We start from the raw sequence: 57226 nt of genomic DNA on the forward strand, positions 1-57226 counted from the left end.
AGGCATTGCCCTGCGCATCCAGCACCGCGCACTTGCCGTCGTTCAGGTTGACGTCGAACGCCTTCCACTTGACCAGGCAGCCGGCGGCCGGGTTGGCGGCATTGTCGCGATTGCCGGCGTAGAAGGGCGAGACGCGGTCGAACGTGAACTGGTCCACGCTGCGCTCGCTGTAGCGGCCGCCGAAGTTCAGGCGGACCTGATCGTTCGCCTGCCACTCGGCATCGCCGCGCAGCGCCCAGATATCGCCGTTCTGATACTGGTTGCCCTCCGACGAGATCGTCTTCAGGCCATAGCGCGACACGTCGGCCGCCTGCGTCAGGAACCCCGGCGAGAAACCGAACGCCGGCGCGCCGCTCGAATAGTCGATCGTCGCGGTCTGGCTGTAGATCTGGTAGCCGGTCGGGTTGAACGTGCGATCGCCACCCACCGACGCCGGGTAATTGCCGACGCCGTTATACGCCCACTGGCGCCCGTTGGTCAGGCTGAACTGGGTATAGGCCTGGTCCCTGTTGCGCTTCGCCTTGCCGTAGATGCCGCGGACGGTCGCCTTGAACGTGTCGCTGGGCTTCCAGTCGAGCTGCAGATTGTAGTTCTGCGATTCGCTCTTGGTGCGGAACGTCTCCGAATAGCTGTCGAAGCTCGGCAGGCTGTAGGTATACTGCTGGACGGTGTTGATGTGATAGCCGTTGCTGTCGATCGCCCCGGTATCGCGCGACTTGGTCGGCAGGAACGGCGAGGACAGCCAGTCGACGTTCTGGAACTGGAAGCCGGCGGTGCGGTCATACTGCGTCTGGCGCGTATAGAAACCGTCCGCGGTCAGCCGCAGCGCGTCGTTCAGCTCGATCTGCAACGAGGCATTGGCGCCGAACCGCTGGCGGCTGGTGATGCGGTTCCAGGCGGTGTGCGACTGCGGCGTGATGAACGAATCATTCGCGTCGCCGTCACCGTTGACGTCGTAGCCGATGATCGTGCCCGCGCCGTTGCGCACCGGGGTGCCGCGGCTGACGCCGTTGTTGCCGACCGCGAACGCGCCCGGATTGGTCGCGCTGCCGCCTTCGTTGTTCAGCGCGACGCCGTAATCCTGCAACCCGCGGAAGCTGTTGGCCAGCGTCAGGTCGCTGTATGCCGCCGACGCCAGGAAACCGATCCGCTCGCCATGATAGGCGATCAGGCCGTTGGCCGACGGGTTCCAGTCCTTGGTCTTGTCGCCATACTGGCCCTCGGCCGCGGCCGACAGCGTCAGCCCGCGCTTCAGGTCGAACGGGCGGCGCGTCAGCAGGTCGACGGTGCCCGACAGGCCCGCCTGCTGCAACGACGCGGTCGGCGACTTGAACACCGTCGCGCCGGAGAACAGCTGCGAGGGGATGTCGGTGAAGTTCGGCTGCACCGAGGTGACCGAATTGGCGCCCAGGAACTGCTCGCCGTTCAGCAGCGTCGTCACCTGCGGCAGGCCGCGGATGTTGACCGCGCCGCCCTCGCCCGCCTCGCGGCGGATCTGCACGCCCGGGATGCGCTGGAGCGAATCGGAGATGGTGACGTCGGGCAGCTTGCCGATGTCCTGCGCGCTGATCGCCTCGACCACGCTGTCGGCGTTGCGCTTCACCTCGATCGCGCGCGCCTGCGACGCACGGATGCCGGTGACGACGATTTCGCTTTCCGCCTCGGCGGACTGGCTGGGCGCGGCGGTCGCGTCCTGCGGCGTGGCGTTGACGTCGGGCGTGTTGCCGACCGGCGTCTGCGCCAGCGCGGCACCCGGCAGCGCGACCAGACCCATCGCCACCGTCGAGGCAGCACCCATCAGCATCGCGCGAACCAACGGCTTCGAACCGTAACGCATGTCATCCTCCCCTGTTTCTCAACCTGCGGGACGCCCTATCGCCCTCGCCGTTCTGCAATCAATTTGATTTAATCATTCGAACGGCGGATTCTGTCAAGCGTGACGAATTCGTCACACATTTCCAGGCCACCGCCGTGGGAACGTTCCCACGGGGACGCATACAGCATTGAGAGCAATGGGGAAAGTCGGCCGGCGAGGTGACTAAAGCGGCAGCGCGGTGGTGGATTTGATCTCCTGCATCGCGAACGAGGAGCTGACGTCGTGCAGCGGCGCGACCTTCGTCAGCTTGCGATAAATACGGTCGTAATCGGCAATGTCGCGCGCGACGATTTTCAGCAGATAGTCGACGTCGCCGCTCATGCGATAGAATTCCACCACCTCCGGGATGCGCGACACCCCCTCCGCGAAGCTGTGCAGCCACTGGTCGTCATGCTGCGCGGTGCGTACCGCCACCATCACGGTAACGCCCAGCCCCAGCCGGTCGCGATCGAGCAGCGCGACTCGCCGCACGATCAGCCCGTCGCGCTCCATGCGCTTGATCCGTTTCCAGCACGGCGTCTGCGACAGGCCGACGCGCTCGGCGATCTCCGCGATCGGCACCGTCGCGTCCTCCTGAAGAATTGCCAGAATACGCCGATCGGCGGCGTCGATAACGTCATTCCCCATGCAGCAGCCTCGCAAGAACCATATTCTCCCCCTATCGCCCTGCGCAGCAATAATTGGAAGATGGTTCGCGCGAGGGCGCCCTATTATCCCGGGCATCGCCACCGCCACACGGAGCCTGCCATGTTCGCCCGCCTGTTCACCGACCACCCGCACAGCGTCGAGGAAAGCTATGGCGAGCATCTGGTGGTCGCCGGCGGGTTCGGGATGACGATGATCCTGGGCGGGCTGGCGTGCCTGGTCCACGCGCTGATCCCCGGCCTGTTCGTTTCCACCGGCAGCCGCGCGATCACGCAGCTTCACGCGCGCATGGTGACGCATCGCCGCCGCGACCGCTGACACGCCAAAAGGCCCGATCGGCTGGACGCCGACCGGACCCCGGAGAAAGCCATCTTTCCGCGTGTTTCCAAGCGTGAAGCGACTGGCCGCGTCCTTAGGCTGATGAACGGCGGCGCGTCAGCCGCCATTCCTTACAACCCGGAGACCCGGCGGATATTACCGCTGGCAGAAGCGCGGATTGTCGGCGCGTTCCACCGCATTGCCGGCCAGCGCACCAGCGCCCGCCCCCAGCACGGTGCCCAGCGTCCGGTCGCCGCGCGTGTCGATCACGCGGCCAAGCAGGCCACCGGCGATCGCGCCGACGATCGTCCCCGTCGTCCCGCTCTGGCAGGCGCGGTTGTAGCGATAGCGGTTCCGGTAATCGCCGCGCGTCTCGTAATAGCGCGGGCCACGATTCCACCCGTCGCGGGCGGCACGGTCATAGGCGCGGTCGTGCTGGGCATAGCCGTCGTCGTAGTAATCGCGGCCATAGCCGTATCCATCGCCGTAACGCTGCGCCTGCGCCGCGGCCGGTACCATCGCCGCCGTGCCCATCGCCAGCGCCGTCATCCCGAGGGTCAGCTTCTTCAACATCGCGAACGCTCCCTACTCAATCCGTCCACCGGCACGTCGCCAGTGTGGAGGACGATATGATCGAGTCGCGGTGATCCGATGCTGAATGGTGCCGTTATCCGCCGTTCAGCCGGCCGGCAGCGTGTCGGCCGCCTCGCCGATCGCTGCATACAGCCGGTCCAGATCATCCTCCCCGATGCAATAGGGCGGCATGACATAGACGGTGTTGCCCAGCGGCCGCAGCAGCAGGTCGCGCTCTCGGAAGAACGCCAGCAACGCCGGCCCCAGCGCCGACAGATATCCCTCGCCCGCGCCGATCTCCACCGCCGCGATCGTCCCGCATTGCCGCGCGCCGGTGATCCGCGGGTGATCGGCCAGCGCCGCGACCCGCGTCGCCTGCCGCGCCGCCAGCGTCGCGATCCGCTCGCGCACCGGCTCCTCGCGCCAGATCGCGAGGTTCGCGGCGGCGGCGGCACAGGCGATCGGGTTGGCGGTATAGCTGCTGGAATGGAAGAACATCCGCGCCCGGTCGGTCGACCAGTGCGCGTCGAAGATCGCCTCGGTCGCCATCGTCACCGCCAGCGGCACCGCGCCGCCGGTCAGCCCCTTCGACAGGCACAGGATATCGGGCACCACATCGGCCTGCTCGCACGCCAGCAATGTGCCGGTGCGTCCCCATCCGGTCATCACCTCGTCCGAGATGAACAGCACGCCGTGCGCGGCGCAGACGTCGCGCATCTGGCGTAGCACCACGTGCGGATAGAACAGCATGCCCCCCGCCCCCAGCACCAGCGGCTCTACGATGAACGCCGCCGCCCCGGCGCGGCATGCCGCCTCCAGCGCGTCGATCGTCGCTTGTTCGCGCCCCGGATGCGGGAAGGGGATGGTGCCGACGTCGAACAGCAGCGGGGCATAGGGGCGGTTGAACACCCCCCGCTCCCCCACCGACATCGCGCCGATCGTGTCACCGTGGTAACTGTGCTCCAGCACCAGGATGCGGTGCCGCGCCTCGTCCCGCGCCGCCCAGAATCCCAGCGCCATCTTCAGCGCGACCTCGACGCTGGTCGATCCCGAATCGGAAAAGAAGACCCGCGTCAGCGCATCGGGCATGATCGCGCGTAGCCCGCGCGCGACCGTCTCGGCCGGCTCGTGCGTCCATCCGGCGAAGATGATCTGGTCCAGCCGCTCGGCCTGATCGCGGATCGCGGCGACGATGCGCGGATGCGCGTGCCCGTGCGTCGTCACCCACCAGGACGAAATCGCGTCGATCACCCGCCGCCCGTCGGCGGTGAACAGCGCCGCGCCCTCGGCATGCGTCACCATCGGGATCGGCTCGCGCAGGCCGTGCTGCGTGAACGGGTGCCAGACGGGCGAGGCGCTCACCGGAAATCCCCGACGTCGAAATGGTCCGCAAACGCCGCCGCCAGCGCGTCCGGCGTCAGCTGCGGCAGAAGCGGCAGCCGCCCCAGCCGCTTCACCCCGCCGATCGCCGCGATCGTCGCCTCGCTGTCCTCCACCGCATCGCCGACGAACGCGACGCCCAGCAGCGGCACGCCGCGCGCGCGCAGCGCCTCGATCGACAACAGGCTGTGGTTGATCGTGCCCAGCGCGGTGCGCGACACCAGCACCACCGGCGCGCCCCAGCGCGCGAACAGGTCGGCATACAGCAGCGCGCGTGTCACCGGCACCAGCGCGCCGCCCGCCCCCTCCACCACCAGCGGCCCGTCGACCGCGGGCGGCACCAGCCGATCGGGGTCGATCGTCACGCCGTCGATCTCCGCGGCGCGATGCGGGGAACAGGGGGTGGCCAGCCGGTACGCCTCCGGCAGCACGCGCGCGGCGGGCACGCCCAGCGCGGTGGCCGTGGCGGCATCGCTGCCATCCTCCAGCCCGGCCTGCACCGGCTTCCAGTAATGCGCGCCCAGCGCAACGGTCAGCGCGGCGGCGAACACCGTCTTGCCGATCCCCGTGTCGGTGCCGGTCACCACGATCATCGCAATACCTCTTCCAGAACCCCTGCCAGCGCATCGACCGCATCGGCATCGACATGCAGCGTCAGCGCGATGCGCAGCCGCGACGTACCGCTGGGCACCGTCGGCGGGCGGATGCCGCGCACGTCGAACCCGGCCGCCTGCACCGCCGCGGCGACCCGCATCGTTTCGGCATCGTCGCCGATCAACAGCGGCACGATCTGCGATCCGCTCGCCGCCGCGCCCAGCGGCACCAGCCGCGCATGGGCATGGTCGATCAGCGCGTGCAGCCGCGTGCGCCGCTCCGGCTCGTCGGCGATCGCCGCCAGCGCCTCTTGCGCGGCGACCGCCATCAGCGGCGACGGCGCGGTGGAAAAGATGAACGGCCGCGCGCGCGTGACCAGCATGTCGCGCACCACCCAGGCGCCGCACACCACCGCGCCTTCGCACCCCAGCGCCTTGCCGAAGGTCTTGAGCGTGATGACATTCTCGCGTCCGTCCAGCGCCGCCGCCAGCCCGCGACCGTCGTCGCCCCAAACGCCGGTGGCATGGGCCTCGTCGATCAGCAGCATCGCGTCATGCCGCGCCGCCACCTCGGCCAGTGCGGCCAGCGGCGCGCGGTCGCCGTCCATGCTGTACAGGCTCTCGACCGCGATCCACGCCGTGCCCGTGCCGCCGGCGCCGCGCCATGCGGCGATGGCATCGTCGAACGCTTGCGCATCGTTATGCGCCGCCGCGACCGACGCGGCCCGGCTCAGCCGCATCCCGTCATGCGCGCTGGCATGGACCAGCGCGTCATGGACGATCAGGTCGCCGCGCTGCGGCAATGTCGCCAGCAGCGCATGGTTGGCGGCATAGCCGCTGGAGAAGAACAGCGCCGCCTCCACCGCGAAGAAGCGCGCGGCGGCTTCCTCCAGCGCCTCATGCTCCGGGTCGTTGCCGCGCAGCAGCCGCGATCCCCCCGAACCGACGCTGACGCCGCGATCCAGCGCGGCGTGCAGCGCGGCGGCGATCCGCGGCGCGCCCGCCAGCGCCAGATAGTCGTTCGACGAAAAGTCGGTGCCCTGCCGCGGCGCCAGCCGCCGCAACCGTCCGCGCGCGGCCAGTTCCGCCAGATCGCGCTGTTGTGCCCCCAGGATCATGGCCCGCCCCATAAGCGCGATTGCGCCTGTGGGGAAAGGGCGCCGCGCATTGCCTCCGCCCCGCGCTTCGTTAAGGTCACCGTTCCTTACCCTCTGTCCCGAGAGCAACGTGCCGCGCCATCTCCCCGCCCTTCTCGCCACGCTCCTGCTGACCGCCACCCCCGCGATCGCGCAGGGCGATGCAAAGTCGCCCGCCGCGGCCGACAAGAAGACCGACGACTCCACCCTCCCGCCGCTCCCCGCCGACCGCTCGGTCGCGCAGAGCGTGCGGATCGGCGGGCGCACGATCGGCTATCGCGCCACCGTCGGCACGATCGCGGTGCGCGACGACAAGGGGAAGGAAATCGGGCAGGTCGTCTACACCGCTTATACCGTCCCCGGCGGCGACGTGCGCCGCCCGGTCACCTTCGCGTTCAACGGCGGGCCGGGCGCGGCGTCGGTCTATCTCAACATGGGCGCGGTCGGGCCAAAGCGCGTGCAGTTCGGTGCGCAGGGCGATGCCCCGTCCGACGCGCCGATCGCCACCGACAATCCCAACAGCTGGCTCGATTTCACCGACCTGGTCTTCATCGACCCGATCGGCACCGGCTTCAGCCGCAGCCTGGTGGATGCCGATGCGACGAAGAAGGCGTTCTACGGCAACGACCAGGACGTGAAATACCTGTCCAAGGTGGTCTACGACTGGCTGGTGAAGGAAGGACGGCTGCGCTCGCCCAAATATCTGATGGGCGAAAGCTATGGCGGCTACCGCGTGCCGCGCATCGCCTATGAACTGCAATCGCAGATCGGCGTCGGGGTGAACGGCATGGTGCTGGTCTCGCCCTATCTCGATCCGGCGTCGGGGGACGATGCCACCGCGCTGTCGCCGCTGCCGTGGATGGTCGCGCTGCCGTCGATGGCCGCCGCCAACCTCGAACGCCGCCACGCGCTGACGCCGGAGGCGATGGCGCAGGTGGAGGCCTATACCCGCGGCGATTTCGCGCGCGACCTGCTGCGCGGCCGCTCCGATCCCGAAGCGACCGCACGGCTGGTCACGCAGGTGACGCAGCTGACCGGGCTGGACCCCGCGTTGGTGCAGCGGATGGGCGGGCGCGTGGATACCCGCACCTTCCTGCGCGAGGTGCATCGCGCCGACGGGACGATCGGCAGCGTCTACGATTCGAACGTCACCGCCTTCGATCCCTTCCCCTGGTCGTCGCAGCAGCGGTCGAACGATCCGATCCTCGACGCGCTGATCGCCCCCACCACCAGCGCGATGGTCGATTTCGTCACGCGCGAGGTGGGGTGGAAGACCGACGCACGCTACAACGCCTTATCCTACGCCGTGAATGAGGCGTGGGACCGCGGCAAGCCCGACGACGCGCCCGTCACCGACCTGCGCAAGGCGATCGCGGTCGATCCCAAGATGCGCGTGATGATCGTGCACGGCTGGGACGATCTGTCCTGCCCCTATTTCGCCTCGCGGCTGATCGTCGATCAGATGCCGGGGTTCGGCGCTGCCGAACGGGTGCAACTGCGCGTCTATCCGGGCGGGCACATGTTCTACAGCCGCACCGACAGCGGCGCCGCCTTCCGCAACGACGCCCGCGCGATCTACGGCGGTTAGGGCAAGGACCCGCTCCACAGAAGAGCGACGTCACCCCGGACGTGTTCGAAACCTCTACCGAACCTTCCGTCATGCCGGATTTATTCCGGCATCCACATCTCCGCAAACGCTTAGGCGGTTGCTTTCGCGGCACCATGGACCCCGGCCTTCGCCGGGGTGACGGTTCGATGCGGCATGACGCAGGGGGCTCGCACGGCCCCCCGCCGGCACACCCCTACCCCGCCACCGTCCACGCCGCGACATCGTCCTCACGGCCGATCATCGCCAGCCCGTGCGCGATCGAGGTCAGTTCCCCGCCGGTCGCGATCCGCTCCGCACCGAACCGTTCGTCGAACAAACGCCGCACGCGCGGGGTCAGCGACGTGCCGCCGGTCAGGAACACCCGGTCGATCGCGCCGGCCTCAAGCCCCGCCGCGGCCAGCGCGCGGTCGACCGCGGCGGCGATCTGCACCATGTCGGGGGCGATCCATTCCTCGAACGCGGCGCGCGTCACCGGCGCGGTGATCGACAGGTCGCCGCCCTCGAACCGGAACACCGCCTCCTCGCCCGCCGACAGCGCGCGCTTCAGCTCGCCGACCGCATGGTACAGGCGATAGCCTATCTCGCCCTCGATCACCGCGATCATCCGCCCGATCGCCTCCGGGTCGATCGCGGCGCGGCGCAGCTTCTCCAGTTCCGCCAACGTCCGCCGGTTGCGCATCAATGCCAGCCGCGACCAGTCGGCGAAATCGGCGAACCAGCCGCCGGGAATGTCCAGCACCTTGTCGAATGAACGATATTGCCCGCCCTTGCCCAGCAGCGGCAGCACCAGATGCTCGACGATCCGCTGGTCGAACCGGTCGCCCGCGATCCCGACACCGGCATACGCGAGCGGCGCGCATCGCCGCGCCGCGCCCGGTTCGGCGATCCGCACCACCGAAAAGTCGCTGGTCCCGCCGCCGAAGTCGGCGACCAGCACCGTCGCCGGGGCGTCGAGCCGCGCGGCATAGCTGAACGCCGCGCCCATCGGTTCGTAGACGTAGTGGATCTCGCGCCCCAGCCCGGCGAACATCGCGTCATAGCGCTGCCGCGCCAGCGCCTCGTCGGGCCGCGCCCCGGCATAGGCGACCGGCCGGCCGACGATCACCCGGTCCGCGCCCGCCGCCAGCGCACCGTTCGCGCGCGCCGCCATCAATGTCAGGAACCGTTGCCCCAGCTCCTCGAACTTCAGCCGGCGTTCGAACACCGTCGCCTGATCGAAGCTGGCGCTGGCCGCGACCGTCTTGAACGACTGGATGAACCGGCACCCCTCGGGATAATCGAGATATTCCGCGATCGCCCACGGCCCCGCCGCCGCCTCCACCCCGCCGCGATCGCCCTCCCAGAAACACAGCGCGGACCGGAACACCGCGTCCGACCGCTCCGGCCCGTCGAGCGCGAGCAGCGCCGCGCCGCCATCGGGCGTGGCGGTCGCGACGACCGAATTGGTGGTGCCGAAATCGAAACCCAGAATGCGGCTCATGCCCGGGCCTTTAACGGTTCGCGGCAGGTTTGACATGCCTCAGCGCGAATATCCGCCCGCGACCGGGCCGTTAGACGGGTTGGTGCGTTGGGTGCCCATTCCCTCTCCGTACCAAAGGCTTCCCGATGACCGATTTCACGACCCAGCGCGGCGACGGCGGCGAAACGCATCAGCAGGCATCGGGCGACGCCGATGTGCTGACCACCAACCACGGCGTTCCGGTCAGCGACAATCAGAACAGCCTGCGCGCCGGCGCGCGCGGCCCGACGTTGCTCGAGGATTTCGTGCTGCGCGAGAAAATCTTCCACTTCGATCACGAGCGGATTCCCGAGCGGATCGTCCATGCGCGCGGCTCGGGCGCGCATGGCGTGTTCGAGGCGACGGCGGACATTTCCGACCTCACCCGCGCCGCGGTGTTCACGCCGGGCGAGACGACCGAGGTATTCGTGCGCTTCTCCACCGTCGCGGGCGGTGCCGGCTCCGTCGACACGCCGCGCGACGTGCGCGGCTTCGCGGTGAAATTCTATACGCGCGAGGGGAACTGGGATCTGGTCGGCAACAACATCCCGGTGTTCTTCATCCAGGATGCGATCAAATTCCCCGATCTGGTCCATGCGGTGAAGATGGAGGCGGATCGCGCCTATCCGCAGGCGGGCAGCGCGCACGACACCTTCTGGGACTGGGCCAGCCTGATGCCCGAAAGCACCCACATGCTGATGTGGGCGATGTCCGACCGCACGCTGCCGCGCTCGTTCCGCACGATGGAGGGGTTCGGCGTCCACACCTTCAAGCTGGTGAACGCCGCGGGCAAGGCGCAGTTCGTCAAGTTCCACTGGAAGCCCCGCCTGGGCCTGCAATCGACGATCTGGGACGAGGCGCTGAAGCTTCAGGCCGCCGACAACGACTATCAGCGCCGCGATCTGTGGGAAGCGATCGACACCGGCGCCTTCCCGCAATGGGATCTGGGCATCCAGGTGTTCGACGAGGAATTCGCGCGCGCGCAGCCCTATGACGTGCAGGACGCGACGAAGCTGATCCCGGAGGAGGACGTCCCCGTCCGCATCGTCGGCACGCTGACGCTCAACCGCAATCCCGACAATTTCTTCGCGGAAACCGAACAGGTCGCGTTCCTGCCGACCAACGTCGTGCCGGGCATCGACTTTTCGAACGATCCGCTGCTGCAGGGGCGGCTGTTCAGCTATCTCGACACGCAGAAATCGCGGCTGGGGACGACCAATTTCCACCAGATCCCGATCAACGCGCCGCGCTGCCCGTTCGCCAATTTCCAGCGCGACGGCCTGATGCAGACGATGGTGCCCAAGGGGCGCGCGAACTACGAACCCAACAGCCTGACCGCGCATGGCGAGGATGGCGGCCCGCGTGAAAGCCCGACGCGCGGCTTCGTCACCGTCAATGCCGCCAGCGGCGACGACGAACAGGGCGACAAGCTGCGCGTGCGGGCCGAACTGTTCGCGGATCACTACAGCCAGGCACGACTGTTCTTCCGGTCTCAGACCGAATCGGAACAGGCGCACATCGCCTCCTCGTTCGTGTTCGAACTGTCGAAGGTCGGACTGGAACAGGTGCCGGCGCGGATGGTCGCCAACCTGCGCAACGTCGATGAGGATCTGGCCCGCCGCGTCGCCGACGGACTGGCCATCGACCTGCCCGACGCCTCGCCCACCGCGCGCACGCCGGTCGACATGGCGCCGTCCGACGCGCTGTCGATTCACAAGAACATGAAGGCCACGCTGGAAGGTCGCGCGGTCGGCATCCTCTTTGCCGACGGTTCGGACGCGGCGATGCTCGACCAGGTGATCGCCAACGTCACCGGTGCGGGCGCCAAGGCGGTGCTGGTCGCGCCGAAGATCGGCGGGGCGAAGCTGTCCGACGGCAGCATGCGCAAGGCGGAGGGTCAACTGGCCGGCACGCCCAGCCAGCTTTTCGACGCGGTCGCGCTGGTGCTGTCCGCGGATGGCGCGGCGCTGCTGACGAAGGAGGCCGCCGCGGTTCAGTTCGTCATGGACGCCTTCGGCCATCTCAAGGCGATCGGCGCGACCGACGCCGCTGCCCCGCTGCTGGACAAGGCCGGGGTGGAACGCGACGCCGGCATCACCGCACTCGATGGCGCGTTCCTCGAGGCCGCCGCGCGCCGCTTCTACGATCGCGAACCGGGCGTGCGGATGCTCGCCTGACGCGCCGCCGCCCGTCGCGCACCCCGCGACGGGCGGCCCGCAGTCAGTAGATATCGCGGCAGTAGCGCCGCTCGCCCAGCATCGCCTCGACCCGCGCATCGCCCAGGATCGCGCGAAGCGCCGCATCCACCGCCGGCGCCATTCCCGCCAGACTGCCGCAGACGTAGATCGCCGCCCCCTGATCGGCCCAGGCGCGGATCGCCTCGCCCTCGCGCGTCACCACGTCCTGCACGTAACAGCCGCCATCCGGGTCGCGCGAAAAGGCGTGGTCATGCCGCGCAACCTTCCCCTGCAATCGCAACGCCGCCAGTTCCGCGTCGAACGGCCGGTCATGCGTCGGGCTGCGCTCGCCATGGATCAGCCACACCGGCCCGCCGCCGCACCGCCCCCGCTCGCGCAGCAGCCCCATCAGCCCCGCCAGCCCGGTACCGTTGCCGATCAGGATCATCGGCGTCGCCGCATCATCGGGCATCGCGAAGCCGGGATTGTCGCGCAGCCGCACCTCGATGCTCTCGCCGATCGTAGCGTGCCGCGTCAGCCATCCGGACCCGATGCCCGGCCCGCCATCCGCCGCGGTCGCTTCACGCACCAGCAGTTCGACCACGCCGGACGCCGCGATCGACGCCACCGAATAATCGCGATGCGCCAGCGGCCGCAGCGCCTCCGCCTCGGGCAGCGCCTCGTCCTCTGCCGGCAGCACCGCGCCCGCCAGCGCCCGTGTCAGCGCGGCGTCCGCGCTGCGGCCGTGCCGCGCCAGCACGGCGGCGACGCGCGCGGGGTCGTGGCGCGGCATCACCTCGGCGATCGCACCGGGCTGCCATGCCACATCCCGCTCGACCGGCTCCAGCACGATGCGATGCATCGGCGCGCCGGGGCTGCCGGGGTTGACGTGCGCCCGCGACGCCAGCCGCCACGGCGCGAAGGGCGCGCGCTGCCAGTCGGACTGCGCCGCCCCCGCCCCGCCGGCCAGCGCGAACACCTGCTGCTGCCAGCGATGCTCGGCATCCACGTCAGTGCCATCGACCTCGATCGTGTCGAACAGCCGCCGCGCCCCGCTGTCATGCGCCCAGCCGTCGATGCGGTGCCCGAAGGCGCAGAAATCGGCATATTCGCGGTCGCCCAGCGCCAGCACCGCATAGTCCTTGCCCGCCAGATTGCCGGGCTGCGTCATGTTGCGGCTTGCGAAGCCGCGTGCCGCATCGGGCGGCTCGCCCTCGCCATAAGTGGCGGCGACGAACAGGATGCGCCGCGCCGCATCCCATTCCGCCGCGCTCGCCCCGCCCAGCGGCCGCAGTGTCGCGCCCAGCGCCCCCGCAGTCAGCCGCGCCAGCCGCTCGGCCCCGCCGGTCTGCGATGCGTACAGGACCAGCGTGTCGCCGCTCGCCGCGCCTGCCGCCACCGCGGGCACCGCCGCCAGCGCGCGCTTGCGCCGCCGCCGCGCCAGGTACAGCAGCAGCCCGGTGATCGTGAACAGCGGCATCGTCGCGCTGGTCAGCAGCATCACGATCCGCCCCGGCATTCCGAAGAATGCGCCGGTATGCAGCGGCAGGACATTGCCGACGATCGTCTCGCCCCACGGCCGCGCGGCATAGCGGTCCGCCTTCACCAGCCGCCCGTCGCGTGCGTCGAAACGCAGGCTGTCGGTCTGCCGGTCGAACCGCGCGCCCGGCGGCAGGACGCGCATCTCCACCGGCTTGCCGCCACGCGACGGCGTGATCGCGACGCGCGCATAGCCGTCCGCCCCCACCTGCCCGATGAAGCCGGCCCAGGCCGGGGCCAGCGGCGCGGCCTCGCCCTTGGGCGGCCCCTCGCGCCCCTCGCGCGGACGCTCGGCGACCTTGCCGGTCAGGACGTAGCGCACGCCCTGCCGATACCAGTCGTACGACCACCACAATCCGGTCAGCCCGCTCAACAGGTATGCCGCGAAGATCCACCCGCCGACCACCGCGTGCAGCGCACGGTACAGGTTGCGCCCCGTCAGTCGTAGGTCCAGCACGAACCACGCCCGCCAGTCGAGCGCGCGCCGCGGCCAGCGCAGGTACAGGCCGGACAATGCGAAGAACACCAGCGACAGCGCGGCGATGCCGGTGATCGTCCGCCCCCACCCGTTACCCGCACCGGGCAGTGCCATCCAGCGGTGGACGCGCTCCACCGTCTCGAAGAATCCGGCGCCATTGGGGCGCCCCATCAGCGTGCCGGTGCGCGGGTCGATCAGGAGGCGTTCGCCGCGCCGCTGCCCCTTTTCCGGGGCGAAGGTGACGCTGGCGGCGCGCGTCGGATCGCGCTCCACCACCAATTGCGTCACCGCCCGTCCGTCGCGCTGGCGCGATGCCGCCGCGATCAGCGCGTCGGGCGACAACGCCGGCGCGGCACTGGGTGCCAGCCGCACGATGCCGGGGCTGATCGCGCTCTGGATCTCGTCCTCGAACGCCATCGTCGCGCCGGTGACGCCCATGATCGCCAGCACGAACCCAGCGGTGATCCCTAGGAACCAGTGGACCTGGAACAGGATGCCGCGCAACGTCATCGGCACCACCGCCGCAAGCGATCCCTGTGTACCCCGCGCACGCTCGTTCCCCCGCACTTCATCGCGTTCCGCTAGTGCTAATGACAACCGCTCGCAACGATTTTCCGCGTCGTGCAATTCGTTTCGGGATTGATGCCTATCAACGCGAACGCCTCGGCCCAGCGATAAGGTCAGCGCCACTGCCACAGGGAAGCGCGACCTTGCATCTTTACCCCCTCGAACGTTTCGCCGCGATGGCCTCGCTCGGTGCGAACGATATCGCCACGCTTCGCGGGTTGGGCGACGCCGCGGTGGCGGTGCGGCGGCACGAAACGATCCGTCGCGAAGGCCAGCCGGTCGACAGCATCTGGCTGATGCTGCACGGCTGGGTCGCCTCCTCGATGCTGCTGCCGGGCGGCCAGCGACAGATCGTCAAGGTGCATATCGCCGGCGACATGCTCGGCACGCCCAGCATGGCGCTGCAACGCGCCGCCGACACGCTCACCGCGCTGACCGACGGCTGGATCGCGCGCGTGCCGCTGGCGCGCGTGCGGGCGCTGTTCGACCAGGCGCCGCGCGTCGCCGCGCTGCTGCTGATGGCGGTGCAGTGGGAACGCGTCGCGCTGATGGATGCGGTGGCGGCGATCGGCAAGACCTCCGCGCGCGAACGCCTCGCCGCCTTCCTGCTCGATCTGCACCAGCGGCTGACGCAGGTCGGGCTGACGCAGGGCGCCCGGTTCGACCTGCCGCTGACGCAGGAGCAGATCGGCGACGCGCTGGGGCTCACCTCGGTCCACGTCAACCGCACCATCCGCGCGCTGGAACGCGAGGGGATGATCGTGCGCCACGGCCAGACGGTGACGCTGCACGACCTGCCGATGCTCCAGCGCCTGTCGCCGCTGCCGCGCCGTGCGCCCTGGTTCGACGCCGACTGGCTCCCCGCCGCCATCGACGGCGCAGTCGCCGATGCGGGCACGGCGCGCGCGATGCGGGCGTAGCGCCGCGCTCAGATCCGCTGCAGGTCGCTCACGAATTCATAGCGGTCGCCGCGATAGACCGATCGCGTGAACTCGACGATCCGTCCGTCGGGGATCCACGTCTTTCGCTCGATCCGCAGCACTTCGGAATTCTGCTTCACGCTCAGGATGCCCGCCTCGGTCGGGGTGGCTAGCGATGCGCGCACGCGCTGCGTGCCGGCGACGGGGCGGAACCCGTGCCGCTCCAGCGCCTGGTACAGCGAATCGCCCAGCATATCGAGGTCGGGCAGGAACGGCGCCGGGATCACCGCATGTTCGATCGCCAGCGGCTCCCCGCCCGCCAGCCGCACGCGCCCCAGCCGCGCGACCCGCGTGGTGACGGGCACCTGCAACGCGGCGGCTTCCTCCTCGATCGGCTGGGCATAGGTCTTGTTGATCCACACCACGCCGGGGTCTTCGCCGCGCGCGCGGGTTTCGTCGCTGAAACTGTTCAGCCGCCCGCCGGGACTGGCGATGCGCCGCGCGACGAACGTGCCCGATCCCTGTTTTCGGATCAGCACGCCTTCCTCGATCAGCTGCTCGATCCCCTTGCGCACGGTGACGCGCGACAGGCCCGCCATCTCGCTCAGGTCGCGTTCGGACGGCAGTGCGCCGCCGGGGTCGATCGCGCCGCTGTCGATATGCTCGCGCAGCCGCCGCGCCAGTTGCAGGTACAGCGGCGTGTCGGCGTCGCTCAGCGTCAGCGCCAGCTCGCGCGCGGCGCTCATCCGCGCCCGTCCAGTTCCTGCATCACGGGACGCAGGTTGCCGCGATGCGCCGCCAGCAGCGCGCACGCCGCGTCGCGTGCCAGCCCGCGCGCCATCACGATGCCGACGCGGATGTCGTTGTCCGCCGCCGCCAGCGCCCGCGCCGCCGCGTCATCATCCACCCCGGCGATATCGCGCACCATCTCGCGCCCGCGGTGCAGCAGCTTGGCGTTCGAGATGCGCATCGCCACCATCCGCCCGTCATAGACCAGCCCCAGCCGAACCATGATCGCGGTGGACAACAGGTTCAGCACCGCCTTCTGCGCCGTACCCGCCTTCATCCGCGTCGATCCCGCGATCACCTCGCTGCCGGTCTCGACGCAGATCGGGTGTTCCGCCGCGGTCAGCAACGACGTGCCGGCGTTGTTGGCGATACCGACGGTCAGCGCGCCGGCGCCCCGCGCGCGCTCGATCGCCGCCAGCGTATAGGGGGTGCGCCCGCTCGCCGCCACGCCCACGACGACGTCGGCAGCGGTCACCTGCGCCGCGTCGATCGCCGCGCGACCGGCGTCGCTCTCGTCCTCCGCGCCTTCCTGCGCCTGGGTCAGCGCGTCCAGCCCGCCCGCCATCAGGAACGCCAGCCGCTCGGGCGGCCAGCCGAACGTCGGGGTGAGTTCCGTGCCGTCCTGCACCGCCAGCCGCCCGGAGGTGCCCGCGCCCGCGAAGATCAGCCGCCCGTGCTCGCCCAGCCGCGCCGCGGCGGCATCCGCGGCGGCGGCGATCGCGGCGGTCTGCGGCTGGATCGCGGCGATCGCGGCCATCTGCCCTTCCAGCATCGCCTCGACCGCCAGCTCGGTCGGCCACAGATCCAGGTCGCGATAGCGTGGTGCGAGTGACTCGGTGTTCATCATGCCCTCTGCATCGGACGGGAAGCGGATGCGGTGCCACGCGGCGCGGCGCAGATCGCGAAGGCGATCGCGGTGCCGATGCACAGCTGGAACGGAAACGACAGCGCGGCCAGCGCGCCCGGCAGCCCGATCGCGCGCGCGATCGCGGGTTGCAGCAGCAGCACGACCGCAAACCCCGCGATCAGCGCCGCAACGACGGACGCGGTCGTCCCCCGCGCGGTGAACAGCGCGGTGAAGTATACGCCCAGCAGCCCGGCATAGGTGAACACCATCACCTGCAACGCGAACTCCAGCAGCCCCATCTCGCTATACCGCTGCCAGTAGAAGGACGCGACCGCCATCGCGAACATCGCGATGCCGATCACCCCCATGCCCGCACGCCCCGCCTGTACATAATGGTGCTCGGCCGCCGGCGCGCCCCGCCGTTCGCGCCACGGCCGATAGAAGTCCTGCACCAGCACCGATGACATCGCGTTGAGCGCCGAATTGGTCGTCGCCACCGCCGCGGCGCAGATGCCGACCGTCACCAGCCCGCGCAATCCGCCGGGCAGCTGGGTCAGGATATAGTGCATGAAGATGCTGATCTTCTCGCCGCCGAAACTGCGCCCCGCCGCCGCGGTGGTCCCGCCCATCAGGTCGGGTCGGTCGTAGAAGACGTACAGCAGCAGCCCGATCAGGATGAACATCCCCACCACCGGCACCGTCGCCAGCACCGACAGGTACAGGCCGCGCGCGCCGGTCTTCGCATCCTTGCACGCCAGCAGCCGCTGCGTCGTGTCCTGGTCCATCCCGGCATTGGCGATGTACAGCAACGTCACGCCGGTGACGACCGCCAGCAGCGAGAACGGCCGCGACAGGTCGGTCGACAGGTCGAACAGCCGCAGCTTGTTCACCCCTTCCGGCGTGTGGATCAGCCCGTCGATGATCTGCCCGGTCGTCGCGGGGATCGACCAGCGCAGGAACACGACGACGGCGATTGCGGAGCCGAGATACACGACGAACTGGATCAGGTCGTTCCACAATACGGACTTCAGCCCGCCGACGAACGTGAACAGCACGCTCGCCACGATCAACAGCGCGGCGGCGATCATGATCCCCTGCGCCTCGACCGTGCCGGTGATGACCATCGCCAGCGCGATCGCGGCCAGATAGACGCGCGCACCGCCCGCGAACACGCGCCCGATCAGGAACATGCCGCCCGCCCAGCGCGTCGCGGTGGCGCTGAACCGCAGCGTCAGCAGTTCGTACGCGGTGGTCGCGCGGATCGCGTAGAATCGCGGGATCATCACATGCGCGACGAACATCGCGCCCAGCAACCCGCCCAGGTTGCTGCCCAGATAGGTCAGGTCGCCGTGATAGCCGTAATCCGGCCCGCCCAGGAACGTCGCGGCGGACTGCGTCGCCGACAGGACGGAAATCGCCGCCAGCCACGCCGGAACGTTGCCCCCCGCCAGGAAATAGTCATGCGCCGTCGCTGTCCCGGTGTTGCGGGGGGTGAAGATCCACCCCCCCGCCAGCAGCAGCAGGACATAGGCGGCGATCACCACCCAGTCCGCGATCGAAAAGGGCAGGCTCATCGCGCTCCGTCCCGCTGCTGCTGCCGCGCGCGCCGCATCACATCCGCGCGGTCAGCGACAGGCCGATCGTCCGCCCCAGGATGTCGTACGTATCGGGGAAGGTGTTGAACACACCCCCCGTCGTCACGCGCGGCGGCTGCTTGTCGGCGATGTTGTAGACGCCCGCGGTCATCGTGATGCCGGGCACGAAGTCATAGGAGGCGGACAGGTCGAACAGGTTCTGCGCCGGCAGCGTCTCGCTCGATCCCGCCGCGCTCGACCGCACCTTGCCGATACGGATCCAGTCGAACTGGATCACGCCCTTGTCCAGCAGCAGCCCCGCGCCCGCGGTGTGGCGATAGGCGGGCTGGACCAGCGTGGTGCCGTCGCTGGAACAGGTGGCGCCGAACGTCCCCTTGCACTGCACCGCGCTGACGGTCGGGTTCGCCTGGATCGTGTAGGACGTCACGACATTGCCGGCATAGCCCAGCCGCACGCCCTTGCCCGGCACCCAGTCGCCGCGCACGGTATAGCTGGCGGTGATGTCCAGCCCGCGCTGCAGCAGCCGGCCCAGGTTCTGGTTGTTGACGAACGCATCCTTGAACGTGCCGTCGGCATTGCGCGTCACCAGCCCGCACAGCGGATTGTCCGCGCTGGGATTGGTGATGTAGCAGCTGGTGATCGCCGCCACCGGCTGGATCACGCCGACCGCGCCCTTCAGGTCCAGCTGGTACCAGTCGACCGTCACGTTCAGCCCCGGCAGGAACGTCGGCGTGAACACCGCGCCCGCCGTGGTGGTGAAGCCGGTTTCGGGCTTCAGGTCCGGGTTGCCGCCATAGAAGTAATTGCCGGTCAGATATGCCGGGGCGGTCGAATTGGCCGATCCCACGGCCGGCGCGCCCAGCCGCTGGCACTGCGCCTGGTTGCCGGTGCCCAGCACGCACGGATCGCCGCCGTAGCGCGGCTTCAGCCGGTCGACGGTCACCAGGCTGCTGAACGGCAGCGACGACACGCCGCCCGCGAACTCGCCGAAATTGGGGGTGCGCAGCACGCGCTGATAGGTACCGCGCAGGCGCAGGTTGCGGTCGACCTCCCAATTGCCCTCGACCTTCCACGTCCCGTGGGTGCCGAACAGGTTATAGTCGGACAGGCGGTACGCGCCGCCCGCGCTCAGCTTGCGGATCAGCGGCAGGTCGTGGAGCAGCGGCACCAGCAGCTCGCCGTACAGCTCCTTGACGTCGAATTGCCCCGTGTACGCCGCCTGCACGCCCTGGCGATAGGTGTTGCCGGTCAGCAGCGCGGTGTCCTGCGTCACGTTGGCGGTCTCGCGCCGGTATTCGACGCCCGCGGCGAAGCCGATCGGCCCGGCGGGCAGCGAGAACAGCTCCTCCAGCGATCCGTTGACGGTCGCGGCGGCGACGAACTGGTCGCGCTTGCGGTTGAAGCCGTTGATTGGGCTGCCCAGCGCGGCCACGATGCCGGGGCGGTTGGGGCCGAAGATGTCGACGGTGTTGACCACCGACGCGAAATTGTTGGCGCCCGCCGCATTGGCGACCAGCCCGTCGCCGGTCACCACCGTTCCTTCGGTCGAACGACCGTATTGCGCATAGACGTTCCAGCGGATCGCGTCGGTCAGCGGCCCGCGCAGGCCGCCCTGGAACTGGTAGATGTCGCGTTCGGTATTGAACGTCACCAGCCCCAGCTCGGCCAGCGAACGCGCCACGTTCACCTGCGCCGCGCCGTTGACGAAGGTCAGCTGGCTGCGGATCGCGTCGGTCAGGAACGGGTTGGTCGCGCTGATCGACACGGTGCGGTTGACCGACGCGGGCGTCGCGCCGGGCGTACCGGTCTCGCTGGTCCGGGTATTGGTATACATGGCGCGGCCGTACAGCTCGACCGCCGGCGCCAGCTCGTACTTGTACAGCGCGGCGACGTTGATTCGCTTGAGCGGCGACACCAGCGGGTAACGCGCCGACAGGTTCGACGTCGCCGTCGGATTGGTCGTGAAGTCGCCCGCATCGGTGAAGCCGAACCGCCGCCCGCTCGCCACGTCGGTGAACACGCCGCCAATGCTCGGGATCGTCTGGTTCGGGGTCGCCGCCCAGTCGCGCTGCCCCGCGACGATCAGGTCGCGCTGCGTGTAATCGGCCGCGATCACCACATGCCCGCGCGATCCCAGCCCGGCGCCGACCATGATCGACGCACCATATTGCGCGCCGCCGTTGGTCGACAGCCGCCCGACCGCGCTGCCGCGCACGCCCTCGAACTCGTCGTTCAGGATGAAGTTGACGACGCCCGCGACCGCATCCGCGCCATAGACCGCGGCGGCGCCGCCGGTCAGCACGTCGGTCCGCTTGATCAGCGAGGCCGGGATGGAATTGACGTCCACCGAGTTGCGGAAGCTGAACGGCGCGGCGCGCGTCCCGTCGATCAGCACCAGCGAGCGGCTCTGCCCGAAGTTGCGCAGTTCCAGCACCTGCGCGCCGAAGGCATCGCTACCCTGCGACCCCTGCCGCACGCCGCCCGACAGCTGCGGCAGCTTGGTGGAGAAATCCTCGATCGTCAGCGCCGACTGAAGGCGGATCTGCTGCTCGCTGGTCGACGCGACCGGGCTGCTCGCGGTCAGGCCGGGGACCGCGATGCGCGTCCCGGTGACGACGATATCGCTGGCCGGGGCGGCGGTATTGGCGGCTGCGTCAGGGGTGGCGGCGTCCTGCGGCGCGGGGGCCGCCTGCGCTGCCGCCTGCGTCGGCATCTGCACCAGCACCACCGCCAGCGCCGCCAGTGCGACCGCGTTTCCGTGCGACCTCAGCATCGAATGTCCCCTTGCCCCGAATGATCGTTCCGGCCGGTCGCGCGAAAGCCGATTCGCCGCCGTCCACCGGCTCGTTCTAATCGCCACGCCGTGGAAATGTAAACAACCGGTATTATACTGGTACGCCATACCATCGCCGAACTTGCCCCGCGGCGCGCCAATGGTATGCATCGCGGCATGACCGCCGCTGCCAACCCCGCCCGCCCCGACCTCGGCATGATCGAGGGGCGCTTCGGCCGCCTGTGGACCCCGGCCGAGCGCGGCCATGTCGTCGCCACGCTCGCCGGGGCCGGCTATTCTTTCTACCATTACGGGCCGAAGGGCGACCGCGCGCTGCGCCGCGACTGGCGCGTCGCACACGATGCGGTGCAGGCCGATGCGCTCGCGCGCCTGTCGGCCGAGGTCCGCGGCGCGGGGATGCGCTTCGGACTCGCATTGACCCCGGACGGCTCGACGCATCCGTTCGACGATGCCGCACGCGCCGACCTTACCCGCCGCATCGCCGATCTCGATGCGATCGGTATCGACGATCTGGCGATCCTGTTCGACGATCTGCGCGGCGACATGCCCGACCTGGCGGCACGGCAGGCCGATGTCGTCAATTTCTGCGCCGCCGCCACCCGCGCGACGCGCGTCTACACCTGCCCGACCTATTATTCCGACGATCCGGTGCTGGACATGGTCTTCACGCCGCGCCCGGCCGACTATCTCGGCGACCTCGGCCGCCGCCTCGATCCCGCGATCCGGGTCTATTGGACCGGTGAGGAAGTCTGCCCGAAGGAGATCGGCCCCGCGCATCTGGCGCGCGTCGGGGGCGAACTGGGGCGTCCGGTGTGCCTGTGGGACAATTGGCCCGTCAACGACGGCGCGCGCATGTCGCGCTTCCTCCACCTGCGAGCCTTTACCGGCCGCCCCGCCGCCAATGCCGCGCACCTGTCGGGCCATGCGATCAACCCGGCGATCCAGGCCCATCTGGGCTGCATCCCCGCGCTGACGCTGCCGATGGTCTACGATCAGGGGGCGGACTATGCCTATGGCGCGGCCTTCGCCGCCGCGGCCGAGCGCCTGCTGGGCCAGCCGTTCGCGCATATGCTGCAACAGGATCTGATCGCGTTGCAGGATACCGGCCACGAACGCCTCGGCACCCGCGCCGCGAAGCTGCGCGATCGCTACGCCCCGATCGACCACCCCGCCGCACGCGAGATCATCCGCTGGCTCGATGGCGCGGACCTGATGACCGACGCCGAGGTACAGACGCAATAGCGCCTGCGCGTCAGGCCGCCGCCACCCCCGCCTCTGCAAGAGTCCGGCGCAGCGCCCGCACCTCGTCGGTCAGCGCGATCACCGCCTCCAGCGTCAACCCGGTGCTTGCGAACACGCGCCGCGCCATCGGCGCGCTTTCCTCGCGCAGCGCACGGCCGCGCTCGGTCAGATGTACCCGCACCTGCCGTTCGTCCTGCGCGTCGCGCGTGCGCGTCACCACGCCGCCCGCCTCCAGCCGCTTGACCAGCGGGGTGATCGTGCTCGGCTCCAGCGCCAGCCGCGCCGCCACCGCCCCGATCGTACGCCCATCCTCCTCCCACAACACCTGCAGCACCAGATATTGCGGATAGGTCAGCCCCAGCGCGTCCAGCATCGGCTTGTAGACGCGCCCCATCTCCATCGACGCGCTGTACAGCGCGAAGCACAATTGCCGTTCCAGCGGCGCCGGGTGGGAAAGCGTGTCGGCCATCGTCGCGCCTTAACCTCGGGGGTGTCGCGGACCAATACAAGCGCGGATTACGCCCAAAGTATGAGGCCCGGATTGACCAATCGGTAAGGATGACGCCGCTAGACCGATGCGATGAAAGCCGAATATTCTTTCGATCCCGACACCGCGCACGGCCTGATGCGCGTCAGGATGGCGGGATTCTTCGAGCCGGGCGACGTGGCGCGCTTCGCCGCCGACCTCATGGAACAGCTGGCGCAGCTGGGGCGCCCGCCGAACGAACATCTGACGTTGGTCGATATCCGCGCGATGGACATCCAATCGCAACAGGCGGTCGAACGGTTCGAACAGGTGCTGGCCAATTCGCCGATGCGATCGCGGCGGCTGGCGTTCGTCGTCGGCCGGTCCCTGTCGCGGATGCAGATCAAGCGCGCCGCCAGCAGCCGCGATGCCGGCTATTTCCAGGCGCCCGAACGCGCGGAGGCGTGGCTGCTCGGCAAGGACGACGCCGCCGCCGCCTGACGCGCCGCCCCTCGACGGCATCGGCACGGCGCATTATATACCGCGCGTTATGGAAAGCGCAGCACACGTCCCCGCCGCGGAACTCGCCCCGGAAGCGGCCGCCGCCCCGCGCGGCCGCCCGCGCGGTTTCTGCCCCGACGCCGCGCTCGCCGCCGCCCTGGGCGTGTTCTGGACCCGCGGGTACGAAGGCGCATCGATGGCGGACCTGACCGCCGCGATGGGCATCACCAAGCCCAGCCTGTACGCCGCCTTCGGTAACAAGGAACAATTGTTCCACAAGGCGCTCGACCTCTACGAAACCGAAAAGCTCGCCTATATCCGCGAGGCACTGGATCAGCCGACCGCCCGCGCTGTCGCCGAGCATCTGCTGCGCGGCGCGGTCGCGGCGCAGACCAGCGCCGACGATCCCAGGGGCTGCCTGGGCGTCATCGGTGCCGCTGCGTGCAGCAACGCCGCCGATTCGATCCGTACCCACGTCCTGGCGCGCCGCGAATCCTCCCACGCCGCGCTGGTGAAGCGGTTCCGCCGTGCGCAGCGCGACGGCGACCTGCCCGATCACGCCGATCCGCTGGCGCTGGCGCAGTTCCTCTACACCGTGCTGCAGGGGATGGCGGTGCAGGCGGGCGGGGGCACGTCGCGCGCGGACCTCGACAAGGTCGTCGACACCAGCCTGATGCTATGGCCGGGGCGCTGACACGGGTATTTTTTACCGGCCGGTACAAAAGCCATTGACGGCCTGCCGGACGGTTTTTATACCGCTTGGTACGGAACGGGGCCGCATCGACCTCGCCCGATCGAACAGGGGATCGCGATGACGGCGCCGGACACCAGCCCTTCCTGACGTTCCGGCTGCGCCGTCGCAGCCCCTCGCCCCCACCCGTCTATCCCGGCCGACACCGTCCGGCGCGTGCCATCGCGCCGCGATGCCGCGCGGCCTTCGCCAGGAACCGCCGCATGGCCTATCTGTCCTTCGATCCGATCAACGCCACCCCCGTTGCCGCCCCGCGCACCGCGCCCGCGCCGCTCGCCACCCCCCTCGCCGCCACCGCCGACGTTGCGCCCCGGCTAAGCGCACTCGAATGGTCGGTCGTCGCGCTCGCCCGCAACGACCGGCTGTCGTCGCTGCGCGCGCCAGGGCGGATGACCACCGCGATGCGGGTGATCTTCCGCCAGTATAACCGGATGCTCGCCGACGACCGGCTGGAGGCGCTCCGCCGCATCGCGGTGCTCGGCTGGCATCACGGCTATGCCGTGCCCTCGCACGAGGTCGCGCGCTTCCTGCGCGCCGGCTATTCGCAGGGGCAGTACGAGCTGATGATGGACAGCATTGGTGCCGCACACGCCACGCGCCAGCCGCGCCGCTGATCGCGCCATCATGTCAAAATCGGCAACGATCCGTTTGCCACCTGCCATCTGACGAAACGATCGCGCGCCGCCTACATTGCCCTTCGTGATCCGGCGCCGACGCCGGACAGCGGAGATACTCCCATGATCGACCTTCGTCCGTTCGATACGCTTGGCGGTGCCAACCATGGCTGGCTGGACGCGAAACACCATTTCTCCTTCGCCGGCTATCACGATCCCGCGCGCGTCCATTGGGGCAACCTGCGCGTGTGGAACGACGACACGATCGCGCCGAAGACCGGCTTCCCCCCGCATCCGCACAACGACATGGAAATCATCACCTATGTCCGCGAAGGCGCGATCACGCACCAGGACAGCCTGGGCAATGCCGGCCGGACCGAGGCGGGCGACGTCCAGGTGATGAGCGCGGGCACCGGCATCCGCCACTCGGAATATAATATGGAGGATGTGACGACGAAGATCTTCCAGATCTGGATCGTCCCCACCCGCACCGGCGACGCGCCGCAATGGGGCGCCAAGCCGTTTCCGAAGGGCGACCGCTCGGGACAGTTCGTGACGCTCGCCAGCGGTTACGACGACGATGCGGACGCGCTGCCGATCCGCACCGACGCACGCGTGCTGGGCGCGACGATCCGCGCCGGCGAAACCGCCACCTATACGCTGGGCCGCAACCGGAAGGCGTATCTGGTCCCCGCCACGGGTGCGGTCGACATCCAGGGGGTGCGCGTGGGCACGCGTGACGGCGCCGCCATCAGCGACGTCGACACGCTGACCATCACCGCGATCGACGATGCCGAGATCGTGATGGTCGACGCCGCCTGAGCCGTCTCGCCGGCCCCTTCGCGTGGCCCCTTCCAGGGCCACGCGAAGGCCCACCCGCGCCGCTTCGAGCCCTTCTGCAAAGCCCCCTTCGTCATGCCGGACGTGTTCCGGCATCCATCTCTCCCCAAACGCACAAGCCGTTGCTTTTGCGGCGCCGTGGGCCGCAGCCTTTTCCGGGATGATGGAAAGGGGGCTGGCCTACCCGCCCCGATCGCGCCACAACGCGCTGCTACCGATCGGGAAGGGATAACGCGATGGCTCTGAAATTCGTCCCGCTGTTGTCGCTCGCCGTCATCGCGGCACCCGCCGATGCGCGCGACGCGGCCGTCGTCGCCACCGACCGCGGGCAGGTGCGCGGCACGATCGCCGACGGCATCGCCAGCTGGAAGGGCATTCCCTTCGCCGCGCCCGCGACCGGCGCGCTGCGCTGGCGTGCGCCGCAACCCGCCGCCGCCTGGCGCGGGGTCCGCGACGCGCGCGCCTATGGCCCCGATTGCGCGCAACTACCCTTCCCCAGCGACGCCGCCCCGCTCGGCACCACCCCGGCGGAGGATTGCTTCTAGGCCAACGTCTGGAAACCCGCCGCCACGGGCGCGCGGCGGCTGCCGGTGATCGTATGGATCTACGGCGGCGGCTTCGTCAACGGCGGCGCCTCCCCGCCGACCTATGCCGGCGCCAACCTCGCGGGGCAGGGGGTGATGGTGGTCAGCTTCAACTACCGGCTCGGGCGGCTGGGCACCTTCGCGCTGCCGCAGCTGACCCGCGCCGATGCCGACCGCGGCCTGATCGGCAATTATACGATCATGGATCAGATCGCGGCGCTGCGCTGGGTACGGCGCAACGCCGCCGCGTTCGGCGGCGATCCCGCCAACGTCACGATCGTGGGCGAAAGCGCGGGCGGCATGTCGGTCCACGCGCTCGTCACCGCGCCGCTGGCGCGCGGGCTGTTCCACCGGGCGGTGGTGATGTCCGGCGGCGATGCGCAGGCGACGCCGGCACGGCTGTCCGACGTGGAGGCGATGGGCGCGGACTTCGCGCGCGGGAAGGGGATCGACCCCGCCGCCCCCAACGCGCTGGCGCGGCTGCGCGCGCTGCCGGCCGACCGGATCGTCGACGGTCTGAACCTTGCCACGCTGGCTCCCGTCCCCGGCACGCCGGTCACCTTCACCCGCCCGTTCCCCGACGGGAAGGTGGTGGTGGATGCCGGCGCGGCCTATGCCGCCGGGCGCTTCGCGCGCGTGCCGATGCTGATCGGCGCGACCAGCGCCGATATCGGCGGGGTCACCGGCCCGATGATCGCGGGTGCGCGCAGCGCCGCCGCCATGATATCGCGCGTGGGCGCCCCGGTATGGGCGTATCGCTTCTCCTACGTGCCCGGATCGGTGAAGGCGCCGGGCGCCTATCACGCCACCGACATTCCGTTCTTCTTCGACAATCAGGCGATCAAATACGGCGCCGCGACCACGCCGCGCGACCGCACGATGGGCCGCACGATCAGCGCCTATCTGGTCAATTTCGCCAGGACCGGCGACCCCAACGGCCCCGGCCTCCCCGCCTGGCCGCGCTACGCCGCCGCCACCGACCAGCTGATGGACTTCACCCCCGACGCCACCGCCCAAGCGACCCGCGACCCGTGGGGACCAAAGATCGACGCCGCCGCCGGGGCGAAGAAGCAGAAGGGGTTCACGCGGAGACGCGGAGACGCGGAGAGGTTACACGGACGCGCAGCGTCCCACCCTCGAAACCGCTAATGATAAAGCCGCCACGCGGACATCACGAGAAACCACTCTGCGCCTCCGCGCCTCCGCGCGAACCCATACCTTCTTCTCTTTGCGTCTTCGCGTCTTCGCGTGAACCCAAAAGCCCCCGGTGAAGATTTCACGCGAAGCCGCGAAGACGCAAAGAGGTTTCGCGGAGGCGCAGCGTCCCGTCCATCACACCGGCAGGGATGAAGCGGCTGCGCGGGCCATCCGCGAAACACCCCCGCGTTTCCGCGTGAACAAACTCGCCTTTCCTTGCCCGTCGCCAAGCCTAACCGGCGCCAGCGACCACCTCCGCCGGTGCCGGATGCCCCAGGAATCCCGCCGGACTCGCCGACAGCCCGTACGCCCCCGCCAGGAACACCGCGATCGCCTCGCCCTCCTGCGCGCGCGGCAGCATCACCTTGTCGCCCAGCCGGTCCAGCGGGGTGCACAGGCACCCGACCACCGACGCTTCCTCGGTCGCCTCCGCGCCCATCCGCCCCGCCACCGCCAGCGGATAGTTGCGGCGCACCACCGTGCCGAAATTGCCGCTCGCCGCCAGCTGGTGGTGCAGCCCGCCGTCGACCACCAGGAACGTTTCCCCGCGGCTTTCCTTCCGGTCGACGACGCGGGTCAGGTACACGCCCGCCTCCGCCACCAGCCACCGCCCCAGCTCGATCGCGAACGCGCTGTCCGCCAGCACGCCGGCGCGTGCCGCCAGCCGCTCGGCCAGCGCCGCGCCGATCCGTTCGACGTCCACCGCCGTGTCACCGGAAAAATACGGCACGCCGAACCCGCCGCCCAGGTTGACCAGCGGCGGCGCATGGCCGCTTTCGTCCGCCAACCGCGCCGCCAGCGCCAGCGTCGCCGCCTGCGTCTCGGTCAGCGCGTCCGCGTCCAGCGCCTGCGATCCGGCGAAGATGTGGAACCCGCGCCACACCGCCCCGCCCGCGACGATCGCCTTGACCAGCGCGGGCACGCGTTCGGCATCCACGCCGAACGGCGAGGCGCGCCCGCCCATCTTCATCCCCGATCCGCGCAATTCCAGGTCGGGGTTGACCCGCACCGCCAGCCGCGGCGCTATGCCGGCCAGCTCGCCGATCGCGATCGCTCGGCGCGCCTCGCCCTCGGACTCGACGTTCAGCGTCGCGCCCGCCGCGATCGCGGCGGCCAGTTCGGAATCGCGCTTGCCCGGCCCGGCAAAGCTGATCGCCGCCGCCGGCTTCACCGCCAGCGCCTTCGCCAGTTCCCCGGCGGAGGCGACGTCCAGCCCGTGGACCAGCGGCGCGACCGCCGCGATCATCGGCGGGAAGGGATTGGCCTTCACCGCATAATGCAGGTCCACCGCCGCCGGCATCGCCGCGCGGAACCGCGCCACCCGCGCCGCGACGATCGCGGGATCATAGACGAACAGCGGCGATCCGTGCCGCGCCAGCCAGTCGTCCGCGCGCGTCCCCGCGATCGTCAGCATCCCCGCCTGGCCGGCGAATTCGGGCGGGATCGGCCCCATCGGTTTCATGCGTCCGGCTCCTGTCGGGCGATCGCCGCGATCGCCGCGCGGTCCAGCTTGCCATTGGCATTGTGCGGCAGCGCGTCGCGCCAGACGATGCGCGCGGGCTGCATGTACGTCGGCAATTCGCGCTTCAGCCGTGCGCGCAACGCCGCTTCGTCCGCCCCGCTGCCGCGCGCCACCACCACGATTCCCTGCCCCAGCCGCGCGTCCGCCACCCCGATCGCCACCGCCTCGCGCGTTTCCGCGCCCGCGGTGACGGCTTCCTCCACCTCCTGCGGGCTGACGCGATGGCCCGCGGTCTTGATCATCTCGTCGTCACGGCCGACGAAGCTCAGCAGCCCCTCCTCGTCCGCGACGACGGTATCGCCCGACCACACCGCCGTCCCGCCATGGCGCGAGAACGCCGGCGCCGCGCGAAATCGCTGCGCGGTCCGCTCCGCATCACGCCAATATCCCTGCGCCACCAGCGGCCCGGCGTGCACCAGCTCGCCCGGCTCCCCCGCCGCCGCCGCGCTGCCGTCGGCGCGCACCACCATCACCTCCGCGAACGGGATCGCCCGGCCGATCGAATCCGGCCGCGCGTCGATCAGCTCGGGCGGCAGATAGGTCGACCGGAACGCCTCGGTCAGCCCATACATCGCGAACAGCCGCGCCGCCGGAAAGCGCGTGCGCAGCCCCCGCACCATCGCCGGGGTCAGCGCGCCGCCCGAATTGGTCAGCCGCCGCAGCCGCGCGGCGGTCTCCGCCGGCCATTCCGCCTCCAGCAACTGCGTCCACAGCGGCGGCACCCCCGCCAGCGTCGTCGCGTCCACTCGCTCCACCGCCTTCACCACGTCGCGCGCGGTCAGGTAATCGAGCGGCGCGACCGATGCGCCCGCGATCCAGCTGGAAAACAACTGGTTCTGCCCATAATCGAACCCCAGCGGCAGCACCGCCAGCACCCGGTCGTCGGGCGCGATCGCCACGTAATGTGCCACGCTGACCGCCCCCAGCCACAGGTTCGCATGGCTCAGCATCACCCCCTTGGGCCGCCCGGTCGACCCGGAGGTATAGAGGATCGCCGCCAGCCCCGCCGGATCGGCCGCCGAGCGGGGCAGCGCATCGCCACTCCCCGCCGCGGTCGCCACGGTCACGTCGCCCGCGACATCGCCATCCTCCAGCGTCGCCGCCCGCGCGCCCTGCGTCATCAGCAGGCGCGCGCCGCTGTCGGCCAGGATATGCGCCACCTGCGCGCGCTTCAGCACCGGGTTGACCGGCACGTGCACCAGCCCCGCGCGCGCCGCCGCCAGCGGCATCAGGCACGCCGCCGTCGTCTTGGGCAGCCAGGTCGCGACCCGCGCGCCCGCCGGCAGGTCCATCGCCGCCAGCCACCCCGCCAGCCGCGCGACCGCCGTCTCCACCGCCGCGAACGTCAGCGTGTCGTCACGTCCGATCAGCGCGGGCGCATCGGGATCGCCACGCAGCACATGGTCGATCGGTTTCGGGACGGGGTCGAGCGGCACCATCCCCGCTCCATAGCCCCAAGCCGTTGCGCATTTCATCCCCCCGTCCTAACGCGGGTGCGAACGGGCCGCTTCGCACATGCGGCATGACCAAAAAGGGAGGGTGCGTGGTTCCCGAAGGAATGAACGCGGTCGAGGCCACGGTACGCGACGTCCTGCGCGACGTCCTGTCGCTGCCACAGGAGCAGGTCGACGGCTTTTCCGCCGATACCGAGCTGTTCGGCGCGCTGCCGGAGCTGGATTCGATGGCGGTCGCCGGCGTGCTGACCGAGCTGGAGGACCGGCTGGGCATCGTGATCGAGGATGACGAGGTCGACGGCGAGATGCTGGAAACGTTCGGCGCGCTGACGCGCTTCGCCGCCGAACGCGCGCTCGTCTGACGACGGCGCGCTACACCGTCTACGATCCGCCGTCGGGGCGGGAGGCGATGCTGCGCCTCGGCCCCGATCACGGCCCGACGATCCTCGCGCTGCCCGCCTTGTTCGAGGAGGCGAACCGCACCCGCACGCTGCTGGTCGCCGTGCTGCGCCGGCTGGCCGACCACGGGATCGCCGGCGCGCTTCCCGACCTGCCCGGCCAGGGCGACAGCCCGCTCCCCACCGCTGCGGCACGCCTGTCGACATGGCGCGAGGCGGCGGCCGCCGCCGCAGCGACGCTGCCCGGACCGATCCATCTGGTGGCGCTGCGCGGCGGCGCCATGGCCGCCGCCACCATCGCCGCCGCGTCGGGCTGGCATCTCTCACCGCTGACGGGCGCGGAACAGGCGCGCGAACTGCGGCGGCTGCGCGCGGCGGGCGGCAGTCAGGATTACGCCGGCAACACCATCGCCGATGCGATGATCGACGATCTGGCCCACGCCCCCCTCCCCGATGGCGCCCGCACCCGCGTGGTGCGGCTGGCGGGCGATCCGCGCCCCGCCGATCGTCACCTTGCCGGCGCCCCGCCATGGCGCGCGGCCGAGGCGGTCGCCGACCCCGCGCTGGCCGATGCGCTTGCCCAGGATATCGCGGCGTGGATCGCCGGCTGACCGTGTTCCCCTGCGCGGGCGAATGGCTCGCCGGCACGCTCGATGCGGCGTCCGGCGACACCGGCCTGCTGATCGTGTCGGGCGGGGCCGAGATTCGCGTCGGCGCGCATCGCGGCATGGCGTTGCTCGCCGCACGGCTGGCGCAGGGCAGCGTGCCGGTGTTCCGCTACGACCGGCGCGGTATCGGCGATTCGAGCGGCAGCGACCCGGGTTTCGCCGCCGCCGGCCCCGATCTGCGCGCCGCCGTCACCGCCTTCCGCGCCGCCAAGCCGCAGCTGCGCCGCCTCGTCGCGCTCGGCAATTGCGATGCCGCCGCGCTGCTCGCGCTGGAGGGGCGCGCCGCCGGCGTCGACGCGGTGATCCTCGCCAATCCCTGGACCGGCAACGAAGCCGACGCCCTGCCCCCCGCCGCCGCGATCCGCGCGCGTTATCGCGAACGGCTGCGCGATCCGGCACAATGGCGGCGGCTCGTCACCGGCGGGGTCGACCTGCGCCGGCTCGCCGCAGGGCTGCGCAAGCTGGTCCGCACGCCCCGCCCGCCCGCGCCGGCCGCGCGCATCGTCGCGGCGATCCGCGCATGGGGCGACGATGCCACCGTCATCCTCGCCGCCGGGGATGCGACCGCGATCGCCTATGCGGATGCCGCGCGCAGCCTGCCCGTCCACACCGTCACGATCGACGGCGCATCGCACAGTTTCGCGCGCGCCGCCGAGGGCGAGGCGCTGGCGCAGGCGGTCGCCCGCGCGCTGGCTATTCCGCCGCTTCCCTGACCGCCTCGAACTCCGCCGCCGCCAGGAAGCGTTCGGCGTCCAGCGCCGCCATGCATCCCGTCCCGGCGGCGGTCACCGCCTGGCGATAGGTCTTGTCCATCACGTCGCCGCACGCGAACACGCCCGCCACGCTGGTGCGCGTCGATCCCGGCTGCACCGCGACGTAACCGTCCGCGTCCAGCTCCAGATGACCGCGCAGCAGCTCGGTCGCCGGGTGATGCCCGATCGCGACGAACCCGCCCTCCACGTCCAGCCGCGAATGCTCGCCGGTGACGGTGTCCTCCAGCTCCAGCGCGACCAGCCCGGCGGTGCCGCCGCCGTCCACGAACTCGCGCACTTCCTTGTTCCACAGCACCTTGATGTTCGGATGCGCGAACAGCCGCTCCTGCAGGATACGCTCGGCGCGCAGGCTGTCGCGGCGGTGGATCAGCGTGACGTCGTCGGAATGGTTGGTGAGGTACAAGGCCTCCTCCACCGCGGTATTGCCGCCGCCGATCACCGCGACCTTCTTGCCGCGATAGAAGAAGCCGTCGCACGTGGCGCAGGCGCTGACGCCCTTGCCCTTCATCGCGTCCTCGCTGTCCAGCCCCAGCCACTTGGCCTGCGCGCCGGTGGCGATAACCAGCACCTCGCCCTCGTACACGTCGCCGCCATCGCCGGTCAGGCGGAACGGGCGGCTGGTCAGGTCGACCTCGACGATCGTGTCCCACATCAGCTGCGTGCCGACATGCTCGGCCTGCTTCTGCATCTGCTCCATCAGCCACGGCCCCTGTATCACGTCGGCGAAGCCGGGGTAGTTCTCCACATCGGTGGTGGTGGTCAGCTGGCCGCCGGGCTGGATGCCCTGGACGACGATCGGCTTCATCCCGGCGCGTGCGCCATAGATGGCGGCGGACAGTCCGGCCGGGCCGGAACCGAGGATCAACATGCGAGTCGAATGCGTGGTCATGCGCGGCGATGTAGGGTGGCCGGGCGCGCAAGGGAACCATCCGTTGCGCGCGCCCTAAAGTCCTGCTTTGGTCCCGCGATGACCGACTTTGCCGCCCTTCTCCAGCCCGATCGCGGCCAGCCCGCGCGCACCATCCACGTCGTCCGGCCGGAGGATTATGCCGGCTGGCTCGCCGCCCAGCCCGCGCGCGTGCGCACCGCGGTCACGGCCGCGCGCGTCACGGGCAAGGCGGGCAATCGCGCGATCCTGCCGGGCGAGGCGGCGGACGACTGGTCGATGCTGCTGCTGTGCGACGAGCCGCTGGAGTCACCGTGGCGGATCGCCTCGCTGGGCGATGGCCTGCCGGAGGGGACGTACCGGTTGGCCGGCGACGGAACGGTCGGGGCGGCCGGGCTGGGCTGGCTGCTCGCGCAGCATCGCTTCGCCCGCTATCGCAAGCCCGATCCAGTCGGCGCGCGCATCCTGCTGACACCGGACGTCGCCGCGATCGACGAGACGGTGCGCATCGCCGCCGCCACCGCGCGCGTGCGCGATCTGGTCGACACCGGCGCCAGCGACATGGGGCCGGCGGAGCTGGAGACGGAGGCCGATGCGCTCGCCGCCGCGCATGGCGCGACCGTCACGGTCACGCGCGGCGACGCGCTCGCCACAGGCTATCCGATGATCCACGCCATCGGCCAAGCCGCGGCGAAGGATCGCGCGCCGCGCCTGATCGAGGTCGAATGGGGCGATCCCGCGCATCCGCGCATCGCGATCGTCGGCAAGGGCGTGTGCTTCGATTCGGGCGGGCTGAATATCAAGCCGTCGTCGGGCATGCGGCTGATGAAGAAGGACATGGGCGGCGCCGCGCACGCGCTGGCGCTGGGCGGGCTGGTGATGCAGGCGCGGTTGCGGGTGCGTCTGCACCTGCTGATCCCGGCGGTGGAAAACGCCATTTCCGGAAATGCCTTCCGCCCCGGCGACGTGCTGGCGACGCGCGCCGGCGTGACGGTGGAAAACACCAATACCGATGCCGAGGGGCGGCTGATCCTGGGCGATGCGCTGACGAAGGCGGGCGAGGCGGCGCCCGACCTGATCCTCGATTTCGCGACGCTGACCGGCGCGGCGCGCGTCGCGCTGGGGCCGGACCTGCCCGCCACCTTCGTCAACGACGATGCGCTCGCCGCCGATCTGTTCGCGGCGGCGGCGGCGGTGCGCGACCCGCTGTGGCGCCTGCCGCTGTGGGACGGGTATGACGACATGCTCCGCTCCGACATCGCGGACATGGTCAACGCCCCCGATGGCGGGTTCGCCGGCGCGATCACCGCGGCGCTGTTCCTGCGCCGCTTCGTCCCGGCCGGCACCCCCTGGGCGCATCTCGACACCTTCGCCTGGCGCCCGGCGGGCAAGCCCGCGCGGCCGAAGGGCGGCGAGGCCTATGGCCTGCGCGCCGCCTATCAACTGCTCAAGGGGCGTTACGCCTAGTCCTCACGCCGCTTCGATGATCGGCACGAACGCGGCGGCGGTCAGGCTGGCGCCGCCCACCAGCGCGCCGTCCACATCGGCGGTGTGGAGCAGCTCCGCCGCATTGGCGCCCGACACCGAACCGCCGTACAGCAGCCGCATCGCGTCGGCATCCTCGCCGATCAGGTCGCGCAGCGTCGCGCGGATCGCGCCGTGCATCGCCGCGACGTCCGCGGCCGTCGGCGTCCGCCCGGTGCCGATCGCCCAGACGGGTTCGTAGGCGATCGCGCACCAGTCCGCCGCCGCGCCATCGGGCAGCGATCCGGCGACCTGCGCGGTCACCACCGCCTCGGCATCGCCCGCGTCGCGCTGTTCCAGCGTCTCGCCTACGCACACGATCGCCGTCATCCCGGCCTTGTGCAGCGCCTCCGCCTTGGCCTTCACCAGCACGTCGCTTTCGTTCTGGTCGGCGCGGCGCTCCGAATGCCCGACGATCGAGAAGGTCGCGCCCACCTCCTTAGCCAAGGTGGTGGAGATGCAGCCGGTATAGGCGCCCTTTTCCGCCGGGTGGACGTCCTGCGCGCCGATCGCCAGCGCGGGGACGCGGGCATGCGCCGCGCCGATCAGCGTCGCGGGCACCGCGATCGCCACGTCGACGTCGCTGCGTGCCGCCGCCGCCGTGGCGATCGCCTCCAGCTCGGCCAGCGCCGCCAGGCTGCCGTTCATCTTCCAGTTTCCCGCCACCAGCTTGCGCCGCACCATCCGATCCTCCCGATATCAACCCGTCGTCCGCGTTAGCCACCCTCGCGGCTTGATGCCACCGCCACTGGCCCCTAAAGCGTGCGGCTTCTCTTACAGGGCCGGTTTCCCGCTTCCATGCTCAGCTCCATTCGCCGGATCATCTATTCGAAGGTCGGTGTCATCATCACCTTCGGCATCCTGATCGTCATCGCGATCGCCTTTGCCGCGGGCGACGTGACCGGTCTGGCGTCGGCGGGGCGCGGGATCCTGGGCAATCCGATCGCCTCGGTCGACGGGCAGAGCGTCGCCACCGACGACATCCGCCGCGCCGCGCAGGACGAATTGCGCTTCGCCCGCCAGCAGCAGCCCGACGTGACGATGCCGCAGCTGGTGGCGCAGGGCGGGGTGGAGGCGCTGCTGGGCCGCGCGATCACCGGGCTGGCGCTCGAAACCTTCGGCCAAGATCAGGGGATGCGCATCAGCCGCGCACTGATCGGCAGCCAGTTGAAGGCGATTCCCGCCTTCGCCGGCCCGACCGGCCAGTTCGACCAGCGCGCCTATGAGGCGCTGATCGCGCAGCGCGGGCTGACCGACGCGCAAGTGCAGCGCGACATCGCGCGCGAGACGATGGCGCAGTTCCTGCTGGTCCCGACGCAGGGCGCCAGCCAGGTGCCGCAGGACATGGCGCTGCCCTATGCCTCGCTGCTGCTGGAACGCCGCGCGGGCGAAGTGACGCTGATCCCCTATGCCGCGATGCCGCGCGGCGCCGCGCCCGGCGATGCCGAGGTGAAGCAATGGTATCAAAAGAATATCGCGCGCTACACCACGCCGGAACGCCGCGTGATCCGCTACGCGATCGTCGGGCCGCAGCAGGTCGCCGGGCAGACCAACCCGACCGATGCCGAGATCGCGCAAGCCTATAACGCCGACAAGGCGACCTACGCCGCCAAGCAGCAGCGCGACGTCGCGCTCGTCACCGTGCTCGACCAGAAGGCGGCACAGGCGCTGGCCGACAAGGTGAAGGCGGGCACCCCGATCGCGCAGGCCGCGCGCGCCGCCGGGCTGGAAGCGCGTACGGTCACCAAGACGGAGAAGGACGCACTCGCGAAGCAGACCTCCGCCGCGGTCGCCGACGCGGTGTTCGCCGCGCCCGCCAATGGCGTCGTCGGCCCGGTCCGCGGCCCGATCGGCTTCGTCGTCGCGCGCGTCGAGGGCGTGACGCAGGTCGCCGGCAAGACGCTGGAACAGGCGCGCGCCGAACTGGTCGCCAAGCTGCGCCAGCAGAAGGCCGCCGACGCGATCGGGAAGATCCGCGACAGGATCGAGGATTCGCTGAGCGACAACGCCAACATCAACGAAGTCGCCGCCGACCAGAAGCTGTCGGTACAGGCGACGCCCGCGCTGCTGGCCAACGGCACCAACCCCGATCAGCCGCAGGCGCCCGCCGATCCTGCGCTGGCGCAGGTCGTCGCCGCCGGTTTCGCCGCGGAGGAAGGCGACACGCCGACCACCGTGCCGCTGGGGCAGGACGGCAGCTTCGCGGTCGTCGCGCTCGACCGCATCGTACGCGCCACCCCGGTGCCGCTCGACAAGGCGCGTGAGCGTGTCGTCGCCGACATCACCACCGATCGCGTCCGTGCCGCCGCACGCGCCGCCGCGCGCGCGATCGTGGCGAAGGTGAACGCCGGCACGTCGCTCGCCGCCGCTCTGGCGCAATCGGGGGTGAAGGCGCCCGCGCCGCGCCCGATCGAGGCGACCCGCGCGCAGCTGGCGGCGCAGGGCCGCGGCAACCCGGTGCTCGCGCTGCTGTTCGCGCTCAAGTCGGGTACCGCGCGCACCATCGAATCGCCGGAGGCGAACGGGATGCTGATCGAGCGGCTCGACCGCGTCACGCCCGGCGATGCGGCGAAGCAGCAGGGCGTGATCGCCGCCACCCGCACCGATCTGGGCCAGGTGATCGGCCGCGAATATGCCGATCAGTTCGCGCGCGCCGTCGCGCAGCATCAGGGGGTGAAGCGCAACCAGACCGCGGTCGACCAGCTGAAGAAGGAGCTTGTCGGTGGCGGCACCGACCAGTGACGCGGCCGACAGCGCGGCGCTGACCGCACTGGCCGCCGGGCGCCCGGCGCTGGTGTGGCGGCGGCGGATCGCCGACACCGAAACCCCGGTCGCCGCCGCGCTCAAGCTGATCGAGCCGGGACGCGGCGACTTCCTGCTCGAATCGGTGGAGGGCGGCGCGGTGCGCGGCCGCCACAGCCTGATCGGCCTCGCCCCCGATCTGGTGCTGCGCGCCGCCGGTGACGTGGCGGAGGTCAATCCGCGCTGGCTCGACGATCGCGACGCCTTCGTCCCCACCGGCAAGCCGACCCTCGACAGCCTGCGCGATCTGGTCGCCGCGTGCCGCATGGACGTGGCAGCCGAACTGCCGCGCGCGCTCGCCTGCCTGGTCGGCTATTTCGGATACGAGACGATCGGGCTGGTCGAAAAGCTGCCAGCGCCGAAGGCGGACGCACTGGGCCTGCCCGACATGATGTTCGTGCGCCCCACCGTCATCCTGGTGTTCGACAGGCTGGCCGACGCGCTGTTCCTCGTCGCGCCGGTGTGGCCCGATGCCGGCGGCGATCCCGCCGCGATCGTCGCCGCCGCGCACGACCGGCTCGACGCGGTGGAGGCGCGGCTGGCGCACGCCACGCTCCCCGCGCCGATGCGCGCCGATGCGCTCGACATCGCGCTGACCCCGGTGCTGCCCGAGGGCCGCTATGGCGAGATGGTCGCCGCGGCGAAGGAATATATCGCCGCGGGCGACATCTTTCAGGTGGTGCTGGCGCAGCGGTTCACCGCGCCCTTCCCACTGCCCGCGTTCGAGCTGTACCGCGCGCTGCGCCGGATCAATCCGTCGCCGTTCCTCTATCACCTCGACCTGCCCGGCTTCGCGCTGACCGGCTCCAGCCCGGAAATCCTGGTGCGCGCGCGCGACGGCGAGGTGACGATCCGCCCGATCGCCGGCACCCGCCCGCGCGGGAAGACCGCGGCGGAGGATGCCGCCAACCGCGACAGCCTGCTCGCCGATCCCAAGGAGCGCGCCGAGCATCTGATGCTGCTCGACCTCGGCCGCAACGACGTCGGCCGCGTCGCCGCCGCGGGGACGGTGCAGGTCACCGACAGCTACACCGTCGAATTCTACAGCCACGTCATGCACATCGTCTCGAACGTGGTCGGGCGGCTGGACGATCGCCACGATGCGATCGACGCGCTGTTCGCCGGCTTCCCCGCGGGCACCGTCAGCGGCGCGCCCAAGGTGCGCGCATGCCAGATCATCGCCGAGCTGGAGAGCGAGAAGCGCGGCGCCTATGCCGGCGGCGTCGGCTATTTCTCCCCCGACGGGTCGATGGATTCGTGCATCGTGCTGCGCACCGCGGTGGTCAAGGACGGCACCATCCACGTCCAGGCGGGCGCCGGCATCGTCGCCGACAGCGATCCCGCCTACGAACAGCGCGAATGCGAGGCCAAGTCCGGCGCGCTCCTCGCCGCCGCCCGCGAAGCCATCGCCCGCGCAGCGGAGCCACGCTTCGGACAGTAGCGGTGCGGTAGAGCAACGCGCCCGTCGGATCGCGTCACAACATTCGCCGCAAACCTGTCGTCACCCCGGACGCGTTCCGGGGTCCACCGTCCCGCAAAATCAACGCCTTGTGCGTACGCGGCGCGGTGGATGCCGGAACAAGTCCGGCATGACGATGGAACGTCTACAGGGCCACCTGCGACGGAGCCGTCAGAAGAAAGTTCGTGCAAAGACGCCAAGACGTCCTGCCCTCACCCGCGCAGCGGCATCCTCATCTGCATTCGCACAAACAGGACAGCGACCGCGCCGCGCGAAACCTCTCTGCGCCTCCGCGTCTCTGCGCGAGAAAATCCCGCTCACGCCGCCCCGATCAGGGCTCCCGGCCGCCGGGGATCATCGAATCGTTCTTCTCCGCCGCGCGTTTTTCCGCCGCGAACGCCTGGTTCCACATCATCGAGCAGCCCGTCTGCCCGCCCGTTCCCACCGGTGAGCAGCTGTCCGGCAGGCCCGCCGCGGTGCGCCCGGTACGGTCCGCCACCGCGACGCGGTTGTTCCACGCCTGGTTCTTCGCGGCCGGCTCGGCGGTGTTCCGCAACTCCTTGGGAATGCGATATTGTTCCTGCGGATTGATGCGGCTGCACACGACGATCTCGTCGCCCTCCGCCTTCGGACAGGCTTCGTTCGCCTGCAGGGTGATGCTGCGGACGCGCTGCGGCGTTCGGCCGGTTTCCCCCGCGCTGGCGCTCTGCGCCGATGCCGCGGCGGGCAGGCCAAGAAGCAGGGCGACGACAAGGGCCGGACGCAGCATGATAATTCTCCTGTGGTCCGACAACGTACATCGGCGCGCTTTTCTCCGCCATGAACATGACCGGCCGACGGGTGTTGCGAAGGGGCGCGCATCCGCTATGGCAGGCGCCATGATCCTGGTGATCGACAATTACGACAGCTTCACCTGGAACCTGGTCCATTACGTCATGGAACTGGGCGCCGAGGTGCGCGTGGAGCGCAACGATGCGCTGACCGTCGCCCATGCGATGGCCAGCGGCGCGCGCGGCATCCTGCTGTCGCCCGGCCCGTGCACCCCCAATGAGGCGGGGATCACCCTCGATCTGGTCGGCGCCTGTGCGGCCGCGCGACTGCCGCTGTTCGGGGTGTGCCTGGGGCATCAGGCGATCGGCCAGCATTTCGGCGGCGCGGTGGTGCGCGGCGGGTTGATGCACGGGAAGACCAGCCCGATCGACCATGACGGCACCGGCGTGTTCGCCGGCCTGCCCTCGCCCTTCACCGCGACGCGCTATCATTCGCTGATCGTCGCCGACGTGCCCGACGTGCTGGCGGTCAACGCCACCGCGGGCGACGGATCGGTGATGGGGCTGCGCCACCGCGACCTCCCGATCCACGGGGTGCAGTTCCACCCCGAAAGCATCGCGACCGAACATGGCCATGACCTGATCGCCAATTTCCTGCGCGCGTGCGGGATGAACGTGGCGCCGCGCGGGGCGGACACGCGGGCCGCGGCGTGATCGCCACCGCCCTGCTGCCCGATCCGTCGTCGCCGCTATCGCGTGACAGCGCGGCGCAGGCGTTCGCCGACATCCTCGACGCGCGCACCAGCGAGGAAGCGGTCGCCGACTTCCTGCTGCGGCTCGCCGAACGCGGCGAAACCAGCATCGAGATCGCGGAGGCGGCGCGCGCGATGCGCGCACGGCTGATCCCGATCGCCGCGCCCGCCGGGGCGATCGACGTATGCGGAACGGGCGGCGACGGGCAGCATACCCTGAACGTATCCACCGCGGTCAGCCTGGTCGTCGCCGCGTGCGGCGTGCCGGTCGCCAAGCACGGCAACCGCGCCGCCTCGTCCAAGGCGGGGGCGGCGGATACGCTGGAGATGCTCGGCCTCGACATGGAACGCGCCGGCGCGCTGGCGCAGGCGACGCTGGCGGATATCGGCATCTGTTTCCTGTTCGCGGGCAACCATCATCCCGCGATGAAGCGGATCACCCCGATCCGCCGCCGCATCGGCCGCCGCACGATCTTCAACCTCATGGGGCCGCTCTCCAATCCGGCGCATGTGACGCGCCAGCTGATCGGCATCGCCCGCCCCGATTATGCGCCGGTCTATGCCGAGGCGCTGGAGCAATTGGGCAGCACCGCCGCGCTGGTGGTATCGGGAGAGGAAGGGCTGGACGAAATCTCCGGCGCCGGCCCGACCCGCGTCGTCGCGATCGGCGCGGTAGCGATGGCCGACCGGATCGTGCCCGAGGATGCCGGGGTCGCGCGCCACCCGACGCTGGCGATCCGCGGCGGCGACCCGGCCTATAACGCCGCCGCGCTGCGCCGCCTGCTGCTGGGCGAGCGCGGCGCCTATCGCGACGCGGTGCTGCTCAACGCCGCCGCCGCGCTGGTGCTGGCGGGGCGCGACGCCGCGCTGCCCGATGCCGCCGCCCGCGCGGGCGAGGCGCTCGACAGCGGCGCCGCCAACCGCCTTCTCGACCGCTGGATCGCTTATTCATGACCATCCTCGACACGATCTGCGCCACCAAGCGCGAGGAGGTGCGCACCCGCCGCGCCGCCACGTCGCGCGCTGCGCTGGAAGCGCTGGCCGCGGCGCAGACCCCGCCGCGCGGCTTTCGCGCCGCGCTGGACCGCACTGTCGCCGCGGGGCGCCACGCGCTGATCGCCGAGATCAAGAAGGCCAGCCCGTCCAAGGGGCTGATCCGCGCCGATTTCGATCCGCCTGCGCACGCCCGCGCCTATGCCGATGGCGGCGCGACCTGCCTGTCGGTGCTGACCGACGCGCCCTATTTTCAGGGGCATGAGGACTATCTGAAGGCCGCGCGTGCCGCCTGCGACCTGCCGGTGCTGCGCAAGGATTTCACCGTCGATCCGTGGCAGGCGCTGGAGGCGCGCAGCATCGGCGCCGATGCGATCCTGCTGATCGTCAGCGCGCTGGACGACGTGGCGCTGGCCGAATGCGAAGCCGCGGCGATCGAACAGGGGCTGGACGTGCTGGTCGAGGTGCATGACACGGCCGAGATGGAGCGCGCGGCGAAGCTGTCCTCGCGGCTGATCGGCGTCAACAACCGCGACCTGAAGACGTTCGAGGTCGATTTCCGCCGCACCTATGCGCTGATGACGCACGCGCCTGCCGGCTGCACCTTCGTCGCCGAAAGCGGGCTGTCGACCCGCACCGATCTGGACGAACTGGCCGCGCACGGCGTCCACTGCTTCCTGATCGGCGAGGCGCTGATGCGGCAGAACGACGTCGCCGCCGCTACCCGCGCGATGGTCGGCTGACATGGCCGGCACGCTCACCCATCTCGACGCCGACGGCGCGGCGCACATGGTCGATGTCGGCGACAAGGCGGTGACCCGGCGCGAGGGCGTCGCGACGGGGCGGATCGTGATGAGCGCGGCGGCGGTCGCCGCGATCCGCGACGGCGCGGTCAAGAAGGGTGACGTGATCGCGGTCGCGCGCGTCGCGGGGATCATGGCGGCCAAGCGCACCAGCGACCTGATCCCGCTATGCCACCCGCTGCCGCTGACCAAGGTGTCGCTCGACCTGGCGATCGACGACGACGGCGTCACCGCCACCGCGCTGGCCGCGACCGATGGCAAGACCGGGGTGGAGATGGAGGCGCTGACCGCGGTGTCGCTGGCGCTGCTGACCGTCTACGACATGGCCAAGGCGATCGACAAGGCGATGCGGATCGAGGGCATCCGCCTGCTCGAAAAGCGCGGCGGCCGCTCGGGTGACTGGCGCGCCTGACCGGCGCATCGGATCGCGTTCACGGCTGCGGCGCCCCACGGCTCGCCGCCCGGCCCCTTCCCCGACGAGGCGGATCAGGCGGCGCGCAACCGCCGTGGCGCCGCCCGCTCGGCGTGGTGCCCGTCGCTCAGCCGGAACTGCTGGATCGCCGCCGCGAGCCGCTCGGCTTCGTCCGCCAGGCTGCGCGCCGCGGCGGTGCTCTGCTCGACCATCGCGGCGTTCTGCTGGGTCATGCCGTCCATTTCGGACACGGCGGTGTTGATCTGCCCCAGGCCGCCGGCCTGCTGGCGCGCCGCGGTCGCGATGTCGCGGACGAGGCTGGAAATCTGCGCCATCTGCCCGGTGATCCGGCTCAGTGCGCCGCCCGCCTCGGTCACCAGCCCGACGCCATTGTCGACCTGCTCCACCGATGCGGTGATCCGCGCCTTCACGTCGCGCGCGGCGTCCGCCGAACGCTGCGCCAGCGCACGGACCTCGCTGGCCACGACCGCAAAGCCCTTGCCCGCCTCGCCGGCGCGCGCGGCCTCCACCCCGGCGTTCAGCGCCAGCAGGTTGGTCTGGAACGCGATGCCGTCGATCACGCTGATGATCTCGCCGATCTCCGCCGACGACCGCTCGATCGCGGCCATCGCCTGGATTGCCCGGTCGACCACCTCGCTCGAGTCCTCCGCCTCGCGGTGCGCGTCGGTGACGATCTGCTCGGTACGGCCGGCGGTGTCGGCGGTAACCCGCACCGTCGACGTGATTTCGTCCATCGCCGCGGCGGTTTCCTCCAGGCTCGCGGCCTGGCGCTCGGTCCGCAGCGACAGGTCGTCCGACGCGGCGCGAATGTCGCCGCAACCGGCGTGAAGCCCCCTGGTGACCGCCACGATATCGGCCATCGACCGTTCCATGTTCTGCGCGGTCGCGTTGAAGCTGGCGCGCAGCACCTCAAGCTCGGGGGGGAATTGCGTGTCCAGCCGCACCGTCAGGTCGCCCGACGCCAGCTTCGCCAGCCCGTCGCCGATCGCCTCGACGGTCCGGGCGGTTTCGCCGATATCCTGGCACAGCACCAGCACCTCGGTGCCCTTCTCCACCACTACCGGGATCAGCGTCACCAGCATGCGGACGATCTCGCCGTTACGCATGTTCAGCCACTCGAACCGGGCATACCCGTCGTCGATGGACTGCTGGATACGCTCGCCGACATGGTCGATCGTCGGCCGCCCGTCGATCTGGTTCGGAGCGGAAAACACCACCGGGTTCTGCCCCATGATCTTCTCGCGCGGCACGCCATAGATCGCCTCGGCGGCCGGGTTGCACTCGACGAACGCGCCGTCGCGGAACAGCAGCATCGCATCGGGGGAGTGGCGGAACACGGCCAGAGCGGTCCGGGATTCCAGCGTGGCGGGCGAGGAGCGTCGGAACATCATGGGGCGCTTCCTAAACGCGGGATACTTAATCTAGGGTAAAGCATCCGCGTTCTTCCGCGGGGTTGATCGCCCGGCGCGCTCCCCGCATGAATGCCGCCCATTCCACCGGCCCATCACGGTACCCCTCCATGTCCCTTCTCCCCGTCGCACAGGCACAGGCCCGCGTGCTCGCCCTGGGCACCCCGACGCCGGTCGAGGCCGTGCCGCTCGCCGACGCGCTTGGCCGGTACGCCGCCGCACCCGTCGTCGCCGCGCGAACGCAACCGGCAAGCGACCTGTCGGCGATGGACGGCTATGCGCTGCGCTTCGCCGATCTGCCCGGCCCGTTCGCGGTCATCGGCGAAAGCGCGGCGGGCGCGTCCTTCGCCGCGCCGGTGGGCGCGGGACAGGCGGTACGGATCTTCACCGGCGCGGCCATGCCCCCCGGCACCGACACGGTGATGGTGCAGGAAGAGGCGCGGCGCGACGGCGCGGCGCTCTTCCTCGATGGCGAAGGACCCGGCCATCGCGGGCGCAACGTGCGCCGCCGCGGGCTGGATTTCGCCGAAGGCGACGTGCTGGTCGACGCCGGCGAGCGGCTGACCCCGGCGCGGCTGGCGGTGGCCGCCACCGGTGGCGTGGCACGCATCCCCGTCGCGCGCCGCGTGCGCGTCGCGCTGGCGGCGACCGGCGACGAACTGGTCGATCCCGGCACGGCCGCCAGCGACGGGGCGCTGCCCGAATCCAACCGCCTGCTGCTGCGCACGCTGCTGGCCGACATGGCGATCGAGATCGTCGACCTGGGCATACTGCCCGATCGGCTTGACGTGCTGACCGACGCCTTCACCCGGGTCGAGGCCGATGTGCTGGTCACCACCGGCGGCGCGTCGGTCGGTGATCACGACCTGGTGCGCCCGGCACTGGCCGCGGCGGGGGTGACGCTGGATTTCTGGCGGATCGCGCTGCGTCCCGGAAAGCCGATGCTGGCGGGCCGGCGCGGCGCGATGGCGGTGGTCGGGCTGCCGGGCAATCCGGTGTCGGCGTTCGTCACCGCCATCCTGTTCGTCCGCCCGCTCGTCGCGCATCTCGCCCATGCCGCCGATCCGCTGCCGCGCACCGATACCGCGATCCTGGGCGAACCGCTGCCCGCCAATGGGGAGCGCACCGACTATCTGCGCGCCGAAACCCGCGGCGGCCGCGTCTTCGCCTCGACGATCCAGGACAGTTCGATGCTGCGCACGCTCGCGCGGTCGACCTGCCTGATCGTCCGCCCGCCGCACGCCCCCGCGGCGTCGGCGGGCGACTCGGCGGAAATCCTGCGGATCGCTTGACGCAGGACCGCGCACGTTCCATAAAGGTTCCCAATACGTTCGCGAGACGAAGGGAAACCGGCCGATGCTGACGCGCAAACAGCACGAACTGATCTGCTTCATTCAGGATCGCCTGAGCGAAAGCGGCGTCTCGCCGTCGTTCGAGGAGATGAAGGAGGCGCTGGAGCTGAAGAGCAAGTCGGGCGTCCACCGGCTCATCAGCGCGCTGGAGGAACGCGGCTACCTGCGCCGCCTGCCCAATCGCGCCCGCGCGCTGGAGGTGCTCAAGGCGCCCGAGCGTCCCGATGCGAAGCGTACCCCCGCGCCCGCCCCGTCGCGCCGCGCCGCGCCCGAACCCGCCAACGACGTGATCGAGATCCCGCTCCACGGCCGCATCGCCGCCGGCGTCCCGATCGAGGCGTTCGAGGGTTCGACCAGCCTGCCGGTCCCCGCCGCGCTGCTGGGCGCGGGCGAACATTTCGCGCTGGAGGTGGCCGGCGACTCGATGGTGGAGGCCGGCATCCTCGACGGCGACTATGCGCTGATCCGCCGGCAGGAGGTCGCCCGCGACGGAGAAATCGTCGTTGCGCTGATCGAGGATAGCGAGGCGACGCTGAAGTATTTCCGCCGCGAAGGCGCGATGATCCGCCTCGATCCCGCCAACCGCTCCTACGACCCGCAACGCTACGCCCCCGCGCAGGTGCGGGTACAGGGCAAGCTCGCCGGCATCCTGCGCCGCTACGACTGATCGGCGCAGGGTGGGGGCGGCGCGCCGTCACCGCCCCTGTCACCCCGGACCTGATCCGGGGTCCATCGCGCCGCGCACACCACGCGGGTGATACCGACGCGCGGTCGCAACACCTTCATGCACCGTGCTCCGAAGAAACACGGCGAGAAGCGCCAACGCAGGCATAAACTTCAACGGCTTGCGCTTGACCGCCCGCCACACTCAATCCCGTCATCCCGGACCTGATCCGGGATCCACCGCGCCGCGCGCGCAAAATCCGGTGATCTCACCGCGCGGTCGCCCCGCAGGCCCGCCGATCAACCTCCCGGGTGCAGTCCCGGTCGTCAACAACCCCGCGCCGATCACCGTCGCACCGTTGCCCGCCGCCCCCGGTTCAGCTCGCCCAAACGCGCCCCCACCGGCCACATCCGTCGCGATGTCCCGCGCCCCACGCCCGTTTTCGCGCGTCCCAAACCCTCGCGAACCGTCACCGTCCACCACCCGCACCGCGCACGACTCGCATCCCGCCACCGCCGTCGCCCCGCCGCACCCAGGGATGCGCGTCACCCGGTCGGCGCACCGTCACCGCCTTGCGCCGCGCCAGCGTGACCGCGACTCCCCCCGTCCGCGCCAATGTCGCGCGATCCAGCGTCATCCACCGCCCCCGGCACCCCCGCGGCAGGCGCCGGTCGCTGACCACCACATCGGCCTGCCGGCACAGCGGCACCAGCGCCGCGACCGGCACGAAATAGGCGCTGCGCGTCGCCAGCACCCGCCACGGGCCGCGCTCCAGCCAGCACAGGTCGCGGTTGCACCGCGCCCCGCGCGCCTGCGACAACAGCGCCGGCTCCGCATCCAGTCCGGCCCCTTCGGCCAGCGTATCGCGCACATAGTCCCCGGCCCGGTCGCGCAGGATCGCGACCGTCCCGTCCTCGCCACGCCACGCCAGATGGCGCCCGTCGCCCGTGACGATCAGGTCCGGCGGCGGCGTGGCCAGCGCCCATGCGGCCCCCAGCGCGACCGGCGCCAGTCCCGCCAGCCGCCACCGCGTCCGCCACAACGCCACCCACAATCCGCCCGCCACCATCAAGCCGAACGCCCCCGCGGGCATCCCCGGTATCGCCGCCACCGCCCCCGGCGCCGCCGCCACGGTCCGCGCGATCCACAGCAGCAGCGCCAGACCCGCATGCGCCACCCACCATGCCGGCGCCCCCAGCCCCAGCGTGTCGAGCATTAGCGCGATCGCCTCGGCGGGCATGACGACGAACGTCGTCAACGGGATAGCGACGATATTCGCCGCGGCGCCGTAAGCCCCGGCCTTGTGGAAATGAAACGCCGCGATCGGCATCAGCGCCACTTCCACGACCAGCCCGGTCAGCAGCAGCGAGCCGAGCGCCCGCGCCCATTGCGCCAGCCGCGCCTCGTCCCTCGGCGCGAACCAGCCACGCACGCGCGGGATTTCGTGCAGCGCGACAATCGCGGTCACGGCCGCAAAGGACAGCTGGAAACTCGGGCTGACCACCGCCTCCGGCCACGCGAGCAACACCACCAGCGCCCCCACCGCCACCAGCCGCAACGTCAACGCCTCGCGCCCCAGCGCCAGCGCCGCCAGCACCATCAGCGCCGCGACGCAGCTGCGGATCGTCGGCACCTGTGCGCCCGTCAGCCAGGTATAGCCGATCGCCGCCACCGCCCCTGCCGCCCCCGCGAACAGCGGCACCCGCCCGGTCAGCGCCAGTCGCGGCGACAGCGCCAGCAGCCGCATCACCAGCGCCATCACGATCCCGACCGCGGCAGTGATGTGCAGCCCGCTGACCGACAGCAGGTGCGCCAGCCCCGCGCGCCGCATCGCCTCCGCATCGTCGTCGCTGATCGCCCCGGTATCGCCGGTCGCCAGCGCCGCCGCGATCCCGCCCTCGCTGCCCGGCAGGCGGCGCAGGATATGCGCGGTCAGCGTCGCGCGGATGCCGTCGCCCTCGCGTGCCGGCACCGTGACTGTCACGGGGGCGAAGCCGCGTCCGGTCGCGCCCAGCCGGTCGAACCATGCCACCCGCGCGAAGTCATAGGCGCCCGGCACCGCGGGCGGCGCGGGCGGCATCATCCGCGCGCGCACCGCGATCCGCGCGCCCACACCCAGCCCGCGCGGCACCGCCGCCTCGTCCAAATTGACGCGCACCCGCACCGGCGCGGGATCGGGCGCCGGGTCCCAGCGCACATCGTCCAGCGTCACGCGCACCAGCCCGCGCGCCGGCAGCGCCTCGACCCGCGCCACCGTGCCGCCAACCGTCGCGATCGTCGCCCGCGGCAGGACCGGCGCCGCGACCCGCTCGGCCCGCCACCACGTCAGCGCCAGCCCGGTCGCGACCAGCAGCCCCGCCGTCGCCAGCGCCACCCCGGCGCGTCCGCCCCGCCCCACCGCCAGCGCGACCGCCGCGATGCCCGTCGCCACCAGCAGCGCCGCCGTCCATCCGTGCGGGTCGGGCAGGACGAACCATGCCGCCGCCCCCGCGCCCAGCGCCACCGGAATCCACAAGGCCAGCTGGTCGCGCTCGCGCTCCAGCCATCGTTCGATCGCGGCCCGCCCGCGCGCCGCAATTTGTCGCGCGCCGAATGTCTTGCTAGGGGCGTGCGCGGCTGAACTGGCCATCTGAATTTCCAGCCTGGGAGCAAGCGCGCTTGAGCGCAACCGATAATCCTGACGCGACGCCCGCCACCCCGCCCGCCGGCCCGGTGGTCACGCGCTTCGCCCCTTCGCCCACCGGCTTCCTCCACATCGGGGGTGCGCGCACGGCCTTGTTCAACCTGCTGTTCGCGCGGCACCACGGCGGCACCTTCCGCCTCCGGATCGAGGATACCGACCGCGCGCGCTCGACGCAGCCGGCGATCGACGCGATCCTCGACGGGATGCGCTGGCTCGGCCTCGATTGGGATGGCGAGGAGGTATATCAGTTCGCCCGCGCCGATCGCCACGCCGCCGTCGCGCAGGAGATGGTCGCCGCGGGTCACGCCTATCGCTGCTACCTCACGCCCGAGGAACTGGACGCGATGCGTGCCGCGGCGCAGGCGGCGAAGAAGCCGCTGCGCATCCGCTCGCCCTGGCGGGATATGGGGCGCGAGCGGACCGACTGGCCCGCCGACAAGCCTTACGTCGTCCGCCTGCGCGCGCCGACGGAGGGAGCGACGACGATCCACGATCGCGTCCAGGGCGAGGTGACGGTGCAGAATGCCGAGCTGGACGATCTGGTCCTGCTGCGCTCCGACGGCACGCCCACCTATATGCTGGCGGTGGTGGTCGACGATCACGACATGGGCGTGACGCACGTCATCCGCGGCGACGATCACCTCAACAACGCCTTCCGCCAGCTGCCGATCTATCGCGCGATGGGCTGGGCCGAGCCGGTCTATGCGCACATCCCGCTGATCCACGGCGCGGACGGGGCGAAACTGTCGAAGCGCCACGGCGCGGTCGGGATCGAGGCGTATCGCGACGACATGGGCATCCTGCCCGAGGCGCTGGACAATTACCTGCTGCGGCTCGGCTGGGGGCATGGCGACGACGAGATCATCAGCCGCGCGGATGCGACCCGCTGGTTCGATCTGGCCGGCGTCGGCAAGTCGCCCAGCCGCTTCGACTTGAAGAAGCTGGAGAATCTGAACGGCCATTACATCCGCGCCGCGGACGATGCGCGGCTGGCCGATCTGGTCGCCGCGAAACTGTCGCTCGATCATGACGATACCCGGCGTTCGACGCTGCTGGCGGCGATGCCGGCGCTCAAGCCGCGCGCCGCGAACGTCAACGAACTGGCCGACGGCACCGCCTTTCTGTTCGCTACCCGCCCGCTGGGGATCGACGAGGCCGCCCGACCGTTGCTGGAGGGGGATGCGCCGGCACTGCTGGCACGCCTGCACAGCGCGCTTGACGCGGTGCACAACTGGGATACGGAGAGCACCGAAGCCGCGGTGCGGCAGGTGGCCGAAACGGCGGGCGTGAAGCTCGGTCAGGTCGCCCAGCCGCTTCGCGTCGCCCTCACCGGACGCAAGACGTCGCCGGGCATCTTCGACGTACTCGTCCTTCTAGGGCGGGAGGAAAGCCTGGCGCGGATCGCCGACCAAATGACCCCGCACGGGGCGTGACAGGAGAAGACCATGACCGAAGCCGCCAAGCTGACTCTGTCGGGCCAGGATCACGACTATCCGGTGCTGTCCGGCTCGGTCGGCCCCGACGTGGTCGACATCCGCAAGCTGTATGGCCAGACCGGCGCGTTCACCTATGACCCCGGCTTCACCTCGACCGCGTCGTGCCAGTCGAAGCTGACGTACATCGACGGTGACGAAGGCGTGCTGCTGCACCGCGGCTATCCGATCGGCGAGCTGGCTGAACAGTCCAGCTTCATGGAAGTGTGCTACCTGCTGCTGAACGGCGAGCTGCCGAATACGGACGAGCTGGAGAAGTTCAGCTGGACGATCAGCCGCCACACGATGGTGCACGAACAGCTGGCGCAGTTCTTCCGCGGTTTCCGCCGCGATGCGCACCCGATGGCGATCATGTGCGGCGTCGTCGGCGCGCTATCGGCCTTCTATCACGATTCCACCGACATCCACGATCCGCAGCAGCGCATGATCGCGTCGCACCGGCTGATCGCGAAGATGCCGACGATCGCGGCGATGGCGTACAAGTACAGCGTCGGCCAGCCGTTCCTGTATCCGGACAATTCGCTGTCCTACACCGGCAACTTCCTGCGCATGACCTTCGGCGTGCCGGCGGAGCCGTATGAGGTGAACCCGGCGGTCGAAAAGGCGATGGACCGCATCTTCATCCTCCACGCCGACCACGAACAGAATGCGTCGACCTCGACTGTGCGTCTGGCCGGTTCGTCGGGTGCCAATCCGTTCGCGTGCATCGCGGCGGGCATCGCCTGCCTGTGGGGTCCGGCGCATGGCGGCGCGAACGAGGCGGCGCTCAACATGCTGCACGAGATCGGCACGCCGGAGCGTATTCCCGAGTTCATCGCCCGGGCGAAGGACAAGAACGATCCATTCCGCCTGATGGGCTTCGGCCATCGCGTGTACAAGAACTACGATCCGCGCGCGACCGTCATGCAGAAGACGGTGCGTGAGGTGTTCGAGGCGTTGAACGTCCAGGATCCGCTGTTTGAAACCGCGCTGCGACTGGAGGAAATCGCGCTGAGCGACGATTATTTCGTCGAGAAGAAGCTGTTCCCGAACGTCGATTTCTACTCGGGCGTCATCCTGTCCGCGATAGGCTTCCCGACCAGCATGTTCACCGTGCTGTTCGCGCTCGCCCGCACCGTCGGCTGGGTCGCGCAGTGGAACGAGATGATCACCGATCCCGACCAGAAGATCGGCCGTCCGCGCCAGCTGTACACCGGCCCGACGCAGCGCGCCTACGTCCCCGTCGGCCAGCGTTGACCTGACATGCGCCGCCTCCGGCCGATCCTGCTTGCGGTGGGCGTCATGCTGACGCTCACCGGGCTGTTGTGGATCGGCCAGGGGCTGGGATACGTCCATTGGCCGGAATCGAGCTTCATGCTCGATCAGCGCCAATGGGCGAACTATGGCAGCATCGTCGCCGCGTTCGGCCTGCTGCTGATACTGGCGGGGCGCCGCCTGCGCTGATCGCCTACCGCGCCGGCAACGTCAGGATGAACCGCGCGCCCGTGCCCGGCGCGCTGTCGATGGTCAGGTCGCCGTCCATCGCCCGCGCCAGCCGCCGCGCGATATACAGGCCCAGCCCGCTGCCGCCCGGTTCGGACGTGTCGACCCGTTCGAACTTGGCGAAGATGCGTTCCTGATCCGCGGGCGCGATTCCCTTGCCCTGGTCCGCGACGATCACCACCGCGCGGTCGCCGTCGCGCTGCAACCGCAGCCACACGGTCGATCCGGGCGGCGAGTAACGCACCGCATTGCCGATCAGATTAACCATGATCTGCAACGCGCGGCGGAACTCCCCCAGCGCGGGCAGCGGCCGGTCGCAGTCGGACCGGTCGATCGTCACCTGCCCGTCGCTGGCGCGCACCGCCAGCAGTCCGGCGGCGCGGCGCGCGATATCGGCCAGGTCGACGATCTCGCGCTCCACCACGAAATTGTCGCGCTCGATCGCCTCCAGGTCGACCAGATCGTCGACCAGCCCCAGCAGGTGCCGCCCCGCGCTGGCGATATCGGCGGCGTAATCGGCGTAATGCGGGTCCAGCGCGCCGTCGGCGGCCAGATGGATGCTGTCGGCATTGGCGATGATCCGCCCCAGCGGGCCGCGCAATATCTGCTCCAGCCGCGCATTGAACGCGAGCGTCAGCCCGGCCGGTTCGCCAGCCGGCGCATCGGCGACGATCGGCGTGTCGGCGGCGAAGGTGCTCCCGACGAACCCCGCAAAGCCCCCCGCCGCATCCAGCCGCACACTACCCGCCAGCGTCACCGGGGCGCCCGTCGCGCGGATCGTCGCGGACTGATGATCGAAATCGGCGCGCGCGCTCATCGCCTCCAGCAACGGCATCGCGCCCTCGTCGTCGGCGTCCAGCGCGAACAGCCGGGTCAACGCGGCGCCCTGCATCGCCACCGCATCGAACCCGGCGCGCGCGCCCGCCTCGGGGGCCAGGCGGATCAGCCGCAGCTCGGCATCGACCTCCCATGTCCAGTCGGCACCCGGGGGCGGCGGCACCTCGGCCAGCGTCACCGCCGCGGCGGGCGCCTGCCACGCCGGGCGCTCGCGCACCAGCGAGATCGCCAGCGCCACGCCCTCCTCGCGCGGGGTCGCCTTCACCCAGCAGTCGATATCCGCCTCGGCATCCGCGATCGTCACCGCGCGCGCGACGATGATCCGCAGCCGCCGCGCCAGCCGCACGATCGTCGCGAACTGCGGCACCGCCAGCGGCGCGCCGATGCGCCCCCCGGCACGCGTGTTGATCGCGGCGAAGCCCGCATCGGCCTCGACCAGCCGATCGGTGCGATCGACGCTGGCGGTCAGGATAGACAACGCGCTCACGACGCGCGCGTCCGCGCCAGCGTGCGCAGCGCCGCGCGATAGTCACGCGGCATCGCCAACGGCGCGACCACCAGCGCGGCCGTGTCCGGCGACAGCGCGGCGACCGGATCGAGCGCATCGGCCAGCCGCTCGGCATCGCGCGCCGCATCCGCTTCGGAAAGCAGCCAGCCGATCCGTGCCATATCCTCGCGCGCGAACGCCAGCGCGCGCAGCGCCAGCCACAAACGGTCGCTGTCGCCGTCCAGCATCAGCGCGCGGGCATCCCCCGGCTCCACCGCCAGCGCGCGCGCCAGCAGTGCCGAAAACAGGATCGAGCGGCCCTCAACCAGCGCCTCCAGCAGCAGCCGCGGCATGTCCGCGGGCGTCGCGTCGATCGCGCCGGCCAGCTGCGCCGCCACCGCCTCAACCCGCTCGCCCTCGTCATAGGCGGCGATGCTGCGCTGCGTGGCCTCCACCAGCGCGCGGTCGATCGCGCCGTCGGCCTGCACCGCGCCCAGCCGCTCGCGCAGCGCCGCTGCGATCCACCAGGCCAGCCGGTAATATAGCTCGCCCGGCAGTTCGGCGCGCCGCTCCGCCGCGGGCAGCCGGCGACGCCCGTCCGCGACCAGATACGCGACCGCGCGCGTCCGCACGACGCCATCGCCGCTTTCCGCCAGCCGCCCCAGAAGCGCGGCGGTGGTGCCGGGCATCCGGTTGGCGATCAGCGCCGCGTCGATCAGGTCGATGCGCGCCTGCGCGATGATTTCCCCCATCACCTCCGAATCGCGCAGCACGCCTGCCTCGATCAGCCGGTCGAGCGTCATCGTGCGATTGGCGGTCAGGATGCCCGCCACGTCGTCCAGCCCGCGCGCCACCAGCAGGCGGGCGGCATGGCCGGCGATCTCGCGCTCCAGCGCGGTAACGGTCGCCTCGGTCATGCGCAGGATCGCGATGCGCGTGCGCTCGTCCAAACGGTGGCGTTCAGCAAGGAAGATGTCGGCCATCGCGGTCGCCAGCCGCTCGTCCGCGCGCCGATCCGCCGCCGCGACATAGGCCGCGACGGTATCGGGGTCGTCGTGACCGCCCGCGGAAAAAGGCTTTGCCGACATGCGCCCGCTGTAGCCGCGCTTCGTTAACTAGCCGCTAAGCCTGTCGCCGCAACGCCTCGACCGCCGCCACCAGCGTCGCCCCGCCGTACAGCGCCACCAGCGCCAGCCCCAGCGTCGGCCAGCCCGCCACCGCGAACAGCGCCAGGATCGCCAGATAGGCCGGCGCCGTGCCCCACCAGCCGCGCCGCTGCACCGCGCTCGCGGCGCGCTCCGCCACCCCGCCCGCGACCGTCGCGCCCAGCGCCAGCAGCCGCGCGGTGGTGGTCGCCGCCTGCGCATCGACGACGTGCCCCAGCAGCAGCACCGCCACGGCCGGCATCGCCAGGATCGCGATGCGCATCGCGCGCAGGTGATGCTCTTCGTCGCGGAACAGCGCGACGGCGCCGGCGATCTCCGCCACCAGCACCGCGACCAGCACCGCCGCCAGCCCGATCGCGGGCCAGCCGAGCGCCAGCGTCGCGATCCCCAGCGTCGCCGCGCCCGCCGCGGTGCCGACGATCGCGCCGGTACCGATCCCGCGCCGTGCAATCGGCGGGATCGCCACCCGCGCGAGCGGGCGCAGCACGATGCGGTCGAACCAGCCCGGCCGCACCGCCATTGACGCCGACAGCACCGCGCGCCCGCGCTCCTCCAGCGCGGCGGCGCGGCGTTCGATGCCGTGCCCCAGTTCCATGTCGTCCAGCCGCAGCGACACGTGCCGTGCGCCCGCCTGCTCGGCGGCGTGGAGCAGGGTGGATTGCAGGTCGTAATCCTCCGGCAACCGCGCGGCATCGGCCAGCCGGCGCGCGTCGATCCGCGCCACGCCGGCCCATGCCTCGCCCCCGCCGACCCGCTCGAACGCGGGCGAGGCCTGCGTCCCCGGCACGGTCAGCAGCGCATCGCCGCCCTCCCCGGCCAGCGCGTGGATCACGCCCTCGGTCGTCACCAGTCCGTCGGCGACCATCACGATCCGCGCCAGCGGGTGCAGCCGCGCCAGCGCCTCCGCGGCGGTGCGCACCGTGTCCACCGCCACCCCGCGCCGCCCGATCCGCGCCAGCGCGCCGACCAGTTCCGGGGTCAGCCGCTGCACCACCACCACGATCTGCGCCGCATCGGACGCGATCAGCAGCCGCGCCTGGTACTCGATCAGCGTCGCGGCCGCGAACGGCAGCGTCGCCGCGAGGATTCCGGGGCGATCCTCTGCCTCATGGGTCGCGAACAATAAGCCTGCCAGCATGGCCCGGCTGTTAGGGTCAGGACCGATTACTGGCAACGGTGATCGCCCGATGCGACCGACGGAGCCTGTCATGATGCCGAAACGGCTTCCCGGATCGGGTAAAACTGTTAAACCCGGAGCATGAACGGGGGGCCGTCGATCATCGAATTCCGCGCAACGGACAGCGACACGCCATCGCCGGGCCGCGACATGCAACCCTTTGACGAGGCGCCCTTGCCCGTGAGCGACCACGCCGATCCGCACGATGAGGTCGCACCGTCCCGCCGCGGGGCCATCTTGGGGTGGGCCGTGATCGTGGTGGCGCTGGCGTGGGTCGGGCTGGTCGTGTGGCTGGCACGCGATTCGCTGGCGGGGATGCCGCAGCTGGCGCTGGCGCAATTCGGCGCGACGCTCGCCACCGTGCCCGCGCTGGCAGGCATCGTCTGGCTCGCCGCGCTGCGCACCAGCCGCAGCGAGGCGCAGCGGTTCGGCGCGACCGCGCGGCAGATGCGCACCGAGGCCGCGGCGCTGGGCGACACCGTCGCCGCGCTGGGCCATGCGATCGAGGAACGGCGCGTGGCGCTGGCCGAGCAGGTGCGGCTGCTGACCGCGCTGGGCGATGCCGCGACTGCCCGCCTCGCCTCGATCGGGCGCGGCCTGTCGGAGGAGATCGACCAGGCCGACGTCCATGCCCGCGCGCTCGCCCATGCCGCCGACATGGCGCAGGCGCAGCTGACCACGTTGCTGTCCGCGCTGCCCCGCGCCGCGCAGGAAACCCGCACGCTGACCGAAAGCATCGACCAGGCCGGCGTCGTCGCCAGCGAGCACACCGCCGGGCTGGACGCGCAGGTCGCCGCGCTGATCGCGCGCAGCCGCGATGCCGAGACGATCGCGGGCGGCGCGGCGGAGAAGCTCGCCGCCTATATGCAGCGGATGGAGACGACCAGCGAGACGGCGGGCGCGCGGCTGGAGACAGTTACGTCTGATGCCGCCGCCGCGGTCGACGCCCTTCTTGATCGCACCGCCAGCGCGATCGACCAGTCGCGCAAGGGGCTGTCGGCGCAGGGCGACGCGCTGCTCGCGATGGTCGCCGCCAACCAGACCGCGCTCGACCAGTCGGCGCGCGAGAGCGCCGAGGCGCTGGCCGAGCGGATCGGCCTGATCGAGATCGTGATCGAGCGGATCGCCGGCCGGCTGGACGCGCAGCAGATCGCCGGTCGCCAGATCTTCGATTCGCTGGAAATGGGCGTCGCGCGCGCCGAAACGCGGTTCGAGGCGCTCCACGCCACCGGGACAGAGCGCAGCCAGCAACTCGCCGCGACGGTCAGCGCGCTGCAGGCGACCGCCGAGGCGCTGTCGGTGGCGATGGATGCGGGCAACCAGTCCGCCGAACGTACGATCGCGACCACCGAGCATCTGCTGGTCGCGCTCGACGCCGCCGCGCGCGAGATGGACGAGACGATGCCGGAGGCGATCGCCCGCCTGGAAGCGCGCGTCGCATCCACCAAGCAGGTGATCGTCGCCGCCAAGCCAGAGCTGCTCGCACTCGTTACCGCCGCCGAAAGCACCCACGACGCGATCGAGGCGGTGGCGCAGGTCGTCGCCGAGCAGCGCCAGACGGTCGAGACGCTGACCGTCAAGCTCAACGAGGTGCTCGACAAGGGCCGTGGTCAGGCCGGGTTGATCGCCGACGCGGTCGAACAGGCCGCCCGCCGCGCCGACGACCTGACCGAGGAGGCTGCGCCGCGGTTGCTGGAGGCGCTGCTGCGC

At 70.7% G+C, this 57226-nt stretch carries 49 protein-coding genes and 1 pseudogene (2 of these 50 running past the window's edge); 27 read left to right on the top strand and 23 right to left on the bottom strand.

All coding sequences use genetic code 11. The features are described from left to right. Both COA07_RS03765 and COA07_RS03770 read right to left on the bottom strand, forming a co-directional pair. Positions 1-1837, bottom strand: the 5' portion of a protein-coding gene (locus tag COA07_RS03765; protein ID WP_066709501.1) for a TonB-dependent receptor. It extends 1262 nt beyond the left edge of the window; the window shows 1837 of its 3099 coding nt (coding positions 1-1837); its start codon is at positions 1835-1837; its stop codon lies beyond the left edge, outside the window. A 201-nt stretch (positions 1838-2038) separates the two neighbouring features. Next, entirely contained in the window at positions 2039-2503 is a 465-nt protein-coding gene (locus COA07_RS03770; RefSeq protein WP_066709505.1) for an Lrp/AsnC family transcriptional regulator, read from the bottom strand. A 120-nt stretch (positions 2504-2623) separates the two neighbouring features. Here COA07_RS03770 and COA07_RS03775 point away from each other — a divergent pair, with 120 nt between their 5' ends. Then, entirely contained in the window at positions 2624-2839 is a 216-nt protein-coding gene (locus COA07_RS03775; protein WP_066709507.1) for a DUF6356 family protein, read from the top strand. Positions 2840-2995: 156 nt separating this feature from the next. Here COA07_RS03775 and COA07_RS03780 read toward each other — a convergent pair whose 3' ends face one another. The 4 genes from COA07_RS03780 to COA07_RS03795 form a co-directional block, all read right to left on the bottom strand. After that, entirely contained in the window at positions 2996-3412 is a 417-nt protein-coding gene (locus COA07_RS03780; RefSeq protein WP_066709510.1) for a glycine zipper 2TM domain-containing protein, read from the bottom strand. Positions 3413-3517: 105 nt separating this feature from the next. After that, complete coding sequence (locus COA07_RS03785; protein ID WP_066709514.1) at positions 3518-4774, bottom strand: adenosylmethionine--8-amino-7-oxononanoate transaminase; 1257 nt, start codon at positions 4772-4774, stop codon at positions 3518-3520. Next, positions 4771-5385 carry a dethiobiotin synthase gene (gene bioD, locus COA07_RS03790; protein ID WP_066709522.1) on the bottom strand — a complete coding sequence of 205 codons (615 nt, stop codon included), beginning with the start codon at positions 5383-5385 and terminating at the stop codon, positions 4771-4773. The genes COA07_RS03785 and bioD overlap by 4 nt, the downstream gene beginning before the upstream one ends. Then, positions 5382-6503, bottom strand: a complete 1122-nt coding sequence (locus tag COA07_RS03795; RefSeq protein WP_174525808.1) for an 8-amino-7-oxononanoate synthase — start codon at positions 6501-6503, stop codon at positions 5382-5384. The genes bioD and COA07_RS03795 overlap by 4 nt, the downstream gene beginning before the upstream one ends. Positions 6504-6612: 109 nt before the next feature. Here COA07_RS03795 and COA07_RS03800 point away from each other — a divergent pair, with 109 nt between their 5' ends. Beyond that, entirely contained in the window at positions 6613-8109 is a 1497-nt protein-coding gene (locus COA07_RS03800; protein ID WP_066709534.1) for a S10 family peptidase, read from the top strand. Positions 8110-8323: 214 nt separating this feature from the next. Here the strand turns inward: COA07_RS03800 and COA07_RS03805 are convergent, their stop codons facing one another. Beyond that, the gene (locus COA07_RS03805; protein WP_066709536.1) at positions 8324-9610 is read right to left on the bottom strand and encodes an Hsp70 family protein; all 1287 of its coding nucleotides are present in this window, start codon (positions 9608-9610) and stop codon (positions 8324-8326) included. 125 nt (positions 9611-9735) lie between these two features. Between COA07_RS03805 and COA07_RS03810 the strand changes: the two genes are divergently transcribed. Further along, positions 9736-11805 carry a catalase gene (locus COA07_RS03810; RefSeq protein WP_066709538.1) on the top strand — a complete coding sequence of 690 codons (2070 nt, stop codon included), beginning with the start codon at positions 9736-9738 and terminating at the stop codon, positions 11803-11805. A 43-nt stretch (positions 11806-11848) separates the two neighbouring features. Here the strand turns inward: COA07_RS03810 and COA07_RS03815 are convergent, their stop codons facing one another. Continuing rightward, positions 11849-14332 (bottom strand): PepSY domain-containing protein, encoded by a 2484-nt coding sequence (locus COA07_RS03815; RefSeq protein ID WP_096640449.1) that lies wholly within the window; start codon positions 14330-14332, stop codon positions 11849-11851. A gap of 200 nt (positions 14333-14532) precedes the next feature. On the opposite strand from COA07_RS03815, the gene COA07_RS03820 reads away from it, so the two are divergent. Further along, the gene (locus COA07_RS03820) at positions 14533-15309 is read left to right on the top strand and encodes a Crp/Fnr family transcriptional regulator (RefSeq protein WP_245841987.1); all 777 of its coding nucleotides are present in this window, start codon (positions 14533-14535) and stop codon (positions 15307-15309) included. Between the two features lie 8 nt (positions 15310-15317). Here COA07_RS03820 and COA07_RS03825 read toward each other — a convergent pair whose 3' ends face one another. Genes COA07_RS03825 through COA07_RS03840 form a run of 4 tightly spaced genes read right to left on the bottom strand, consistent with a single transcriptional unit; the run spans position 15318 to position 21313 of the window. Next, positions 15318-16055 carry a GntR family transcriptional regulator gene (locus COA07_RS03825; protein WP_066713112.1) on the bottom strand — a complete coding sequence of 246 codons (738 nt, stop codon included), beginning with the start codon at positions 16053-16055 and terminating at the stop codon, positions 15318-15320. Next, positions 16052-16942, bottom strand: a complete 891-nt coding sequence (locus COA07_RS03830) for an N-acetylmuramic acid 6-phosphate etherase (protein ID WP_211280944.1) — start codon at positions 16940-16942, stop codon at positions 16052-16054. The genes COA07_RS03825 and COA07_RS03830 overlap by 4 nt, the downstream gene beginning before the upstream one ends. Further along, positions 16942-18519, bottom strand: a complete 1578-nt coding sequence (locus COA07_RS03835) for a sodium:solute symporter family transporter (protein ID WP_066711406.1) — start codon at positions 18517-18519, stop codon at positions 16942-16944. Before COA07_RS03835 ends, COA07_RS03830 begins: the two co-directional genes overlap by 1 nt. 37 nt (positions 18520-18556) lie before the next feature. Beyond that, entirely contained in the window at positions 18557-21313 is a 2757-nt protein-coding gene (locus COA07_RS03840) for a TonB-dependent receptor domain-containing protein (RefSeq protein ID WP_066711407.1), read from the bottom strand. A gap of 177 nt (positions 21314-21490) precedes the next feature. Here COA07_RS03840 and COA07_RS03845 point away from each other — a divergent pair, with 177 nt between their 5' ends. Next, on the top strand, positions 21491-22576 hold the full coding sequence (locus tag COA07_RS03845; RefSeq protein ID WP_066711413.1) for a beta-N-acetylglucosaminidase domain-containing protein: 1086 nt from the start codon (positions 21491-21493) through the stop codon (positions 22574-22576). Between the two features lie 10 nt (positions 22577-22586). On the opposite strand, the gene COA07_RS03850 is transcribed toward COA07_RS03845, so the two are convergent. Continuing rightward, positions 22587-23045, bottom strand: a complete 459-nt coding sequence (locus COA07_RS03850; protein ID WP_066711408.1) for a MarR family winged helix-turn-helix transcriptional regulator — start codon at positions 23043-23045, stop codon at positions 22587-22589. Positions 23046-23156: 111 nt separating this feature from the next. On the opposite strand from COA07_RS03850, the gene COA07_RS03855 reads away from it, so the two are divergent. The 6 genes and pseudogenes from COA07_RS03855 (at position 23157) to COA07_RS18750 (ending at position 27481) form a co-directional block, all read left to right on the top strand. Further along, positions 23157-23543, top strand: a complete 387-nt coding sequence (locus COA07_RS03855) for a hypothetical protein (protein ID WP_066711409.1) — start codon at positions 23157-23159, stop codon at positions 23541-23543. 49 nt (positions 23544-23592) lie between these two features. Continuing rightward, positions 23593-24237 carry a TetR/AcrR family transcriptional regulator gene (locus COA07_RS03860; protein ID WP_066711410.1) on the top strand — a complete coding sequence of 215 codons (645 nt, stop codon included), beginning with the start codon at positions 23593-23595 and terminating at the stop codon, positions 24235-24237. A gap of 260 nt (positions 24238-24497) precedes the next feature. Beyond that, positions 24498-24908, top strand: coding sequence for a hypothetical protein (locus COA07_RS03865; protein ID WP_066711411.1), 411 nt, complete (start codon positions 24498-24500; stop codon positions 24906-24908). 123 nt (positions 24909-25031) lie between these two features. Beyond that, a complete protein-coding gene (locus tag COA07_RS03870) occupies positions 25032-25730 on the top strand; it encodes a pirin family protein (RefSeq protein ID WP_066711412.1) in 699 nt (232 codons plus the stop codon). Positions 25731-25984: 254 nt separating this feature from the next. Next, positions 25985-26995, top strand: a pseudogene (locus tag COA07_RS18745) (carboxylesterase/lipase family protein); the annotation flags it as partial. Between the two features lie 27 nt (positions 26996-27022). After that, positions 27023-27481, top strand: coding sequence for a carboxylesterase family protein (locus tag COA07_RS18750; protein ID WP_373853928.1), 459 nt, complete (start codon positions 27023-27025; stop codon positions 27479-27481). A gap of 280 nt (positions 27482-27761) precedes the next feature. Here the strand turns inward: COA07_RS18750 and COA07_RS03880 are convergent, their stop codons facing one another. Both COA07_RS03880 and COA07_RS03885 read right to left on the bottom strand, forming a co-directional pair. Further along, on the bottom strand, positions 27762-28991 hold the full coding sequence (locus tag COA07_RS03880) for a pyridoxal-dependent decarboxylase, exosortase A system-associated (protein ID WP_066712436.1): 1230 nt from the start codon (positions 28989-28991) through the stop codon (positions 27762-27764). Further along, positions 28988-30490: an acyl-CoA ligase (AMP-forming), exosortase A system-associated gene (locus tag COA07_RS03885; protein WP_066712439.1), complete on the bottom strand. Its 1503-nt coding sequence runs from the start codon at positions 30488-30490 to the stop codon at positions 28988-28990. Before COA07_RS03885 ends, COA07_RS03880 begins: the two co-directional genes overlap by 4 nt. Before the next feature lie 119 nt (positions 30491-30609). Between COA07_RS03885 and COA07_RS03890 the strand changes: the two genes are divergently transcribed. The 3 genes from COA07_RS03890 to COA07_RS03900 are packed head-to-tail and all read left to right on the top strand — an operon-like array spanning position 30610 to position 32284. Continuing rightward, a complete protein-coding gene (locus COA07_RS03890) occupies positions 30610-30867 on the top strand; it encodes an acyl carrier protein (RefSeq protein WP_174525849.1) in 258 nt (85 codons plus the stop codon). A 47-nt stretch (positions 30868-30914) separates the two neighbouring features. Beyond that, a complete protein-coding gene (locus COA07_RS03895) occupies positions 30915-31514 on the top strand; it encodes an alpha/beta hydrolase family protein (RefSeq protein WP_096640451.1) in 600 nt (199 codons plus the stop codon). Further along, a complete protein-coding gene (locus COA07_RS03900; protein ID WP_245841988.1) occupies positions 31499-32284 on the top strand; it encodes a hydrolase 1, exosortase A system-associated in 786 nt (261 codons plus the stop codon). Before COA07_RS03895 ends, COA07_RS03900 begins: the two co-directional genes overlap by 16 nt. Here COA07_RS03900 and trxB read toward each other — a convergent pair. After that, a complete protein-coding gene (gene trxB / locus COA07_RS03905) occupies positions 32265-33233 on the bottom strand; it encodes a thioredoxin-disulfide reductase (RefSeq protein WP_066711971.1) in 969 nt (322 codons plus the stop codon). The genes COA07_RS03900 and trxB overlap by 20 nt on opposite strands. Positions 33234-33311: 78 nt before the next feature. Between trxB and COA07_RS03910 the strand changes: the two genes are divergently transcribed. After that, positions 33312-34697 carry a leucyl aminopeptidase family protein gene (locus COA07_RS03910; RefSeq protein ID WP_066711969.1) on the top strand — a complete coding sequence of 462 codons (1386 nt, stop codon included), beginning with the start codon at positions 33312-33314 and terminating at the stop codon, positions 34695-34697. Positions 34698-34700: 3 nt separating this feature from the next. Here COA07_RS03910 and tpiA read toward each other — a convergent pair whose 3' ends face one another. Next, the gene (tpiA, locus tag COA07_RS03915; RefSeq protein ID WP_066711967.1) at positions 34701-35438 is read right to left on the bottom strand and encodes a triose-phosphate isomerase; all 738 of its coding nucleotides are present in this window, start codon (positions 35436-35438) and stop codon (positions 34701-34703) included. 114 nt (positions 35439-35552) lie between these two features. On the opposite strand from tpiA, the gene COA07_RS03920 reads away from it, so the two are divergent. Together COA07_RS03920 and trpE are read left to right on the top strand one after the other, a co-directional pair. Next, positions 35553-37496: a peptidylprolyl isomerase gene (locus COA07_RS03920; RefSeq protein WP_066711965.1), complete on the top strand. Its 1944-nt coding sequence runs from the start codon at positions 35553-35555 to the stop codon at positions 37494-37496. Then, positions 37477-38997: an anthranilate synthase component I gene (gene trpE, locus COA07_RS03925; protein ID WP_096640455.1), complete on the top strand. Its 1521-nt coding sequence runs from the start codon at positions 37477-37479 to the stop codon at positions 38995-38997. The genes COA07_RS03920 and trpE overlap by 20 nt, the downstream gene beginning before the upstream one ends. A gap of 349 nt (positions 38998-39346) precedes the next feature. Here trpE and COA07_RS03930 read toward each other — a convergent pair whose 3' ends face one another. Continuing rightward, positions 39347-39784, bottom strand: coding sequence for a hypothetical protein (locus COA07_RS03930; RefSeq protein ID WP_066713183.1), 438 nt, complete (start codon positions 39782-39784; stop codon positions 39347-39349). 109 nt (positions 39785-39893) lie between these two features. Between COA07_RS03930 and COA07_RS03935 the strand changes: the two genes are divergently transcribed. From COA07_RS03935 to moaC, 4 genes are read left to right on the top strand one after another with little or no spacing between them, the layout of a single operon-like run. Next, positions 39894-40499: an anthranilate synthase component II gene (locus COA07_RS03935; RefSeq protein WP_066713180.1), complete on the top strand. Its 606-nt coding sequence runs from the start codon at positions 39894-39896 to the stop codon at positions 40497-40499. Beyond that, complete coding sequence (trpD, locus tag COA07_RS03940; RefSeq protein WP_096640533.1) at positions 40496-41491, top strand: anthranilate phosphoribosyltransferase; 996 nt, start codon at positions 40496-40498, stop codon at positions 41489-41491. The genes COA07_RS03935 and trpD overlap by 4 nt, the downstream gene beginning before the upstream one ends. Beyond that, the gene (gene trpC, locus COA07_RS03945; protein ID WP_066711798.1) at positions 41488-42273 is read left to right on the top strand and encodes an indole-3-glycerol phosphate synthase TrpC; all 786 of its coding nucleotides are present in this window, start codon (positions 41488-41490) and stop codon (positions 42271-42273) included. Before trpD ends, trpC begins: the two co-directional genes overlap by 4 nt. A 1-nt stretch (position 42274) precedes the next feature. Beyond that, on the top strand, positions 42275-42745 hold the full coding sequence (gene moaC / locus COA07_RS03950; RefSeq protein WP_066711799.1) for a cyclic pyranopterin monophosphate synthase MoaC: 471 nt from the start codon (positions 42275-42277) through the stop codon (positions 42743-42745). Positions 42746-42819: 74 nt separating this feature from the next. On the opposite strand, the gene COA07_RS03955 is transcribed toward moaC, so the two are convergent. Beyond that, complete coding sequence (locus tag COA07_RS03955; RefSeq protein WP_066711800.1) at positions 42820-44157, bottom strand: methyl-accepting chemotaxis protein; 1338 nt, start codon at positions 44155-44157, stop codon at positions 42820-42822. 128 nt (positions 44158-44285) lie between these two features. Here COA07_RS03955 and COA07_RS03960 point away from each other — a divergent pair, with 128 nt between their 5' ends. Beyond that, on the top strand, positions 44286-45467 hold the full coding sequence (locus COA07_RS03960; protein ID WP_066711801.1) for a molybdopterin molybdotransferase MoeA: 1182 nt from the start codon (positions 44286-44288) through the stop codon (positions 45465-45467). Positions 45468-45531: 64 nt separating this feature from the next. Beyond that, positions 45532-46194, top strand: coding sequence for a transcriptional repressor LexA (gene lexA, locus COA07_RS03965; RefSeq protein WP_066711802.1), 663 nt, complete (start codon positions 45532-45534; stop codon positions 46192-46194). Between the two features lie 466 nt (positions 46195-46660). Here the strand turns inward: lexA and COA07_RS03970 are convergent, their stop codons facing one another. After that, positions 46661-48820 carry a ComEC/Rec2 family competence protein gene (locus COA07_RS03970; RefSeq protein WP_211280938.1) on the bottom strand — a complete coding sequence of 720 codons (2160 nt, stop codon included), beginning with the start codon at positions 48818-48820 and terminating at the stop codon, positions 46661-46663. Positions 48821-48849: 29 nt separating this feature from the next. Here COA07_RS03970 and gltX point away from each other — a divergent pair, with 29 nt between their 5' ends. From gltX to COA07_RS03985, 3 genes are read left to right on the top strand one after another with little or no spacing between them, the layout of a single operon-like run. Beyond that, entirely contained in the window at positions 48850-50307 is a 1458-nt protein-coding gene (gene gltX, locus COA07_RS03975; RefSeq protein WP_083956997.1) for a glutamate--tRNA ligase, read from the top strand. 12 nt (positions 50308-50319) lie between these two features. After that, the gene (locus COA07_RS03980; protein ID WP_066712766.1) at positions 50320-51603 is read left to right on the top strand and encodes a citrate synthase; all 1284 of its coding nucleotides are present in this window, start codon (positions 50320-50322) and stop codon (positions 51601-51603) included. A gap of 6 nt (positions 51604-51609) precedes the next feature. Beyond that, complete coding sequence (locus tag COA07_RS03985) at positions 51610-51810, top strand: hypothetical protein (protein WP_066712769.1); 201 nt, start codon at positions 51610-51612, stop codon at positions 51808-51810. 4 nt (positions 51811-51814) lie between these two features. On the opposite strand, the gene COA07_RS03990 is transcribed toward COA07_RS03985, so the two are convergent. From COA07_RS03990 to COA07_RS04000, 3 genes are read right to left on the bottom strand one after another with little or no spacing between them, the layout of a single operon-like run. Beyond that, positions 51815-53173, bottom strand: a complete 1359-nt coding sequence (locus COA07_RS03990) for a sensor histidine kinase (protein WP_096640457.1) — start codon at positions 53171-53173, stop codon at positions 51815-51817. Further along, entirely contained in the window at positions 53170-54261 is a 1092-nt protein-coding gene (locus COA07_RS03995; protein ID WP_066713815.1) for a DUF2336 domain-containing protein, read from the bottom strand. The genes COA07_RS03990 and COA07_RS03995 overlap by 4 nt, the downstream gene beginning before the upstream one ends. 34 nt (positions 54262-54295) lie before the next feature. Continuing rightward, entirely contained in the window at positions 54296-55477 is a 1182-nt protein-coding gene (locus COA07_RS04000; protein WP_096640459.1) for a hypothetical protein, read from the bottom strand. 276 nt (positions 55478-55753) lie between these two features. On the opposite strand from COA07_RS04000, the gene COA07_RS04005 reads away from it, so the two are divergent. Beyond that, on the top strand, positions 55754-57226 hold the 5' portion of the coding sequence (locus COA07_RS04005; protein ID WP_245841989.1) for a coiled-coil domain-containing protein. It continues 663 nt past the right edge of the window; the window shows 1473 of its 2136 coding nt (coding positions 1-1473); the start codon lies at positions 55754-55756; the stop codon falls past the right edge of the window.

This window comes from Sphingomonas adhaesiva (genome assembly GCF_002374855.1).
In the GTDB taxonomy this organism is placed as follows: domain Bacteria; phylum Pseudomonadota; class Alphaproteobacteria; order Sphingomonadales; family Sphingomonadaceae; genus Sphingomonas; species Sphingomonas adhaesiva.

Excerpts from the sequence above, each read along its gene's own strand:
- COA07_RS03770 (WP_066709505.1), bottom strand. The coding sequence starts at position 2,503 with ATGGGGAATGACGTTATCGACGCCGCCGATCGGCGTATTCTGGCAATT.
- COA07_RS03775 (WP_066709507.1), top strand. The coding sequence starts at position 2,624 with ATGTTCGCCCGCCTGTTCACCGACCACCCGCACAGCGTCGAGGAAAGC.
- COA07_RS03780 (WP_066709510.1), bottom strand. The coding sequence starts at position 3,412 with ATGTTGAAGAAGCTGACCCTCGGGATGACGGCGCTGGCGATGGGCACG.
- bioD (WP_066709522.1), bottom strand. The coding sequence starts at position 5,385 with ATGATCGTGGTGACCGGCACCGACACGGGGATCGGCAAGACGGTGTTC.
- COA07_RS03795 (WP_174525808.1), bottom strand. The coding sequence starts at position 6,503 with ATGATCCTGGGGGCACAACAGCGCGATCTGGCGGAACTGGCCGCGCGC.
- COA07_RS03805 (WP_066709536.1), bottom strand. The coding sequence starts at position 9,610 with ATGAGCCGCATTCTGGGTTTCGATTTCGGCACCACCAATTCGGTCGTC.
- COA07_RS03810 (WP_066709538.1), top strand. The coding sequence starts at position 9,736 with ATGACCGATTTCACGACCCAGCGCGGCGACGGCGGCGAAACGCATCAG.
- COA07_RS03815 (WP_096640449.1), bottom strand. The coding sequence starts at position 14,332 with ATGACGTTGCGCGGCATCCTGTTCCAGGTCCACTGGTTCCTAGGGATC.
- COA07_RS03825 (WP_066713112.1), bottom strand. The coding sequence starts at position 16,055 with ATGAGCGCCGCGCGCGAGCTGGCGCTGACGCTGAGCGACGCCGACACG.
- COA07_RS03830 (WP_211280944.1), bottom strand. The coding sequence starts at position 16,942 with ATGAACACCGAGTCACTCGCACCACGCTATCGCGACCTGGATCTGTGG.
- COA07_RS03835 (WP_066711406.1), bottom strand. The coding sequence starts at position 18,519 with ATGAGCCTGCCCTTTTCGATCGCGGACTGGGTGGTGATCGCCGCCTAT.
- COA07_RS03840 (WP_066711407.1), bottom strand. The coding sequence starts at position 21,313 with ATGCTGAGGTCGCACGGAAACGCGGTCGCACTGGCGGCGCTGGCGGTG.
- COA07_RS03845 (WP_066711413.1), top strand. The coding sequence starts at position 21,491 with ATGACCGCCGCTGCCAACCCCGCCCGCCCCGACCTCGGCATGATCGAG.
- COA07_RS03850 (WP_066711408.1), bottom strand. The coding sequence starts at position 23,045 with ATGGCCGACACGCTTTCCCACCCGGCGCCGCTGGAACGGCAATTGTGC.
- COA07_RS03855 (WP_066711409.1), top strand. The coding sequence starts at position 23,157 with ATGAAAGCCGAATATTCTTTCGATCCCGACACCGCGCACGGCCTGATG.
- COA07_RS03860 (WP_066711410.1), top strand. The coding sequence starts at position 23,593 with ATGGAAAGCGCAGCACACGTCCCCGCCGCGGAACTCGCCCCGGAAGCG.
- COA07_RS03865 (WP_066711411.1), top strand. The coding sequence starts at position 24,498 with ATGGCCTATCTGTCCTTCGATCCGATCAACGCCACCCCCGTTGCCGCC.
- COA07_RS03870 (WP_066711412.1), top strand. The coding sequence starts at position 25,032 with ATGATCGACCTTCGTCCGTTCGATACGCTTGGCGGTGCCAACCATGGC.
- COA07_RS18750 (WP_373853928.1), top strand. The coding sequence starts at position 27,023 with ATGATCGCGGGTGCGCGCAGCGCCGCCGCCATGATATCGCGCGTGGGC.
- COA07_RS03880 (WP_066712436.1), bottom strand. The coding sequence starts at position 28,991 with ATGAAACCGATGGGGCCGATCCCGCCCGAATTCGCCGGCCAGGCGGGG.
- COA07_RS03885 (WP_066712439.1), bottom strand. The coding sequence starts at position 30,490 with ATGGTGCCGCTCGACCCCGTCCCGAAACCGATCGACCATGTGCTGCGT.
- COA07_RS03890 (WP_174525849.1), top strand. The coding sequence starts at position 30,610 with ATGAACGCGGTCGAGGCCACGGTACGCGACGTCCTGCGCGACGTCCTG.
- COA07_RS03895 (WP_096640451.1), top strand. The coding sequence starts at position 30,915 with ATGCTGCGCCTCGGCCCCGATCACGGCCCGACGATCCTCGCGCTGCCC.
- trxB (WP_066711971.1), bottom strand. The coding sequence starts at position 33,233 with ATGACCACGCATTCGACTCGCATGTTGATCCTCGGTTCCGGCCCGGCC.
- COA07_RS03910 (WP_066711969.1), top strand. The coding sequence starts at position 33,312 with ATGACCGACTTTGCCGCCCTTCTCCAGCCCGATCGCGGCCAGCCCGCG.
- tpiA (WP_066711967.1), bottom strand. The coding sequence starts at position 35,438 with ATGGTGCGGCGCAAGCTGGTGGCGGGAAACTGGAAGATGAACGGCAGC.
- COA07_RS03920 (WP_066711965.1), top strand. The coding sequence starts at position 35,553 with ATGCTCAGCTCCATTCGCCGGATCATCTATTCGAAGGTCGGTGTCATC.
- COA07_RS03930 (WP_066713183.1), bottom strand. The coding sequence starts at position 39,784 with ATGCTGCGTCCGGCCCTTGTCGTCGCCCTGCTTCTTGGCCTGCCCGCC.
- COA07_RS03935 (WP_066713180.1), top strand. The coding sequence starts at position 39,894 with ATGATCCTGGTGATCGACAATTACGACAGCTTCACCTGGAACCTGGTC.
- trpC (WP_066711798.1), top strand. The coding sequence starts at position 41,488 with ATGACCATCCTCGACACGATCTGCGCCACCAAGCGCGAGGAGGTGCGC.
- moaC (WP_066711799.1), top strand. The coding sequence starts at position 42,275 with ATGGCCGGCACGCTCACCCATCTCGACGCCGACGGCGCGGCGCACATG.
- COA07_RS03955 (WP_066711800.1), bottom strand. The coding sequence starts at position 44,157 with ATGATGTTCCGACGCTCCTCGCCCGCCACGCTGGAATCCCGGACCGCT.
- COA07_RS03960 (WP_066711801.1), top strand. The coding sequence starts at position 44,286 with ATGTCCCTTCTCCCCGTCGCACAGGCACAGGCCCGCGTGCTCGCCCTG.
- lexA (WP_066711802.1), top strand. The coding sequence starts at position 45,532 with ATGCTGACGCGCAAACAGCACGAACTGATCTGCTTCATTCAGGATCGC.
- COA07_RS03970 (WP_211280938.1), bottom strand. The coding sequence starts at position 48,820 with ATGGCCAGTTCAGCCGCGCACGCCCCTAGCAAGACATTCGGCGCGCGA.
- COA07_RS03980 (WP_066712766.1), top strand. The coding sequence starts at position 50,320 with ATGACCGAAGCCGCCAAGCTGACTCTGTCGGGCCAGGATCACGACTAT.
- COA07_RS03985 (WP_066712769.1), top strand. The coding sequence starts at position 51,610 with ATGCGCCGCCTCCGGCCGATCCTGCTTGCGGTGGGCGTCATGCTGACG.
- COA07_RS03995 (WP_066713815.1), bottom strand. The coding sequence starts at position 54,261 with ATGTCGGCAAAGCCTTTTTCCGCGGGCGGTCACGACGACCCCGATACC.
- COA07_RS04000 (WP_096640459.1), bottom strand. The coding sequence starts at position 55,477 with ATGCTGGCAGGCTTATTGTTCGCGACCCATGAGGCAGAGGATCGCCCC.